52 protein-coding genes (1 of these 52 cut by a window edge) are annotated in these 57133 nt (G+C 64.4%); 29 read left to right on the top strand and 23 right to left on the bottom strand.

Going from position 1 to position 57133, the window contains the following annotated elements:
- From ACUXH0_RS24455 to ACUXH0_RS24420, 8 genes are all read left to right on the top strand, one after another.
- Positions 1–897 carry the 3' portion of a DMT family transporter gene (locus tag ACUXH0_RS24455; RefSeq protein ID WP_015855712.1) on the top strand. It extends 6 nt beyond the left edge of the window, so only the last 897 of its 903 coding nucleotides appear in the window; the start codon falls outside the window, past its left edge; it ends in the stop codon at positions 895–897.
- Between the two features lie 158 nt (positions 898–1055).
- On the top strand, positions 1056–1325 hold the full coding sequence (locus ACUXH0_RS24450) for an H-NS family nucleoid-associated regulatory protein (protein WP_012430321.1): 270 nt from the start codon (positions 1056–1058) through the stop codon (positions 1323–1325).
- Between the two features lie 120 nt (positions 1326–1445).
- The gene (locus tag ACUXH0_RS24445) at positions 1446–1970 is read left to right on the top strand and encodes a hypothetical protein (protein WP_012430320.1); all 525 of its coding nucleotides are present in this window, start codon (positions 1446–1448) and stop codon (positions 1968–1970) included.
- 228 nt (positions 1971–2198) lie between these two features.
- Positions 2199–2465, top strand: coding sequence for a BufA1 family periplasmic bufferin-type metallophore (locus ACUXH0_RS24440; protein WP_004627292.1), 267 nt, complete (start codon positions 2199–2201; stop codon positions 2463–2465).
- A gap of 21 nt (positions 2466–2486) precedes the next feature.
- Entirely contained in the window at positions 2487–3353 is an 867-nt protein-coding gene (bufB, locus tag ACUXH0_RS24435; RefSeq protein WP_012430319.1) for an MNIO family bufferin maturase, read from the top strand.
- Positions 3340–4098, top strand: a complete 759-nt coding sequence (locus tag ACUXH0_RS24430; RefSeq protein ID WP_012430318.1) for an HvfC/BufC N-terminal domain-containing protein — start codon at positions 3340–3342, stop codon at positions 4096–4098. Before bufB ends, ACUXH0_RS24430 begins: the two co-directional genes overlap by 14 nt.
- On the top strand, positions 4095–4565 hold the full coding sequence (locus tag ACUXH0_RS24425) for a DoxX family protein (RefSeq protein WP_012430317.1): 471 nt from the start codon (positions 4095–4097) through the stop codon (positions 4563–4565). Before ACUXH0_RS24430 ends, ACUXH0_RS24425 begins: the two co-directional genes overlap by 4 nt.
- Before the next feature lie 61 nt (positions 4566–4626).
- Positions 4627–5043 carry a BON domain-containing protein gene (locus ACUXH0_RS24420; RefSeq protein WP_012430316.1) on the top strand — a complete coding sequence of 139 codons (417 nt, stop codon included), beginning with the start codon at positions 4627–4629 and terminating at the stop codon, positions 5041–5043.
- Positions 5044–5056: 13 nt separating this feature from the next.
- Here the strand turns inward: ACUXH0_RS24420 and ACUXH0_RS24415 are convergent, their stop codons facing one another.
- The gene (locus tag ACUXH0_RS24415) at positions 5057–5479 is read right to left on the bottom strand and encodes a hypothetical protein (protein ID WP_012430315.1); all 423 of its coding nucleotides are present in this window, start codon (positions 5477–5479) and stop codon (positions 5057–5059) included.
- A 100-nt stretch (positions 5480–5579) separates the two neighbouring features.
- Between ACUXH0_RS24415 and ACUXH0_RS24410 the strand changes: the two genes are divergently transcribed.
- The 9 genes from ACUXH0_RS24410 to fdhD all read left to right on the top strand — a co-directional run bounded on the left by ACUXH0_RS24410 (position 5580) and on the right by fdhD (position 17691).
- Positions 5580–5981 carry a MerR family transcriptional regulator gene (locus tag ACUXH0_RS24410; RefSeq protein WP_012430314.1) on the top strand — a complete coding sequence of 134 codons (402 nt, stop codon included), beginning with the start codon at positions 5580–5582 and terminating at the stop codon, positions 5979–5981.
- Between the two features lie 157 nt (positions 5982–6138).
- Complete coding sequence (locus tag ACUXH0_RS24405; RefSeq protein WP_012430313.1) at positions 6139–7509, top strand: TolC family protein; 1371 nt, start codon at positions 6139–6141, stop codon at positions 7507–7509.
- 4 nt (positions 7510–7513) lie between these two features.
- Positions 7514–8662, top strand: a complete 1149-nt coding sequence (locus ACUXH0_RS24400; RefSeq protein WP_004627308.1) for an efflux RND transporter periplasmic adaptor subunit — start codon at positions 7514–7516, stop codon at positions 8660–8662.
- Positions 8663–8664: 2 nt separating this feature from the next.
- Positions 8665–11760: an efflux RND transporter permease subunit gene (locus ACUXH0_RS24395; RefSeq protein ID WP_024974733.1), complete on the top strand. Its 3096-nt coding sequence runs from the start codon at positions 8665–8667 to the stop codon at positions 11758–11760.
- Positions 11761–11852: 92 nt separating this feature from the next.
- Positions 11853–12332: an Hpt domain-containing protein gene (locus ACUXH0_RS24390; RefSeq protein WP_182594766.1), complete on the top strand. Its 480-nt coding sequence runs from the start codon at positions 11853–11855 to the stop codon at positions 12330–12332.
- Between the two features lie 278 nt (positions 12333–12610).
- Entirely contained in the window at positions 12611–14266 is a 1656-nt protein-coding gene (locus tag ACUXH0_RS24385; protein WP_182594765.1) for an OFA family MFS transporter, read from the top strand.
- A 28-nt stretch (positions 14267–14294) separates the two neighbouring features.
- A complete protein-coding gene (locus ACUXH0_RS24380) occupies positions 14295–16634 on the top strand; it encodes an FdhF/YdeP family oxidoreductase (protein WP_182594764.1) in 2340 nt (779 codons plus the stop codon).
- Positions 16634–16879 (top strand): hypothetical protein, encoded by a 246-nt coding sequence (locus ACUXH0_RS24375; protein WP_012430308.1) that lies wholly within the window; start codon positions 16634–16636, stop codon positions 16877–16879. The genes ACUXH0_RS24380 and ACUXH0_RS24375 overlap by 1 nt, the downstream gene beginning before the upstream one ends.
- Positions 16876–17691, top strand: coding sequence for a formate dehydrogenase accessory sulfurtransferase FdhD (gene fdhD, locus ACUXH0_RS24370; RefSeq protein WP_182594763.1), 816 nt, complete (start codon positions 16876–16878; stop codon positions 17689–17691). Before ACUXH0_RS24375 ends, fdhD begins: the two co-directional genes overlap by 4 nt.
- Before the next feature lie 18 nt (positions 17692–17709).
- On the opposite strand, the gene ACUXH0_RS24365 is transcribed toward fdhD, so the two are convergent.
- Positions 17710–19605 (bottom strand): potassium transporter Kup, encoded by a 1896-nt coding sequence (locus tag ACUXH0_RS24365; protein ID WP_004627320.1) that lies wholly within the window; start codon positions 19603–19605, stop codon positions 17710–17712.
- A 351-nt stretch (positions 19606–19956) separates the two neighbouring features.
- Between ACUXH0_RS24365 and ACUXH0_RS24360 the strand changes: the two genes are divergently transcribed.
- Both ACUXH0_RS24360 and ACUXH0_RS24355 read left to right on the top strand, forming a co-directional pair.
- Positions 19957–20160 carry a cold-shock protein gene (locus ACUXH0_RS24360; RefSeq protein ID WP_004627322.1) on the top strand — a complete coding sequence of 68 codons (204 nt, stop codon included), beginning with the start codon at positions 19957–19959 and terminating at the stop codon, positions 20158–20160.
- Between the two features lie 177 nt (positions 20161–20337).
- Positions 20338–20544: a cold-shock protein gene (locus ACUXH0_RS24355; protein WP_004627325.1), complete on the top strand. Its 207-nt coding sequence runs from the start codon at positions 20338–20340 to the stop codon at positions 20542–20544.
- Positions 20545–20620: 76 nt separating this feature from the next.
- Here ACUXH0_RS24355 and ACUXH0_RS24350 read toward each other — a convergent pair whose 3' ends face one another.
- Together ACUXH0_RS24350 and aptA are read right to left on the bottom strand one after the other, a co-directional pair.
- Positions 20621–22144, bottom strand: coding sequence for a CoA-acylating methylmalonate-semialdehyde dehydrogenase (locus tag ACUXH0_RS24350; protein ID WP_012430307.1), 1524 nt, complete (start codon positions 22142–22144; stop codon positions 20621–20623).
- A 1-nt stretch (position 22145) separates the two neighbouring features.
- Positions 22146–23483 carry an omega-aminotransferase AptA gene (gene aptA, locus ACUXH0_RS24345; protein ID WP_004627328.1) on the bottom strand — a complete coding sequence of 446 codons (1338 nt, stop codon included), beginning with the start codon at positions 23481–23483 and terminating at the stop codon, positions 22146–22148.
- 155 nt (positions 23484–23638) lie between these two features.
- Here aptA and ACUXH0_RS24340 point away from each other — a divergent pair, with 155 nt between their 5' ends.
- The 4 genes from ACUXH0_RS24340 (at position 23639) to ACUXH0_RS24325 (ending at position 28111) form a co-directional block, all read left to right on the top strand.
- Positions 23639–25042 (top strand): aminotransferase-like domain-containing protein, encoded by a 1404-nt coding sequence (locus ACUXH0_RS24340; protein ID WP_182594762.1) that lies wholly within the window; start codon positions 23639–23641, stop codon positions 25040–25042.
- Between the two features lie 192 nt (positions 25043–25234).
- On the top strand, positions 25235–25978 hold the full coding sequence (locus ACUXH0_RS24335) for an acetoacetate decarboxylase (protein ID WP_012430305.1): 744 nt from the start codon (positions 25235–25237) through the stop codon (positions 25976–25978).
- A gap of 53 nt (positions 25979–26031) precedes the next feature.
- Positions 26032–26817 carry a 3-hydroxybutyrate dehydrogenase gene (locus ACUXH0_RS24330; RefSeq protein WP_004627334.1) on the top strand — a complete coding sequence of 262 codons (786 nt, stop codon included), beginning with the start codon at positions 26032–26034 and terminating at the stop codon, positions 26815–26817.
- 31 nt (positions 26818–26848) lie between these two features.
- Positions 26849–28111 (top strand): DUF3734 domain-containing protein, encoded by a 1263-nt coding sequence (locus ACUXH0_RS24325; protein ID WP_012430304.1) that lies wholly within the window; start codon positions 26849–26851, stop codon positions 28109–28111.
- A gap of 27 nt (positions 28112–28138) precedes the next feature.
- Here ACUXH0_RS24325 and ACUXH0_RS24320 read toward each other — a convergent pair whose 3' ends face one another.
- Both ACUXH0_RS24320 and ACUXH0_RS24315 read right to left on the bottom strand, forming a co-directional pair.
- Positions 28139–30250 (bottom strand): cation:proton antiporter, encoded by a 2112-nt coding sequence (locus ACUXH0_RS24320; RefSeq protein WP_012430303.1) that lies wholly within the window; start codon positions 30248–30250, stop codon positions 28139–28141.
- Entirely contained in the window at positions 30247–31323 is a 1077-nt protein-coding gene (locus ACUXH0_RS24315; RefSeq protein WP_182594761.1) for an oxidoreductase, read from the bottom strand. The genes ACUXH0_RS24320 and ACUXH0_RS24315 overlap by 4 nt, the downstream gene beginning before the upstream one ends.
- Positions 31324–31588: 265 nt before the next feature.
- Here ACUXH0_RS24315 and ACUXH0_RS24310 point away from each other — a divergent pair, with 265 nt between their 5' ends.
- From ACUXH0_RS24310 to speG, 3 genes are read left to right on the top strand one after another with little or no spacing between them, the layout of a single operon-like run.
- Positions 31589–33709, top strand: coding sequence for a TonB-dependent receptor (locus ACUXH0_RS24310; RefSeq protein WP_182594760.1), 2121 nt, complete (start codon positions 31589–31591; stop codon positions 33707–33709).
- A gap of 30 nt (positions 33710–33739) precedes the next feature.
- Complete coding sequence (locus ACUXH0_RS24305; RefSeq protein WP_182594759.1) at positions 33740–34882, top strand: PepSY-associated TM helix domain-containing protein; 1143 nt, start codon at positions 33740–33742, stop codon at positions 34880–34882.
- 55 nt (positions 34883–34937) lie between these two features.
- Complete coding sequence (speG, locus tag ACUXH0_RS24300; protein ID WP_004627346.1) at positions 34938–35480, top strand: spermidine N1-acetyltransferase; 543 nt, start codon at positions 34938–34940, stop codon at positions 35478–35480.
- Positions 35481–35496: 16 nt separating this feature from the next.
- On the opposite strand, the gene ACUXH0_RS24295 is transcribed toward speG, so the two are convergent.
- A complete protein-coding gene (locus tag ACUXH0_RS24295) occupies positions 35497–36213 on the bottom strand; it encodes an ArsR/SmtB family transcription factor (protein WP_012430300.1) in 717 nt (238 codons plus the stop codon).
- An 88-nt stretch (positions 36214–36301) separates the two neighbouring features.
- On the opposite strand from ACUXH0_RS24295, the gene ACUXH0_RS24290 reads away from it, so the two are divergent.
- The 3 genes from ACUXH0_RS24290 to ACUXH0_RS24280 all read left to right on the top strand — a co-directional run bounded on the left by ACUXH0_RS24290 (position 36302) and on the right by ACUXH0_RS24280 (position 39141).
- Entirely contained in the window at positions 36302–37441 is a 1140-nt protein-coding gene (locus ACUXH0_RS24290; RefSeq protein WP_012430299.1) for a cytochrome P450, read from the top strand.
- A 48-nt stretch (positions 37442–37489) separates the two neighbouring features.
- Positions 37490–37834, top strand: coding sequence for an antibiotic biosynthesis monooxygenase family protein (locus ACUXH0_RS24285; protein WP_004627352.1), 345 nt, complete (start codon positions 37490–37492; stop codon positions 37832–37834).
- Between the two features lie 152 nt (positions 37835–37986).
- Entirely contained in the window at positions 37987–39141 is a 1155-nt protein-coding gene (locus ACUXH0_RS24280) for a Gfo/Idh/MocA family protein (protein WP_012430298.1), read from the top strand.
- 52 nt (positions 39142–39193) lie between these two features.
- Here the strand turns inward: ACUXH0_RS24280 and ACUXH0_RS24275 are convergent, their stop codons facing one another.
- The 16 genes from ACUXH0_RS24275 to ACUXH0_RS24200 all read right to left on the bottom strand — a co-directional run bounded on the left by ACUXH0_RS24275 (position 39194) and on the right by ACUXH0_RS24200 (position 56628).
- Entirely contained in the window at positions 39194–39484 is a 291-nt protein-coding gene (locus tag ACUXH0_RS24275) for a hypothetical protein (protein WP_012430297.1), read from the bottom strand.
- A gap of 168 nt (positions 39485–39652) precedes the next feature.
- Positions 39653–42892: a bifunctional cytochrome P450/NADPH--P450 reductase gene (locus ACUXH0_RS24270; protein WP_012430296.1), complete on the bottom strand. Its 3240-nt coding sequence runs from the start codon at positions 42890–42892 to the stop codon at positions 39653–39655.
- Between the two features lie 150 nt (positions 42893–43042).
- Entirely contained in the window at positions 43043–43825 is a 783-nt protein-coding gene (locus ACUXH0_RS24265; RefSeq protein WP_182594758.1) for a DUF2968 domain-containing protein, read from the bottom strand.
- Between the two features lie 106 nt (positions 43826–43931).
- Positions 43932–45347, bottom strand: a complete 1416-nt coding sequence (locus tag ACUXH0_RS24260) for a sigma-54-dependent Fis family transcriptional regulator (protein ID WP_004627357.1) — start codon at positions 45345–45347, stop codon at positions 43932–43934.
- 15 nt (positions 45348–45362) lie between these two features.
- Positions 45363–47093: a TadG family pilus assembly protein gene (locus ACUXH0_RS24255; protein ID WP_280818260.1), complete on the bottom strand. Its 1731-nt coding sequence runs from the start codon at positions 47091–47093 to the stop codon at positions 45363–45365.
- 19 nt (positions 47094–47112) lie between these two features.
- Complete coding sequence (locus ACUXH0_RS24250; RefSeq protein ID WP_004627359.1) at positions 47113–47442, bottom strand: DUF3613 domain-containing protein; 330 nt, start codon at positions 47440–47442, stop codon at positions 47113–47115.
- Entirely contained in the window at positions 47439–48362 is a 924-nt protein-coding gene (locus ACUXH0_RS24245; protein ID WP_182594757.1) for a tetratricopeptide repeat protein, read from the bottom strand. Before ACUXH0_RS24245 ends, ACUXH0_RS24250 begins: the two co-directional genes overlap by 4 nt.
- Position 48363: 1 nt before the next feature.
- Positions 48364–49353 carry a type II secretion system F family protein gene (locus ACUXH0_RS24240; RefSeq protein ID WP_012430292.1) on the bottom strand — a complete coding sequence of 330 codons (990 nt, stop codon included), beginning with the start codon at positions 49351–49353 and terminating at the stop codon, positions 48364–48366.
- A gap of 9 nt (positions 49354–49362) precedes the next feature.
- A complete protein-coding gene (locus tag ACUXH0_RS24235) occupies positions 49363–50289 on the bottom strand; it encodes a type II secretion system F family protein (protein ID WP_004627364.1) in 927 nt (308 codons plus the stop codon).
- The gene (locus tag ACUXH0_RS24230; RefSeq protein ID WP_004627366.1) at positions 50282–51637 is read right to left on the bottom strand and encodes a TadA family conjugal transfer-associated ATPase; all 1356 of its coding nucleotides are present in this window, start codon (positions 51635–51637) and stop codon (positions 50282–50284) included. The genes ACUXH0_RS24235 and ACUXH0_RS24230 overlap by 8 nt, the downstream gene beginning before the upstream one ends.
- Positions 51634–52977 (bottom strand): CpaE/TadZ family protein, encoded by a 1344-nt coding sequence (locus ACUXH0_RS24225; RefSeq protein WP_182594756.1) that lies wholly within the window; start codon positions 52975–52977, stop codon positions 51634–51636. Before ACUXH0_RS24225 ends, ACUXH0_RS24230 begins: the two co-directional genes overlap by 4 nt.
- Positions 52978–52986: 9 nt before the next feature.
- Positions 52987–54351 carry a type II and III secretion system protein family protein gene (locus tag ACUXH0_RS24220; RefSeq protein WP_004627370.1) on the bottom strand — a complete coding sequence of 455 codons (1365 nt, stop codon included), beginning with the start codon at positions 54349–54351 and terminating at the stop codon, positions 52987–52989.
- A complete protein-coding gene (gene cpaB / locus ACUXH0_RS24215; RefSeq protein WP_182594755.1) occupies positions 54344–55267 on the bottom strand; it encodes a Flp pilus assembly protein CpaB in 924 nt (307 codons plus the stop codon). Before cpaB ends, ACUXH0_RS24220 begins: the two co-directional genes overlap by 8 nt.
- Before the next feature lie 52 nt (positions 55268–55319).
- Positions 55320–55823 (bottom strand): TadE/TadG family type IV pilus assembly protein, encoded by a 504-nt coding sequence (locus ACUXH0_RS24210; RefSeq protein ID WP_004627374.1) that lies wholly within the window; start codon positions 55821–55823, stop codon positions 55320–55322.
- 64 nt (positions 55824–55887) lie between these two features.
- A complete protein-coding gene (locus tag ACUXH0_RS24205; RefSeq protein WP_012430290.1) occupies positions 55888–56439 on the bottom strand; it encodes an A24 family peptidase in 552 nt (183 codons plus the stop codon).
- 9 nt (positions 56440–56448) lie between these two features.
- Complete coding sequence (locus ACUXH0_RS24200; protein ID WP_004627381.1) at positions 56449–56628, bottom strand: Flp family type IVb pilin; 180 nt, start codon at positions 56626–56628, stop codon at positions 56449–56451.
- Positions 56629–57133 lie beyond the last annotated feature (505 nt).

The following is a 57133-nucleotide window of genomic DNA, read 5'->3' as shown; positions in this document are numbered from 1 at the left end:
GATAAGACGCGCGGCACGGTCGAGATGACCACCGCCATGGTCATCTCCGGGACGATCGGCTGGTTCGTCGTCCGCTCAGGCCAGCCGGTGGCCGACGTTGTGTTCTGGCGCTGCGTGTTCGGCGCGCTGACGCTGCTTGCGGTATGCGCCGGACTGGGCCTGCTGCGCGGCGCGATCACGTGGCGGCGCGCCGCGATTGCCACGCTGGGCGGCGTGGCCATCGTCATCAATTGGCTGCTGCTGTTTGCAGCGTATCCGCGCGCGTCCATCTCGATTGCCACGGCGGTCTACAACACGCAGCCATTCATGCTGGTCGGGCTGGGCGCGATGTTTCTGTCGGAAAAGCTGACGGCCGCCAAGCTCACGTGGCTGGCCATCGCCTTTATCGGCGTCGTACTGATCGTGCAGGTGGGGCCTGCCGCCAGCGTCGGTACCGATTACCTCGCGGGCATTGCGATGGCGCTGGGCGCGGCGTTTGCGTATGCGGTGGCCGCGCTCCTGATCAAGAAACTGGCCGGTACGCCGCCGCATCTGATCGCGCTCATCCAGGTGTGCGTGGGCGTGCTGATGTTGGCGCCGCTGGCCAACCTGTCGCATCCGCCCGCCGATGCGCATACGTGGGTGATGCTTGTCACGGTGGGCGTGGTGCATACGGGGTTGATGTACATCCTCCTCTATGGCGCCATCCAGCGGCTGCCGACGCATCTGACGGGGTCGTTGTCATTCGTCTATCCGATTGTTGCCATCGTGGTGGACATTGTTGCGTTCGGGCATCGGCTGCAACTCGCGCAGTTTTTGGGCGCGGGGGGGATCCTGCTGGCGGCGGCGGGCATGAACCTGGGGTGGTCGCCGTATCGGTGGTTGCGGGCGCGGGCCGAATCCCCCGTTTCCAAATAACGCAATACGCGCAATAGCCCCCCGCATTCGCAACACGAATGGGCGGCCCAACTGCTGTTATTCTTGTGTGTTTTCCGCTGGCGCCCGGCGCGCCCTGCGCCTGCCTCTCTCTCCCCCTTGGCAGCCGGCGGACAGAAACCCCAAAACATACGTACAAGATGAAGGAAGGTCACCCGCCGGAGCCGGGTCGCGAAACCGCGATCGCCTGGATCCTGGAACAAATGCAAACCTACGATCTGTCTGTCGACGATTTGCAGGCGCATGGCTGCTTTGACGCGCCACCGCCGCCGCCCGCACCACCTGCGTCCATCGGCCCGGTCTACATGAGCGCCGACGGCCAGCACTGGGACGGCTCGGGCGACATGCCCGACTGGCTGCAACGCGCCGTCAATGCCGGACAGAGCATCGAACATTTCCGCGTGGGCTGACGCGCAGACAGCGCAGGTACGCCGGTTGCGTGGTTGTTGGCGTAAGCGCTGCCGGTTCGTTGATCTGTGAGTTTCCACTGCATTGCCGGCCGGCGCTCCAACCCAACGGAGGACGTCATCATGCCGGAACGCAAAACCGTAGAACGTGCGCGCGCCGACAAGCGCCACGGCAAGGCCGCCTCAACGCAGGCAGGCAACTTCGTGAAGGAAGAGATGGATCACATCCGCGAAGGCAAGCACGGTGCGAAAAACACCAAGCAGGCTATCGCGATTGGACTATCCAAGGCACGCCGCTCTGGCGTTGCCATCAAGCCGCCGGGGGAAGGCAAGGCGTCGGCTGCCACGCGCAAGAAGGCGGAACATGACGTGAAGGCGGGCAGCAAGAAGAGCAGCCACGCCAGCGCCAGCGCCAGCAAGGAATCCACCGCAAAGCGCAGCAAAACCACCACACGCACGCTGCAAAAGGAAGGCCATTCGGCGGCATCCAAGTCGTCGCTATCCAAGCAGGCCCATAGCGCGGCCTCCAAGCGTTCGAGCAGTGAACGCTCGGCGGCGGCCAAGAAAGGCGCCGCCACCAAGGGCGCGGCGGGACGCTCCGCTGCCGCAAAGAAGGCGGGACGCACGCGCGCTGCGCACGCCAGGTAAATCTTTCCTGTTCAGTCTGCAGGCGACCCATTGGGGTCGCCTTTTTTATTGCCGTTCGCTGCCCTAAAAAAGAAATTCAAAAAATTTCCGCTCTCCGTGTCAGGAACGCAGCCATGCGCCGACGAAGGTGCACGGAACACATCTGCGCGATGCCGCAGTGCACCGTACGGCGAGGGATTTCGCCCCGTCAGCCGTTCAACGACACCTGTTCACTCAAGGAGAACACAAATGAAACAACACGCCATGATCGCCGCCGCTCTGGGTAGCCTGCTCGCGCTGGGCGCACTGTCGACGCCGGTGCACGCCGCCGACGCTGCCGGCAAGGAAAAGTGCTACGGCGTCGCCAAGGCCGGCCAGAACGATTGCGCCAGCCCCGGCAGCGCCCACGCCTGCGCCGGCCAGTCGAAGATCGACAAAGACCCGATGTCGTGGAAGTACGTGCCGGCCGGCACCTGCGCGCAGATGGGCGGCACGATGCAGACTCCGTCCAAGTAACGCGCGACGCCGGTGACCGCCATGCAGACCGCTCTGCCAACCTGCGCCGGCGCAGGCCTGCGCGCGCCGCACTTTCCTGCCCTGCTGCACGGGGAAGCCCGCTTCCCGTGGGCAGAAGTGCACAGCGAGAACTATCTGTATGGCGGCCCCGCACGTGCAGCGCTGCTGGCCGCGCGAGCGCACCAGCCGGTGAGCCTGCACGGCGTGGGCATGGGGCTTGGCAATGCGGATGGACTGGATGTCGAACACGTACGCGCCATCGCCATGCTTGCCGATGCCGTAGCGCCGGCCGCCATTTCCGAGCACCTGTGCTTCAACCGCAGCGGCGCGCAGGTCGTCAACGATCTTTTGCCGCTGCCCTATTCCCGCGAATCGCTCGATATCGTCTGCGCCAACGTCATGCGGGCACAGGACATTCTCAAGCAGCCGCTGCTGATCGAGAACATTGCCGCGTACATCGACTGCCGCACGCTGGTCGATGCCGACGAGGCCATCTCCGAAGGCGCATTCCTGACCGCCCTCGCCCGACGCACGGGCTGCGGCATCCTGCTGGACCTAAACAATCTGTACGTGAACAGCGTCAACCATGGCGTGACAGTCGAATCCGTACTCACCGATATCGACCCAGCGCTGGTCGGCGAAATTCACCTGGCGGGCTTCAGCGTGGAAGACGGCATGCTGATCGACACGCATAGCGCGCCGGTCCATGCGCCCGTCTGGGCGTTGTACAACGCGTGGGTTGCCAAGCACGGCGCACGCCCGACACTGATCGAATGGGACGCTGAACTGCCGCCCGTGCAGGTGTTGCTGGACGAGGCGGCACGTGCCCAGGCGGTACTGAATCGCCACACCAACGCCATGCAGGAGACACGCCATGCGACTGCCTGACTGGGAGGCACACCTCATCGGCGCGCTGACGCATCCTGTAAGCGACGATGAAACACGTGGCATCGCCATCTACCGCAATGCGCGTCTGGCCATTCTGCGTAACACGCTGGCGGGGGCCTATCCCGTCTGCCGCGCGCTGGTCGGCAACGACTGCTTTGATGCGCTTGTGCGCGACACGCTGGCCGCGCAGGCGTCTACATCGCCCAATCTGCATCGCTATGGCAATGCGCTGCCGGATGTCATTGCGCAATGCCCGTTGGCGCACAGTGTGCCGTATCTGGCTGACGTGGCGCGGCTGGAATGGTGCGTCCACTGGGCGCATTACGCCCCGGATGCACACGTCGAAGCGGCGAACGCCACCCTCCTCGCGCAGCCCGCGGACACCGTCCGCGCGGGGCTGATCGAAGGTGTGCAGTGGGTGGCCTCACCGTGGCCGGTGGTGTCGATCTGGCGCGCACATCAGCCCGGCGCAACCATCGCGCTCAACGAAATCGACCTGGACGCAGCCGAAGCCGCTGCGATTGCCGTGCGGGGGCACCGCGTTGCCGTGCTCGATCTCGATGCCGCCACAGCGATGTTTCTGGCAGCTTGCGAGGCTACGCCATCGCTCCAGACCGCGCTCGAGACCACGTTGGCTGAGCTGCCAGCTTTTGATCTGACCGCGAGCCTATCTGGCCTTTATCGCTCGGGGCTGCTCGCGCTATCTGCATGCCACACAACAATGCCTACCGGAGACACGCCATGAATACCCTCACCACAACCTTTGCCCCACTCACGCGTATCCGCGCATCGCTGGAACGGCTTGCCGGCCCGCAGAGCATGCTCTGTTCGATCATCCTGTTGATCGCGCGCGCGTATCTCTTCTACGTGTTCTTCCGCTCGGGCCTGACCAAACTGCACGACTGGGACACGACCGTGCTCCTCTTCACCGAGGAATACAAGGTGCCGCTGCTGCCGCCCGCACTGGCAGCGGCGCTTGGCACCTTTGGCGAACTGGTCTTCCCCTCTCTGATGCTGGCCGGCATCGTGCCCCGGCTGGCGGCGGCGGGGCTGTTCTTTGTCAACGTGGTGGCAGCGGTGTCGTACTGGGCCAATCTGTCGGCATCGGCCATCGAGTTTCACTTGGTTTGGGGCGTGCTGATTGCGCTCGTGGCGACGGTGGGACCCGGCTGGCTGGCGGCGCAGAACCTTTGGCAGCGCCGTAAGCACTAAGCGGATTGTGTGGGCGGCAGGCTTATGATGTGAGCCTGTCGCCCTCTCTTCAGGAGCATCGATGCGCTTCCCTCAGTTGTCCTTCGCTGCCTCGGCCGGTGTGTTGGCTGCAATCGGCGCCGCAGCGCTTCTTACGGCCTGCGCGTGGGGCGATAGCCCGAACACCGCCGGCGCGCGCATGCTCGACGACTCGCTCCTGACGTACCAGGTCAAGGCGGCGCTGGATCAGGACACGGCGCTCAGCACGCGCCAGATTCGCATCCGATCCAGCCCGGACGGCAAGGTCATCCTGACGGGCTGGGTCGATACCCCAGAGATGGCCCGCCGGGCCGGCGACGACGTCAAACGCTTTGTTGACTCGGCCAAACTCGACAACCAGTTGCGCGTGCTGTCGCGCATGCAGGTGCTCGGCGGCGGCCCGTACATCCCGGCCGGCTTGCCGCCCGAGGCGCCGGCCAGCGCCCCGGCCGCGCGCTAAACCACGCAAGCGGTTACGCTGCCCGCGCGCCTGCTCGCCCGGGCACGCGGCCCACGGGCAGCGATTGCAGCAGCCCGAAGCCAATCTCTGCGATCAGGAAGGGCACCACCAGCAGCGTAGCGCCCGATGCCAGCGCGTATGCCTGCCACGCCGCAAACAGGCCGCGCGCCACGGCGTCGTACCGGCCGAGCACCACACTCGTCTGTCGGATACGCAGCACCGACCACACGCACACCACCGATCCCATCAGGTTGGCCATCAGCAGATGCGTCGGCTCAAATGGCGGCAAGCTGCCGATGCCCAGCGCGTGCGCCAATGCGCTCAGCGCCTGATGCAACAGCGCGAACGTCCATGGCGTGGCAAAGGGTGCGGTCACGATCAGGTCATACCAGGCGCTGGCTCGCACAATGCGCAGGAAGGTCGATTCGGAAACCATGGTGAAACTCCAAAAGGGAAGTGAAGGAGTCGCCACGCTAAAGCTTGGTGTACGCTCCAAGGTCAAGCCCCCCCCTGACCGCCCCCCCGTCCAAACCACCATGCCTGCTGCTCTCCCCGCGCCCATTTCCAATGCGCATACCGGCGACCTGTCCATCGGCGACTTGGCTGCTGCCACCGGCGTCTCGCGGGATGGCCTGCGCTTTTACGAGGCACGTGGACTGATCCGTGCGCGGCGCCGGAGCAACGGTTACCGCGCCTATCCGCCCGAAATCGTGGAACTGGTGCAGTACGTCCGCACGGCCCAGCAGCTGGGTTTCACACTGGCGGAAATTAGAGAAGGCATGGCGCAGGTGTGGCAGCAACCCGACACCGTTGCCGCCGTCACCGCGTTGCTGCGGGAGAAACTTGCCACCATTGATGCCCGCATCGCCAGCCTGCAGGCCATGCGAGAGGCACTTGCCACGCGCGTCGGCATGGCATGTCCACTTGCACCGGCCTGAGACGGTCGTCATGTCTTGTCATATAACTGTCGCAGACTGGCACTGGAGGGCGGGGTTTTTGCGTTTTCCCCCATCCTGACAGCTTGCTGAGCCGTGAAAGGCGCTTGAAAGTTCGCGTCGGTAAAAACGCTCCCGTCTCAAGGGGGAGTCTGCTGCAGTGAAATATCGGGGTGCGTTTCATTCAAGGGCAAGGGCCGTGCTATGCGCGGTGGCCTGCCTGCCATTTGCCGCTGCCTGGGCAGCCACGCCGGCATCGGCGCCGGCTGCGGCCAGCATGCCGGTCCCGACCATGCCGCCGATCCAGCCATCCGTGCCGGGCGTGACGGGTGCTGGCTTCAACCTGGTCGAACTGTTGCAGGAGCTGAAAGGCAACAACCCGCAATTGATCCAGGGGCGCCACACCTACCTGTCAGCCAAGTCGATACCGCCGCAGCTTGCGTCGCCCAACAACCCGCAGCTCGGCTATATCTGGAACAGCATCCCGAAGGGATTCCCGCTGGCGGTGAACCGCGCGGGCGGCAGCCAGTACAACCTGACGCAGCAGATTCCGTTTCCGGGCAAGAAAGCGCTGGCGGCCGAGATTGCCGATCGCCAGGCTGAGTCCCTGAACGCGCAAAACGACGCGCTGTACCTGCAGCTCTATGCGCAGCTTTCCACCACGTACTACCAGGCGATTGCGCTGCAAAAGCAGATCGACGTGCAAAAGCTGACCATCACGCGCCTGGAGCAGGTCAAGCAGATCACGCGTGTGCGCTACGCCAACAACGCCGCCGCCTACGCAGACTTCCTCAACGCGCAGGTCATGCAGAGCAGCGCGCAGAACGACCTGTTTGCCGCTCAGCGCCAGTACGACAGCACGCTGCAGACGCTCAACACGCTCATCGGGAAAGATCCGAGCTTCCCGCTCGTGCTGCGCGCAGACGACGAGGCTGTCCACCTGCCGGAAGAACCGCTGCCCGAACTGGAAAACCAGGCGCTGCGCGAGCACCCGTCGATCAAGGCATCGGCCGAGCTGATGGACGCGGCACGCAAGAGCGTGACGCTGGCGCGCAAGGCCTACCTGCCCGACTTCCAGGTCATTGCCACCGTCACGACGGACAACCCGCCGTATGGCGTGCGCCCGAACAGCTACCAGATCGAGCTGGACGTGATCATCCCGTTCTGGTTCCTGACCAAAGAGAAGTACGGCGTGAACCAGGCGGTGGAAAGCCAGATTGCCACCGAGGCGAACGACGTGTCGGTGCGCCAGCAGACGTTACTGGCCGTCGATACCGCCTACAACACGCTGCGCCAGACGCTTGCGCAGCTCGACTTCAACAAGCAGCGGCAACTGCCGCAGGCGCTGGCGGCCTATCGCGTCACGATGACCAACTACGCCAGCAACAACGCCGATTTCAACGACCTGCTTACCGCCCAGGGCGCGCTCAAAAACGCCGAACTGGCGGTCGCGCAGGCGCAGGCCACGGCCTTGCAGGCCTATCACGCGCTGCTCGCGGCCACCGGCCGCTCGCCGGTTCAAGCTCAATAACATCATGAAGAAGTTCTCTCCTGTCGTTGCTGTGATCGCCCTGGCAGCGGCTCTCGCTGTGGGCGTGGTGGTCGGACGCAAGTGGCCTGCCGCCGTGCCGGCCGAGACTGCAAAACCCGAAGCGGGCCCGGCATCTGCGCCGGCTGCCGCGTCGCGTCCGAAACCGGACTCCATTGAAATTCCTTCTGGCGGCTTCGACCCCCAGCAGGTGAAGGTCGCGCAGGCCAGCCAGCTTTCGGTGCCGGTGGAATTGTCCACACCCGGCAAGCTGGCCTACAACGCGGAGCGCACCAAGCTGGCGTCCGCACGCGTGGCCGGCCGGCTTGATCACATCCTCCAGTTCGAAGGGGCGCTGGTGCGTGAGGGCCAGCCGATTGCCGAGCTGTACGCGCCGGACTACATCTCTGCGCAGAAGGAATACCTGCTGGCGCTGAATACCGCCCGCCAGCTCAAGGGCTCCAACATGAAGGACTTGCAGGAAGACGCAGACGCCACCGTGCAGTCCGCCGCAGGTCGCCTGCACGTGCTGGGCATGTCCGATGCCGATGTCGCGCAAATAGCCAAGCGCGGCACACCGGCTGAACACCTGACGCTGCGCGCGCCCATCTCGGGCACGATCGTCAAGCGCAACATGGACCCGGGCGCCTTCCTCAACGTGGGCGACTCGTTCATGAGCATCGTCGATACGCGTGTGCTGTGGTTTACGGGCAATGTGTATGAGAACGACATTGCCAGCGTGCGCATCGGTCAGCCGATCTCGCTGCACACGTCGGCGTATCCGGACCGCGAGTTCACGGGCCGCGTGAGCTTCATCGCCCCAAACATCGACCCGGCCACGCACACGTTGACGGTGCGCTGCGACGTGCCGAACAACGACGGCCTGCTGCGCCCCGAGATGTACGCCACGGCGCGCATCCAGACCGGCACCGGCCAGGCCACGGTGGTGCCGAAGTCCGCCCTGGTGAAAGACCATGGCAGCTACTTCGTGATCGTGCAGAGCGATGCTACGCACTTCAAGCGCGTCGAAGTGCACGGCAAGGACATCGGCACCGACGGCAACTTTGCCGTGACGGCAGGGCTTGAGGCTTCGTCGCAGGTGGTGGTGCGCGGTGCCGCGCTGCTTAACGAGATGATCGTCAAGGCAGGAGCGTAGGCATGGGCTTCAACCCCATCGCGGGCATTCTCAAGCGGCGGCTGCTGATTGTCTTCCTGGCTGTCGCGTTGCTGGTGGCTGGCGTGCTGTCGTTCCGCGAGCTGCCACTGCAGGCGTATCCGGGCGTGGCACCGCTGTCGGTGCAGGCCATCACGCAGTGGCCCGGCCGCAGCACGACCGAAGTCGAGCAGCAGATCACCATCCCGATTGAAAACGCACTAGCCGGCGTGCCGGACGTGCAGTCGTTCCGCTCGGTATCGCTGTTCGGCCTGTCGGTGGTGACGCTCAAATTCAAGGAAGGCACCGATAGCTTCAAGGCGCGGCAGAACTTTTCGCAGTATCTGGCGAGCGCCAACCTGCCGACGGGCGTGCAGTCTTCACTGAGCCCCGACTCGGACGCCACCGGCGAGATCATGCGCTTTCGCCTCGAGGGCGATGGCGTCGACCTCACCACGCTCAAGAGCTACCAGGACTACGACATCTCCAAGGGGCTCAAGCACGTGCAGGGCGTGGCCGATGTCAGCTCCTTCGGTGGCAAGGTGAAGGAGTACCACATCGTCCCATCGCCGGCGAAACTGCAGTCGTACGGCATCACGCTGTCGCAGCTCATCACGGCCATCGGCAACGCCAACAACAACACCGGCGGCAACCTGCTGCGCGATGGCGAGCAACAGTTCGTCGTGCGCGGCGTGGGCCTGCTGCAGACGGTGGACGACATCCGCAACGTGGTGGTCAACACCAACAATGGCGTGCCGGTGCGCGTGCGCGATATTGCCGAAGTGGAAGTCGGGAACGTGCAGCGTCTGGGCCAGGTGCAATACAACGATCAGCCCGACGTGGTGGAAGGCATCGTGCTGCTCAAGCGCGACGCCAACGCCACCGAGGTGCTGGCCAAGGTGCGCGAGAAGGTGGCGGAGCTGAACAACGGCGTCCTGCCCAAGAGCATTCAAGTCAAGCCGTTCTACGACCGCCAGGTGCTGCTCGACATCACCATGGGCACGGTCGAACACACACTGGTGGTGGGAATCTCGCTGGTGCTGGCGGTGTTGTTCGTCTTCCTGGGCAACTTCCGGGCGGCGGCCGTGGTGGCGGCGGTGATTCCGCTGGCGCTGTGCGTGTCGTTCATCAGCATGGAGCACTTCCATGTGCCGGCCAACCTGATCTCGCTCGGGGCGATCGACTTTGGGGTGATCGTCGACGCGGCCGTGATCGTGATGGAAAACATCATGCGGCACCTCGAAGAAGGCGCCGAGAAGCTCGAAGACGCGATCATCAAGGCGACCAACGAAGTGCAGCGCGCGATGATTTTTTCCACCGGCATCATCATCGTGGCGTATTCCCCGCTGTTCTTCATCGGCGGGGTGGAAGGCATCATCTTCAAGCCAATGGCCTTCACGATGGGCTTTGCCCTGATGGCGTCGATCGTGCTGAGCCTGACGTTCGTGCCGGCTACCACGTCGTTCGTCTTCGGCAAAACGCTGCATCCGCATTCGCCGGCCTTTATTGCGGCGATTCTGCGCTGGTACAAGCCATTGCTGCGCAAGCTCATTGCACGCCCGATGGCCGTCTTTGCCACGGCCATTACGGCGCTATTGCTGACGCTGTACAGCGCCACGTTCCTCGGTACGGAGTTCCTGCCCACGCTGGAAGAAAACAACCTGTGGCTGCGCATCACGCTGCCCAATACGGTGGACCTGGATTACTCCGCGTCGGTGGCCAACGACTTGCGTACATACTTCACCAAGCAGCCGGAGATCAAGCAGGTTTCGGTGCAGATTGGCCGCCCGGACGACGGCACCGACTCTACCGGCGTATTCAACCAGGAATACGGCCTGTACTTCGCACCGCCCGACCAGTGGGAGGCCGGCATGACCAAGGGCAAGCTGGTCGAGCGCCTGTCGAAGCATCTGGAGAAGATTCCCGGCATCGAATACAACTTCTCGCAATACATCCAGGACAACGTGGATGAGGCGCTCTCGGGCGTGAAGGGCGAGAACTCGGTCAAGCTGTTTGGCAATGACCTGAACATGCTCGAAGCCAAGGCCAACGAAATCCAGGCGCAGCTCAAGAAAGTATCGGGCCTGGTGGACGTGGGTATCTTCCGCGAGCTGGGCCAGCCGACGCTGAACGTTTCGATCGACCGCCAGGCGGCTGCGCGCTTCAACATCAACGTGAGCGACGTGCAGAACCTCGTGCAATACGCCATTGGCGGCGCCCCGGTCACGCAAATCCTGGAGGGCGAGAAATCGTTCGGCCTGGCGGTGCGCCTGAATCAGCAGGCACGTGCGTCGTACGACGCCATCCGCGAGCTGCTGATCGATACGCCTGACGGCCAGCACATTCCGCTGTCGATGATCGCCAAGGTGGAAATGACCGATGGCCCGTTCTTCATCTACCGCGAGGAAGGCAAGCGCTACATTGCCATCAAGTTTGGCGTGCGCGGCCGTGACCTGGGCGGCGCCGTGGACGAGGCCCAGCATGTGGTGGGCAGCAACGTAAAACTGCCCGAAGGCTACACCGTCAAGTGGGACGGCCAGTTCAACGAGATGAAGGTCGCCCAGGGCAAGCTGATGGTGATCGTGCCGTTGACCATCCTTGTGATCTTCCTGCTGCTCTACAGCACGTTCGGCAATTTCAAGGATGCGCTGATGGTGGTGCTGAATGTGCCGTTTGCCGCCATCGGCGGGCTGCTGGCGCTGCACATTGCCAACGAGACGCTGTCGATTTCGGCGGGGATCGGCTTCCTGTCGTTGTTCGGCATCGCCATCCAGGACGGGGTGATCCTGATTTCGTACGTCAATCGTCTGTCCCAATCCGAAAACGTGCGTGAAGCGACCGTCGATGGCGCCGCGCTGCGCCTGCGACCAGTGATCATGACGGCCATGCTGGCAGGCCTGGGTCTGTTGCCGGCGGCGCTGTCGCACAGCATCGGCTCGGAAGCGCAGCGCCCGCTGGCGCTAGTGATCGTCGGGGGCATGGTCACAACCACGATTCTCACCCTGCTGGTGTTGCCGGTGGTCTTCACGTGGGCGCACCGCCATCGTCGTCCGCCCCCGCGCGATTCGGACGTCAATCCGACTGCTGCCATGCTGCCTTAACCTGCGCATGTGCTGAAAGCGCAACGGGCGCATCGCTTTACCGGCGGTGCGCCCGTTTTCATTTGGGCTCACACCAGAATCGGACCAATCTCATGGCGACGCGTGGAAGAGGCGAGCAGAGTGCATCTCTGATTCCCACCGCACGCACCGCCACCATGCACCCCACGTCCAACGTCTCCCCCAGCGTCGTCGCACAATTCCCGCCGCAGGTCATCACTACGCTCACCGAGCTGTTTGGCACCGATCTGCAGCAATGGCGTTTTATCGTCGATTTATTTTGTGAGACGGTGGAACAGGATCTCGCCAACCTGGCGAACGCCATCCGCACCGCTGACGACGACACACAGATCGTTGAAGCGGCGCACCGCATCGTCGGTTCGGCTCGCATGCTTGGGCATCAGGCGATTGGCGATGCCGCCCGCTGCATCGAGCGCGCAGCGCAGAGCATCGGACCGTATCAGCAGCGTGTGGAAGACATGCAATCCGCCCTCACCTGCCTGCGCGCGCTGGCGAGTGAATTCCGCCAGCAGGCAAGCGGCTGCCCGTGGTCAGACGCTGCGGTTGCGAGCTGACCGTCCGCCACCCTGCGCCGCACATCGCTTAAATAACCCCCCCGGCTATTTATGTTCTCAGCCACATAAATTAAGCGATTAGGTTGTACGTTGCGTAACTCGCAATACAACGGGTGACTACAACTATTGATCTAGAACAGACTACCCCACTATCTTTCGCGGGCAACGTCGGCGCATTCCAACTGCAGCTGGCTGGCACGCACCGGCCATGACCGGCGCGGCCGCACCGTTTCACCACGTACGTCACAACGCGGGCTCAACCTATCCGGGGGGATTCGATGTCCGAAGCAGTCCTGCATCCATTTTTTTCGCGCGAGCGCACCGTCGCCGCGGTTGGCTTCAACCGCTGGCTGGTTCCTCCTGCCGCACTGGCCATCCATCTGTGCATTGGCATGGCCTACGGTTTTTCTGTCTTCTGGCTGCCGCTCGGCCGCGCGCTGGGCATCACCAAGCCGCTCACATGCGGCGCCGATGTCTCGCTGGTCGCCGAGCTGTTCACCACCACCTGCGACTGGCGCGTCTCCAGCCTGGGCTGGATGTTCACGCTGTTCTTCGTGTTCCTGGGCGCATCCGCTGCCATGTGGGGCGGTTGGCTCGAACGCGTTGGCCCGCGCAAGGCTGGCGTCGTGTCGGCTGTGTGCTGGTGCGGCGGGCTCCTGATTTCCGCACTGGGCATCCAGATACACCAACTGTGGCTGCTGTGGGTGGGCTCGGGCGTGATCGGCGGCGTCGGCCTGGGGCTGGGCTACATCTCGCCCGTGTCGACGCTCATCAAGTGGTTTCCGGACAAGCGTGGCATGGCCACGGGCATGGCCATCATGGGTTTTGGCGGCGGCGCGATGATCGGCGCCCCGCTGGCTGACCGCCTGATGAAGCTGTTTGCGACGCCCGAATCTGTGGGGGTGTCGCAAACCTTTATTGTGCTGGCCGGCATCTACTTCGTGTTCATGATGGCAGGTGCGCTGGGTTACCGCGTGCCGCCCACGGGCTGGAAACCGGCAGGCTGGACACCCTCCCCGGCCAAGGCGAAGGACGCGATGGTCACGCAACGCCATGTCCACGCAAACGAAGCGCTGAAGACGCCGCAGTTTTGGCTGATCTGGGCCGTGCTGTGCCTGAACGTATCGGCCGGTATTGGCGTGCTGGGCATGGCCTCGCCACTGCTGCAGGAAGTGTTTGGCGGCAAGCTGCTGGGCGTGACGACGTCGTTCATGGACCTGACCGCCGCGCAAAAGGGCCAGATCGCAGCCATCGCTGCGGGCTTCACGGGTCTGCTGAGCCTGTTCAACATCGGCGGCCGTTTCTTCTGGGCGTCGCTCTCGGACCGCCTGGGCCGCAAGATGACCTACGCGGTCTTCTTCGTGCTCGGCTTCGTGCTATATGCGTCGATTCCGTGGACGTCGCACACGGGCAATATCGCGCTGTTCGCACTGGCCTTCTGCGTGATCCTGTCGATGTACGGCGGCGGTTTTGCGACCGTGCCGGCGTATCTGGCTGACATGTTCGGCACGCAGATGGTGGGCGCCATCCACGGCCGGCTGCTCACGGCGTGGTCGACCGCCGGCATCCTGGGCCCCGTGCTGGTGAACTACCTGCGCGAATACCAGATCGCCCATGGCGTGGAACGCGCAGCCGTGTACGACATCACGATGATGATCCTGGCCGGCCTGCTGATCCTCGGCTTCATCTGCAACCTGCTGGTGCGCCCTGTCAACGCGAAGCACTTCATGACCGAAGCGCAGCTCGACGAGCAACGACATGCTGCGGCAACCAAGAGCCCAACGCCGTCGGTTGCTTCGCCGGAGACGTCGCTGGAATGGCAGGCGCATCCGGGCTCGGCGGTAGCCGTGGTGCTGGCCTGGGCCGCCGTGGGCCTGCCGTTAGGCTGGGGGGTTTGGATTACACTCCAAAAAGCTGCCGTTCTCTTCTCCTGACACGTGATTTAAAGCCGCCCCGCCACCCATGAAGCACCAGAAGATCGAGTTCTACCGTCACCCGGCCGGTGGCTGGGGCGCGCTCAAAAGCGTTGCGCATCAATTGCTGTCGCAGGGCATCGCGGCCAAGGGCGCCAAGACCATGCTGTCGGCCAACCAGCCCGATGGCTTCGATTGCCCCGGCTGCGCCTGGCCTGATCGCGACCACGCCTCCACGTTTGAATTTTGCGAGAACGGCGTCAAAGCCGTGGCTGCAGAAGCGACGTCGCGCCGCACCACACCGGAGTTTTTCGCGCAGCACACCGTGCGCGAACTCGCCGAGTGGTCGGACTACGCGCTGGAAGATCAAGGCCGCCTGACGCACCCGATGGTCTACGACGCGGGCAGCGACAAATACGTCCCGATCGACTGGGACGCCGCCTTCGCGCTGATCGCGCAGCACCTGCGTGCGCTGCCCGATCCGAACCAGGCGATCTTCTACACCTCGGGCCGCACCAGCAATGAGGCGGCCTTCCTCTACCAGTTGTTCGTGCGCGCCTATGGCACGAACAATTTCCCCGACTGCTCCAACATGTGCCACGAGCCTTCCGGCACGGGCATGCGGGCCAGCATCGGCGTCGGCAAAGGCACCGTCACGCTCGACGATTTCACCAAGACCGACGCCATCTTCATCTTCGGGCAGAACCCGGGGACGAACCACCCGCGCATGCTTGGCGAACTGCGCGAAGCATCCAAACGCGGCGCCAAGATTGTTTCGTTCAACCCGCTGCGCGAGCGGGGGCTAGAGCGCTTTGCTGATCCGCAAAGCAAGATCGAGATGCTGACGCTGGGCTCCACGCGCATTAGCACCGAATACCACCAGGTGCGCATCGGCGGCGACCTGGCGACGGTCAAGGGCATCATCAAACACGTGATCGAGCGTGACGACGCGGCACGCAGCCGCGGCGAGCCCGCCATCATCGACCACGCCTTCATCGCCCAGCACACTGGCGGCTACGACGCCTTCGCCGCTGACGTGCGCGCGGAGTCGTGGGCGACCATCGAGGCCGAATCGGGCCTGCCAGAGCACGAAATCCGCCAGGCGGGCGACACGTACATCAAAGCCGGCAGCGTCATCGCATGCTGGGGCATGGGAATCACGCAGCACAAGCATTCGGTTGCGACGATCCAGATGATCGTCAACCTGCTGCTCCTGCGCGGCAACATCGGCCGCCCGGGTGCCGGTGCGTGCCCGGTGCGCGGCCACAGCAACGTGCAGGGCGATCGCACGATGGGCATTTACGAGCAGCCCGCCCCCGCGTTTCTGGATCGGCTGGAGCAAGTCTTCGGTATTCAAGTGCCGCGCGAACATGGCTACGACACCGTCGGCGCCATCGAAGCGATGCAGCAAGGCGCCGCGCGCGTGTTCTTCGCCATGGGTGGCAACTTCGCGGCCGCCACGCCGGACACCGCCGCCACGTGGGCCGGCCTGCGCCAGTGCGACCTGACCGTGCACGTGACCACCAAGCTCAACCGCAGCCACATCGTGCACGGCAAGGCCGCGTTGATCCTGCCGTGCCTGGGCCGCACCGAGGTCGACCAACAGGCCGGCGGCGCGCAAGGCGTGACGGTGGAAGATTCGATGAGCATGGTGCACATGTCGGCAGGCATCAATCCGCCGGCCTCTCCGCATCTGCTCTCGGAGCCGGCCATCGTGGCGCGCCTGGCCGAAGCGACGCTGCCCGAAAGCACCATCCCGTGGCGCTGGCTGGTGGAAGACTACGACCGCATCCGCGAACGCATTGAAGCCGTGTTCGACGACTTTGCCGGCTTCAACGAGAAGATTCGCGTGCCGGGCGGCTTCCGCCTGCGTAACACCGCATCGGAACGTGTCTGGAACACGCCGTCAGGCAAGGCGGAATTCCACGCGCATGCCGTGCCGACTGATACCCCGGTCCACCGCGCCCGCGAGCGCCATGCCGACGCCACCGTCTTCACGCTGGCCACGGTGCGCTCGCATGACCAGTACAACACCACCATCTACGGCATGGACGACCGCTACCGCGGTGTGTTCGGCCAGCGCCGCGTGGTCTTCATCAACAAGGAAGACCTGCACACGGTCCGCATGAAAGACGGCGAGTGGGTCGACATGGTGACGCTTTCCGAAGACGGCACCACGCGCCGCGCCGATGGCTTCCGTCTGGTGGCGTATGACATTCCGCGCGGGTGCCTGGCGACGTATTACCCCGAGACCAACCCGCTGGTGCCGCTGTCTTCCGTGGCCGACCAGGCACGCACGCCGACATCCAAGTCGATTCCGGTGATGCTGGTGCCGAGCCAGGTCGCGCGCACCGCTGACACCCAAGCGGCCACCACGGCCGAAGCCTGATGCCCACCGAGCCGGCGTGGTCTGCGCTGCAGCTGGCGCTGCTGGCCGCATTGCGCGAGACCGACGCCGGCAAGCCGGTGTCGATGCCGTGGCTGACCAAGCGCGTGGGCGAGCGCGCCAGCACGGTCCTGCGCGCGCTGCATCCGCTGGCCGATGCAGGCCTGCTGCGCGTCACCATGGACGACACACGCTGGCTCATTGCGCTGCTCGACGCCGGCCGCGTTCTGCCTGACTTCACTGCATGACTTTTCTGCCCCACCACCCCGCCGGCTTGCCCGTCGTTTCCACCGCCGCGACGAAACGCACGCGCGCTGGCACGCAAGAGGACACCCCCGCCGCCATTGCCGATGAAGCTGCGGTGGCGCTTGTCTTCAACGGCATCACGCATGCGGTGATGATGGCGTCGCCGACTGACCTGGAAGACTTCGCGCTGGGCTTTGCGCTGTCGGAAGGCATCATCGACAGTCGCGCCGATTGGCGTGGCGCAGACGTGGAAACGCATCCGCATGGGCTCGAAGTACACGCAGAAATTGCTTCGCATTGCTTCGTGCGGTTGAAGGAACGCCGTCGGGCGCTGGCCGGCCCGACCGGCTGTGGGCTGTGCGGCATTGAAAGCCTGCAGACTTTTGAAGACGCGCCGCAACCGCTTGTGCCACCCGCGTGGTTGGCATCACTTGCCGACGCGCAGGTATTGGATGCCATGCAGACGATGACGGCGCATCAGCCGGCCAACGCGCTCACGGGCGGCTTGCATGCGGCGGGCTGGGTGCCCGCAGACACCCATGCACCACTGCATGTTCTGGAAGATGTGGGCCGCCACAACGCTCTCGACAAGCTGATCGGCCGGCTGGCTCGGCTCGGCATCCGCCCCTCGGATGGGTTCATCGTCATGACGAGTCGTGCGAGCTTCGAGCTGGCGCGCAAGTGCGTTCAACTGCAGGTGCCGCTGCTGGCAACGATCTCCGCGCCGTCCTCACTCGCGATCCGCCACGCCAAGGCCGGCCAGCTGACGCTGCTTGCGTTCTGCCGAGGCGATAGCGTGACGCGGTTTGCGTAACGCACAGAACGCGCGAGATTAGATCTCCACCTTGCTCCCCAGCTCAACCAGTCGGTTGGCAGGAATCCGGAAGAAGTCCGACGGTTTGGCGCTGTTGTGCTGCATCCAGGCAAACAACGACTCGCGCCACATCGCCATGCCCGGCAGTGGCGACGGCACCACCGTGGCGCGCGTAATGAAGAACGAGGTTTCCATGTCTTCAAAGACGATGCCCAGCCGCTCGCCCACGCTGCGGACGATCTCGTCCACAGCGGGCGTTTCCTTGAAGCCGAAATCCACCACTGCGGTGTGGATGTCGTCGCCAATGGTTTTGATGACCAGGCGCTTGGCAGGGTCCACATAGGGCACGGCAAGCGTGCGGAAGTGGATGAACAGCACGCGCTTGTGCAGCACGTGGTTGTGCTTGAGGTTGTGCAGCAACGCCAGGGGCACGAAATCGATGCTGGGCGTGAGATACACGGCCGTGCCGTCCACACGATACGGTGGATGGCGCAGCAGCCCGTCCATGAACGGCTCAAGCGGAATGCCGCCTTCTACATTGCGCGCCTTCAGCAGCTGTGTGCCCGAGTGCCACGTCACCATCAGGAAGAAGATCAAGCCGCCCAGCAGCAATGGGAACCAGCCACCCGCGGCAATCTTGAGCAGGTTGGCGGCGAAGAACGACAAATCGACCGCCAGGAACACGGCGCCAATACAGGCCACCAGCGACAGGCGCCACTTCCACGCGTTGCGCATAACCACCGTGACCAGCCCCGTCGTCAGCACCATGGTGGTCGTCACCGCAATACCGTAGGCCGCAGCCAGGTTGTCGGACTTGCCGAAAGCCAGCACCACCGCCACCACCAGCGCCAGGAGCACGTAGTTGACCACCGGCACATAGATCTGGCCGATCTCCACATCCGACGTGTAGAGAATCTTCATGCGCGGCGCATAGCCCAGATGCACGGCCTGCGCCGTCATCGAAAACGCACCCGAGATGACCGCCTGGGACGCAATGACCGTGGCCGCCGTGGCCAGCACCACCATCGGGCCCACAGCCCAGTTCGGCATCAGCAGGAAGAACGGGTTCTGCACGGCGCTCGGCTCGCGCAGCAGCAAGGCGCCCTGGCCGAAGTAGTTCAGCAGCAGGCACGGCATCGCAATGTAGAACCACGCATAGCGGATCGGGCGCGCGCCAAAGTGGCCCATGTCGGCATACAGCGCCTCGGCACCGGTCAGCGCCAGGAACACCGAGCCGAACACGATGAACGCCAGCACCGTATGCCGGAATCCGAATTCGATGGCGTACACCGGGCTCAGCGCCACCAAAATCTGCGGCGACTTCACCACCGAAACCAACCCCATCAGCCCCAGCAGCACGAACCAGATCACCATGATCGGCCCGAACAGGCGCCCAACCACGTGCGTGCCATGCCTTTGAATCAAAAACAGCGCGATCAGCACGATCAGCGCCAAGGGCAACACCCACTTCTGCAGCGCAGGCGCCATGATTTCCATGCCTTCGATGGCGGAGAGCACCGAGATGGCGGGGGTAATGACGGCATCGCCATAGAACATGGCGGCGCCCAGCAGGCCGAGGAGCATCAACGTGCGTGTGAACCGGGCGCTGCCGCTGCTCGCGCGCATGGCCAGCGCCGTCAGCGCGAGGATGCCACCTTCGCCGTTGTTGTCGGCGCGCATGACGAAGAGCACATATTTGACGGATACCACCAGCGTCATCGCCCAGAACAGCATCGACAGGATGCCGAAGACGGTCTGATCGGAAAACGGGACCCCATGTTCGGGGTTGAAGCATTCCTTCAGGGCATACAGGGGGCTGGTGCCAATGTCCCCGAAGACCACGCCGATTGCGCCCACCATGGTGGCCATCAACGCGGGATTTTTCTTGGTTTTACTGGCTGCGGCTGTCGTCATGGGTAGGCTGCGACTGGAACGACGGGGTGCGCACGCAATTTCCGTGCACCGTCTGCGGCGCTGGCTTACGGGGTGAGCCGAGTGCGGCAGAAGCCACTAAAGCTTAGGTGAAAACGCCCGGTTTTGCGCGGGTGTTTGCACCGATGGCAAGAGCGCGCCAACCCTGGTGCAGGCCCGAAAACAGCGGCCGCGGCCGCTCCAAACGGAAACCTTGAAAAAACAGACTTTGACGAGGCGACGCGCCAAGCATATATTCACCAAACGATCGTTTGGCCGGTTCGGCCGGGTCTGCCTGCTACGTTTGTATTTGGCCGGCGGCCGATCGATTTCTCAACTTCACGACTCAAAATCATGGCTACTGGTACCGTCAAGTGGTTCAACGACGCAAAAGGTTTCGGCTTCATTACCCCGGATGATGGCGGCGAAGACCTTTTCGCACATTTCTCCGCGATCAACTCCGCAGGCTTCAAAAGCCTGAAGGAAGGTCAGAAGGTGTCGTTCGAAGTTACGCAAGGCCCCAAGGGCAAGCAAGCTTCGAACATCGTGCCCCAGTAACAAGGAGCACGCGGGCGCGGTAGACCGGTTTTGGCTTGCCGCGCGGGGTTTCCTCGCGCGTGTATTGGCCGGAATATTCCGCCAGGCAGGTTGTTTCAGTACGTGTTTGCCATCAAGCAGTCGGATGGCCACCGGAAGCGGTGGCCTGGTTTGACGAACCCCTATTGGGAGCATGCAATGGCCAGCCGAATTGAAGAGAACGCCGTTGAATATGATCCGCCCGCCGGGGCAGCTGCAGAAATGCATGCTGCCCCGAGTTTCATTCGGGATTCGGAAATCCAGTTTTCGCGCTCGCAGACATTCCACGAGGGCCAGCGCGTCAGCTTCGATGTAGAAATCGGGCCCGATGGCGAACTCATCGCCGTCAACATCAAACCAATATGACACGCCGGTTTCAACTCGGCATGTTCAAAAGATGAAGGGAGGCATTGCCTCCCTTTCTCATGGTCGATGCGCCGGCTTACTTGGCTGTCGGCATCACGAACTCGGCGCCCTTGGCAATCGAATCCGGCCAGCGTTGCATCACGCTCTTGTAACGCGTGTAGAAACGCACGCCTTCTTCGCCATAGGCGTGGTGGTCGCCGAACAGCGAGCGCTTCCAGCCGCCGAAGCTATGCCACGCCATCGGCACCGGAATCGGCACATTGATACCGACCATGCCCACCTGGATCTGCCGCGCAAATGCGCGCGCCACGCCGCCATCGCTCGTGTAGCACGACACGCCGTTGCCGAACTCATGCGCATTGATCAGATCCACCGCCTCGGCAAGGTCATGCACGCGCACCACCGAAAGCACGGGGCCGAAGATCTCTTCCTTGTAGATCGTCATCCCGGGCTTGACGTGGTCGAACAGCGTGCCGCCCGTGAAGAAGCCTTCGGCATGGCCGTCGACCGTGTGGCCGCGGCCGTCCACGACCAGCTCGGCGCCCTCTTCCACGCCCTTGGCGATATAGCCTTCCACCTTGGCCTTGTGGGCGGCGGTCACAAGTGGACCCATTTCGCTGTCGGCCTGCATGCCGTTGCCGATCTTGAGCGCGCGGGCGCGCTCGGCAAGGCGCGGGACGAGCTTGTCAGCCACGTCGCCCACTGCCACAGCCACGGAGATCGCCATGCAGCGCTCACCGGCCGAACCGTAGCCTGCACCGATCAAGGCATCCACCGCTTGGTCGAGGTCTGCATCCGGCATGACGACGAGGTGATTCTTTGCGCCGCCCAGGGCTTGCACGCGCTTGCCGCGCTTGGTGCCTTCGGCGTAGATGTATTCGGCGATGGGCGTGCTGCCGACGAACGAAATGGCCTGCACATCCGGATGCTCGAGCAGCGCATCAACGGCATCCTTGCCACCCTGTACCACGTTGAACACACCATCGGGAAGGCCCGCCTGCTTGAGCAGGTCGGCAATCATCAGGCTGGGGGTCGGGTCACGTTCGCTGGGCTTGAGGATGAACGTATTGCCGCACGCCAGCGCAACCGGCGCCATCCACATCGGCACCATGAACGGGAAGTTGAACGGCGTAATGCCGGCCACCACGCCCAGCGGCTGGCGCAGGTTCCAGTTGTCGATGCCGCCGCCGATGTTGTCCGTGAACTCCGTCTTGAGCAGGTTCGGAATGCCGCAGGCGAATTCGACGACTTCAATGCCGCGCGTCACTTCGCCTTTGGCATCGGAGAACACCTTGCCGTGCTCACGCGTAATGGCGGCGGCCAGAGCATCGTGGTTCTGGTCGAGCAGCTCCTTGAACTTGAACAAAACGCGCGAGCGCTTGAGCGGCGAAGTCTCGGCCCAGTCCGGGGCAGCCGCATGCGCGGCGGCTACGGCGGCGTCCACTTCGGATTTGCCGCCCAGCAGCACCTGCGCGCTCACCGCGCCCGTAGCGGGGTTGAAGACATCGGCGCTGCGTGTGCCGCTGCCGGCATGGCGCTGCCCGCCGATGTAATGGCTGACAACGGATTCGGTCACGGCGGGATCAATCGGTCGGTTCATTTCAGGCTACCTCTTGCAGAACGGTACGAACGGTGTCGAAGATGCGCGCGATCTGCGCCTCTTCGATGATGAGCGGCGGGGAGAACGCCAGGATGTCGCCGGTGTAGCGCACCAGCACACCACGCTCCAGGCATTTCAGGAAGACTTCGTAAGCGCGCGCGCCCACGGCGCCGGGGCGCGATTCCAGTTCGATGCCGGCCACGAGGCCGAGGTTGCGGATGTCCTTCACATGCGGCGCGCCCTTGACCGAATGCGCTGCCGCTTCGAACGCCGGCGACAACGAACGCGCGCGCTCGAACAGCCCTTCGCTGCGATACAGGTCCAGCGCGGCCACCGCCGCGGCCGCGGCCAGCGGGTGGGCCGAATACGTATAGCCGTGGAACAGCTCGATCGCGCCTGGCGCGCCGGCGTCGACGACGGTGTCGTGCACCGACTGGCGCACGGCCACGGCGCCCATCGGCACGGCGGCGTTGTTGATGCCCTTGGCCATCGTCAGCAGGTCCGGCGTCACGCCAAAGAACTCGGCCGCCGTTGCCGCGCCCAGGCGGCCAAAACCGGTGATGACTTCATCGAAGATCAGCAGGATGCCGTGCTTGTCGCACAGCGCGCGCAGACGCTGCAGGTAGCCCTTGGGCGGCACCAGCACGCCCGTGGAACCCGCCAGTGGCTCGACGATGACGGCGGCGATGGTCGACGCGTCATGCAGCGTGACGAGGCGCTCCAGTTCGTCGGCAAGGTGCTCGCCCCAGGCCGGCTGGCCCTTGGAGAATGCGTTGTGCTCGGGCGCATGCGTATGCGGCAGGTGGTCCACACCCGGCAGCAAGTTCGCCGAGAACGCCTTGCGGTTCGGCGAAATGCCGCCCACCGAGATGCCGCCGAAACCCACTCCGTGATAGCCACGCTCGCGGCCAATCAGGCGTGTGCGCTGCCCTTCGCCCCGCGCGCGGTGGTAGGCCAGCGCAATCTTGAGCGCCGTATCCACCGCTTCGGAACCGGAGTTGGCGAAGAAGATGCGGTTCAGGCCTTCCGGCATGATCTCGGCGACTTTTTCTGCCGCGCGGAACGCCAGGGGGTGCCCCATCTGGAAGGTGGGCGCGAAATCCAGCGTGGCGGCCTGCGTCGTGATGGCGTCGACGATTTCCTTGCGGCAGTGGCCGGCGTTGACGCACCAGAGGCCGGCAGTGCCGTCCAGCACCTCGCGGCCATCGCCGTCACGGTAGTACATGCCCTGGGCGGAAGTCAGCAGGCGCGGTGCGGCCTTGTACTGGCGGTTGGCCGTGAACGGCATCCAGAAGTAGGACAGATCGGTGGTTTCCAGCGGGTGGGGTGCGGGTTTCATCGGCGGCTCCGAAAAAACAGCGGAAAGGGAACGGGCTGGGCAAGCCAGCGGTTGAAGCAAACTGTACAGAGTCCAATGCGACACGGACATGCACAGATGGCGGTTCTATAAGAAACTGTATAGGCCCTCATCACGGCTTCGTGCCGCATCGCAACATGCAACTCGAACTCGATCCTTCTCATCCCCAGCGTACGTTGGTCGACCAGATCGTCCAAGGCATTCGTGCGGCGGTCGACAACCATTCTCTGCTGCCGGGCACGCGGCTGCCCTCGGTGCGCAAGTTGGCCCAGGCGCACGATGTAAGCACTTTTACGGTGGCGGAGGCCTATACACGGCTGGCGGCTCTGGGCGCCATCGTGGCCCGGCCACGTTCGGGCTACCTCGTAGCGGCGCGTACACCCACCCAGCCGGCCCCCGTGGCCCCACGCTGGGAGCCGCCCACGCTCAACGCGGCGTGGCTGCTGTCGGATGTGTTTGCCGACCGCTCCATCTCCATCAAGCCCGGCTGTGGCTGGCTGCCGAACGACTGGCTGGACGAGCGCGGCGTACAGGAAGCCATGCGCACCGTGAGCCGTGTTTCCGCGTTGCGGGTGGCGGGCTACGGACATCCGTGGGGCTATGCGCCGTTGGGCGAATACGTAGCGCAGTCGCTTGCGCTACGGGGCCTGCCGGTGGAACGGTCGCAAGTGCTGCTGACCAGCGGCGCCACGCAGGCGCTCGACCTGATCGTCCGCACGCTGTTCAAAGCCGGCGACGTCGTCGCGGTGGATGATCCGGGCTATTGCAACGTACTCCAGGTACTCAAGCTGGCCGGTCTGCGCGTGGTCGGAGTGCCGCGCACACCGGACGGGCTCGACACCGCGGCACTGGAAGCCATCCTGCGCGCGGACGATGCCGACCGGCCGCGCGCCCTCTTCACCAGCTCCGTGCTGCAGAACCCCACTGGCTCCTCAATGACGGCGCAGAACGCCTATCGCGTGCTGCAACTGGCCGAACAGCACGGCCTCTGGATCGTTGAAGACGACCTGCACCGCGAGCTGGCCGACCCCGCCGCCCCGATGCTCGCCGCACTCGACGGCCTGCGCCGCACGCTGTACGTGAGCGGGTTCTCCAAGACGATCTCGCCCTCGTTGCGCGCAGGCTACGTGGTGGCCGATGCCGCCATCACACGCGAGCTGGCACGCACCAAGATGGCAGTGGCGCTCACCTCGTCGGAAATTACCGAGCGCATCGTGCACGCGTTCGTCACCCGCCCCGTCTATGCCGAACACGTGGCGCGGCTGATTGCGCGGCTCGGAGAAGCGCACACGCGCGTCGAAGCGCTCATGCGTCAACATGGTGCCGAGCCGTTCGATACGCCGGGCCGCGGCCTCTTCCTGTGGGCGCGGCTGCCCGGCCAGGCCGACGCCTCCGCACTGGCCAATCGGGCTATCGAGCACAACATCTGGCTCGCGCCCGGTCAGTACTTCCGGCCGCATGACGAGCCGAGCCCGTGGCTGCGCTTCAACGTCGCGTACTCCGCAGAACCGGCACTCTGGGAATTCCTCTTGCACGCGTGACGGCGCTGCCCCGCATGCGGCGCAACGGCGTATTGCATGCAATCAATCGCGTAACGGGCAATCAAACGTGAAATTCGCGTGAACGGAAGGCGGCAGCGTCACAAATGCGCGACACCATGCTTAGTCGCCTACCGTTCTCTTGCCGTACCGACTCCCAACGCCACCTGCAGACCAACCTGCACAAGGAGTGCCATGGACATTAAGACCGTCCGCGAAACCGCCTTCGCGATGCCGCTCACGAGCCCCGCCTACCCACCCGGCCCGTACCGCTTCATCCACCGCGAATTCTTCATCATCACGTACCGCACCGACCCGGCCAAGCTGCGCGCCATGGTGCCGGAACCGCTGGAAGTGCCCGAACCGCTGGTCGCCTACGAGTTCATCCGCATGGCCGACTCCACCGGCTTTGGCGATTACACCGAAAGCGGCCAGGTCATCCCGGTCACCTACGAAGGCAAGCCCGGCACGTACACGCTGGCGATGTACCTGGACGACCATCCGCCCCTGGCCGGCGGCCGTGAAATGTGGGGCTTTCCCAAGAAGTTGGCAAGCCCGAAGCTGGTGACCGACAAGGACACGCTGATCGGCACGCTCGACTACGGCCCCGTGCGCGTGGCCACCGGCACCATGGGTTACAAGCACCGCGAGCTGGATCTGGCCGAGCAGAAACGCCGCCTGGAGCGCCCGAACTTCCTGCTCAAGATCATTCCGCACGTGGACGGCAAGACGGCGCGCATCTGCGAGCTGTCGCGCAACCTCATGATCGACATCGACATGAAAGGCGCCTGGACGGGCCCCGCGTCGCTGGAACTGGCGCACCATGCACTGGCGCCCGTGGCCGAACTGCCCGTGCTGGAGATTGTCGAAGCCCGGCACATCATTGCGGACCTGACCCTTGGCATGGGCGAGGTTGTATTCGATTACTTGGCGCAGTAGCACCTGCCCAAGGCCATTCTTATCCCGTCACCGTCAACCCCCGGAGTACACACATGTCTGATTTGAAAGGCAAAGTCGCCGTCGTCACGGGTGCCGCCAGCGGCATCGGCAAGCAGATCGCCCTCACGCTCGCCAATTCGGGCGCGGCCATTGCCATCGTTGACTTGAACGAAGACGGCGCCAAGGCCGTCGCCAAAGAGATCACCGATGCAGGCGGCAAGGCGATCGGCCTGCGCATGGACGTGACCGATGAACAAGCCGTGGACAGCGGCATCGACCGCGTGGCCGAAGAACTCGGCTCGGTCGACATCCTGGTCTCGAATGCCGGCATCCAGATCGTCAACCCGTTCGTGAGCTACTCGTTTGCCGACTGGAAGAAGATGCAGGCCATCCACGTCGACGGCGCGTTCCTGACCACGCGCGCCGCACTGCGCCACATGTACAAGGACGACCGTGGCGGCGTGGTGATCTACATGGGCTCGGTGCACTCGCACGAGGGCTCGCCGCTCAAATCGGCCTACGTGGCGGCCAAGCATGCACTGCTCGGCCTGAACAAGGTACTGGCCAAGGAAGGCGCGGCGCATAACGTGCGCTCGCACGTGGTGTGCCCCGGCTTCGTGCGCACGCCGCTGGTCGAAAAGCAGATTCCCGAACAAGCCAAGGAACTCGGCATCAGCGAAGATGACGTGGTGAAAAAGGTCATGCTGGGTGATACCGTGGACGGCGTATTCACCACGGTGGAAGACGTGGCCGAGACGGTGCGCTTCCTGGCCACGTTCCCAAGTGCCGCGCTGACCGGCCAATCGTTCGTGGTGAGCCACGGCTGGTTCATGCAATAAGTCTCTGCACACGCAAGGAGGTTGAGGAGATATGCCCGCACCAAAACTACGCGTGGCCGCAACCAAGCGGCCCACGCCGGCAGAGTCGTCACGCCCCGCCGATGCGCCGCTCACCACGGCGCAGCGCATCGTGCTCCCGGCGTACGAGAACATCGCGCTGGTGCTGCAAGGCGGCGGCGCGCTTGGCTCGTACCAGGCCGGCGTGTTCGAAGGGCTGGACGAAGCCGGTATCGTGCCGAACTGGATTGCGGGCATCTCCATCGGGGCATTGAATACGGCCATCATTGCCGGCAATGCGCCCGAGCATCGCCAAGCAAAGCTGCGTGAGTTCTGGCAGATCATCACGCAGCCGACGTTCTCGCCGCCGCTGCCCGACATCCTGGAAAACGCCTGGTTTGACGGCAACGCGCATCTGCGCAAATGGCTGACCGCCATGCAGGCCGCCGACACGCTGCTCGAAGGCCAGCGCGGCTTTTTTACACCGCGCTTTCCTGCACCATTGCCTGCCAACGAAGTCGACCCGCTCGAAGCCAGCTACTACGACACCGCGCCGCTCAAGGCGACGCTGGAACGCCTTTGCGATTTCGACCGCATCAACGACGGTGGCATCCGCGTATCGGTGGGGGCTGTGAACGTCCGCACCGGCAATCTGGAAGCGTTTGACAACACCGAGCGCCGACTGCGCGCGGAGCACTTCATGGCATCCGGCGCGCTGCCGCCGGGCTTCCCTCCCGTGCTGATCGACGGCGAGTATTACTGGGATGGCGGTGTCGTCTCCAACACGCCACTGTCGTATGTGCTGGGCTCCAAGCCGCGCCGCGACACGCTGGTGTTCCAGGTGGACCTCTGGAGCGCACTGGGCCCGGTGCCCAATACGATGATCGGCGTGGCCAGCCGGCAGAAGGACTTGCAGTACTCCAGCCGCACGCGGCTTACCACCGACTGGATGGAACGTTCGCAATCCACGCGCCGGCTAATACGCAAGCTGCTCGACCACCTGCCGCCTAAAGAGTTTGAGCGCACCCAGTGGTACAAGCACGCGCAGGAGATGGCCTGTACCAAGCGCTACAACGTCTTCCACCTCATCTACGCTGCCAAGGAACACGAAGGGCCGGGCAAGGACATCCAGTTCGGTCCATCGACCATGCGCGACCACTGGGCCTCGGGCCTGGCGGATATTCGCGAATCGCTCTCGCACCCGGAGTGGCTTGAGATGCCCGATAACGACACGGGCTTCATCACGCATGACATCCACCGCCATCCGGGCGTGGAGCGGGAAGACAAGAGGCTTTGAGCCACCGCTGCGTCGCTCAGGGCCGGACTACTCCGGCGCGGCCGGCATACGCAGCGCAGTCGACAGCGGCGGCCGCGGCAGCGCGGCCGTCCAGGCACGGCGGATCACCGAGCTGATCTGCTTGTAGACCTCTTTCGAGATCACGGTTTCAGCCAGCATCGTGTCGATTTTGCTCTGGCCGATGTACAGCGCAAACAGCACCAGCAGACGCTTCTCCAACGCAGCGCTGTAGCCGCCAAACTTCTCGCGCAACTCTGCCAGGCCCTCTTCGGCCGCCTCGATCCGGGTGATCAACACGCCATCGAGCAAGTCTGCCATGCGCTCACCCAGCACGGGTTGCAGCGATGCACGGTTGTACGCGCGCAAGCGTTCGAGCACCGTCTGGCGGCAAATGAGCAATTCAAAGCGGTCGGCCAGCGCATTGGCCAGCGGGCGATCGATATGCGCCACACGATGCAGCCAGACCGCGAACCGGTAGCCGGCGTGCTTGGCCAGGATGCGCCGCGAAGCGCGCTTGTAGCCCAGGCGCCCCTCCGTGCGGGCCGCGTCGATCATGTCGGCGGTGTTTCGCATCATCGCGTCGAGGTTGCGGATCGAGACGAGGCCGTTGCCATATTCGGGAATCAACTCGCGCTCACGCGTGGCGAGCGAAACCAGGCCGATGGTCAGGCGTTCGCGTTCGGACAGCGCTTCCTCAAGGTTCAGTTCGAGCGCGCCGGCCGCGACCTCCCGCCGATACACCTCCGCTGCCCGATCGGTCGCGCCCGACGTGAAATGGAAGTGCCCGCCGATGCGGCGCATGGTCGATTCCACTTCCTCCGTCGACATGTTCAGCGCCTGCCCTTGCAGTGCCTGCTCTTGCGGCGACAACTGATCGAGCCCCAGCCACCGCATCACCCAGCGCAGCGTGGCGCCGTTGAAGAGCACGCTGACCAGCACAAAGCCGGTGGCGAGGATGGTCACAAAATGACGATCGGCCGCGTGTACGGCCTGGTTCTCGGCCACCCCCAGCGCCAGCACCAGTGTGACGGCACCACGCAGGCCGCCCCATGCAATCGCCAGTTTGTAGGCATGGCTGACCGGCGCGGAGAGCTTGAGCCACGCCATCGCGGGCAACAGGCCAAACAGCACGGCAAGGCGCGCCGCCAGTGCAGCCAGCACGATCACCGCGAGCCACAGCGCGTCTTTCCACACCGCGCCGTGCAGCAGTTCCGGCACGCGCACCGCAGCCAACAGAAAGACGACCGCTCCAGCCAGCGCCGCAATCTGCTCCCAAATCAGTTGCAGGTGCGACCAGTTGCGCGGCGTCAGGCGCGTGCGTCCCAGCGCGCCGATCACCAGTCCCGCGCAGACCACCGACACCACGCCCGACACGCCCAGCATGTTTTCCGCCACGAGATACAGCGGATACGGCAGCGCCAGCGTCCACGCGGCTTCGGCCTGAGCAATGCCGCGCAGAGCCGGCAGCAGGAATGCGGCGATGCGCCCGGCAATCAACCCGAACACCACGCCGCCACCGAACGCCCTGGCCAGTTCACGCAGACCGGTGCCGACGGTGGCGTCACCGCCGTGCCCCGTCAGCATGGCAAGCAGCACGCCCATGATCGCAATGGCAGCCGCATCGTTCAGCAGCGCCTCGCCCTCCACCAGGCGGATCAGCCGCGCCGGTGCGCCCACGTCGCGAAACACCGCAATCACGGCGGACGGATCGGTCGTGGCAATCATCGCGCCGAGCAGCAGGCACGTGACGATGCCGAACGGCGTGACGGCGGCCGCTGCAAGCCCGATCACACCCGTGGCGACCACCACGGCCACGATGGCCAGCATCAGGATCGGCGCGGCGTCCGGCGCCATGCTGCGCACATCGACCGACAGCGCCGCCTGAAACAACAGCGGCGGCAGGAACAGCCACAGGTAGGCCTCTGCCGGCCAACTCGGATCGACGAGCGGCGCGAAGAACGTGGTCGCAAAGGCAGGCGCGCTGTTCCGCAAGATCACATAGGCGCCGCCGATGCCGATGCCCGCCAGCGCCAGCAAGGTCGACTCGGGCAACGTCAGCCGCGAGGCCAGCATCTGCACCAGCGCCACCACCGCGAGCAGACCGCCCGCCACCAGCAACAGGATGACGACGCCGTTCACGAGGCGGTCTCCCGCGCAGCCAGCCAATCTGCACGTTCGGCATCGATCAGGTCCGGCACGACTGCCGTGCCGGTTTCGGCGGCAGCCACGGCGGCTTCGAGCACGGCCATGACGGCCACGGCTTGCACGGGCGGCACAGGGTTTGTGCGCTGACCAAAGATGGCGTCGCGCACAGCGGCGTAGTAGGCGCGCTGATCGCCAGCGGGCGTTGCGATGCGGTTTTCGGAGGATGTTGCGCCATCGATGAAAAGGCCGGCGTCATCGTCCACGCCCCAGCCTTGCGCGCCGGGTTGCATGCCGGCGAGCAGTTGCGCTTCCTGCTGATCCATCCGGCGTTTGACGAACGAACCGCGCGTGCCGTGGACGATCCAGCGCGGGGATCCGCCCGCCACCAGCATGCTCGCGTGAAGGACGGCTCGGCGCTCCCCCACGTCCAACACGACATGCGCCCAGTCCGGCGTTTCGGCGCCCGGCCGCTGGCGTGCAAACGAGGCGCTCACCGCATCGGGCAGCCCAAGCAGTTGCAGCGCCTGGTCGATCAGGTGCGGGCCCAGATCAAACCAGATGCCCGTGCCCTGCCCCGCTTGCTCGCGCCAGCGCGCACGCACCTGCGGTCGATACCGGTCGAAATGCGCCTCGACGTGCATGACTTCGCCAAGGGTGCCGCCTCCGATCGCGGCTTGCACGGCGAGGAAATCGCTGTCCCAGCGCCGGTTCTGAAACACCGACAGCACGCGCCCCGCGTCGCGCGCCACCCGCGCCAGATGCCGCGCTTCTGCGAGCGTGACGGTGAACGGCTTGTCCACGACGACATGCTTGCCCGCTCGCAACGCCGCTTCTGCCAACGGCGCATGGCGGTCGTTGGGTGCGGCAATGACGACGAGGTCGACGTCCGCATGCGTTGCCGCCGCTTCTGGCGTGCAGATCACCGCGTTTGGCCGATCCGCGCGCACCGCCTCCGGTCGATTGGAGCCGATGACCTGCAAACGCAGCCCTGGCGTGGCGTCGATCAACGCGGCGTGAAAGCGCTTGCCGGCATAACCGTAGCCGACCAAAGCGGCGCTCAATGGCATCAGATGTGATGAATGCGGCATGTAAAAAAATGGCAGAAAACAAGCGAATAAGACGATGACGGCGCAACTTGGTGCCCAGAATTTCGGGGCAGGACATGGAAAAATTGCCCTATTCCCGCCTAACAAACGTTGCCATTGTCAAAAATACGCCTTTACTTTCTTGTAAATAGGAATTGTTCTCATTATTATCTGCGCCTTCACATTCTGAAGGCGCCAACCTCGGGGGAGGGAGTCGCGCTCCACTTTTTACTTTACGGGAACTGCAATGCCGCCGAAACGTTTGTGCCTGTCTCTGGCCGTCCTTGGAACGCTGCCCTTTGCTCAAGTGGCAAGTGCCGCCGACACCGTTGCTGCAGCCGACGCTGGCACGTTGCCGACTTCCACGGTCAAGGGTGCGCGCAGCAGCACGAGCTACGACACGCCCATCGCCAACACAGCCACGAAGATTCCCGTGCCGCTGCGCGAGATTCCGCAATCGGTGAACGTCGTGCCGCGTGCGGTGATCCAGGATCAGGGCGCGCTGTCGATCAATGACACGCTGCGCAACGTGCCGGGCGTGTCGGCCTCGCTGGGCGATGCGCAGCGCGATCAGGTGACCATTCGCGGTTTCTCGTCGATCAATGACCAATACGTCGACGGCCTGCGCGATGATTCGCTCTACTTCCGCGACCTGTCCAACATCGACCACATTGAAGTGTTGAAGGGCCCGGCGGCCGTGCTGTATGGGCGCGGTTCGTCCGGCGGCATCATCAATCGCGTGACCAAGAAACCGCTGGCCACGCCACTGGCCGAGGTGGGCGTGGTGGTCGGCACGGAGCGCCAGAAACGCGCCGAGTTCGACCTGAACACGTCCATCAACGACGACGCCATCCGCGCGCGCATTACCGGCGCGGTTGAAGATTCGGGTGGTTTCCGCAACGACTACTTCCTGCGCCGCCAGGCGATCTCGCCGTCGTTCCTGTTCAACCTGGCGCCCGATACCAAACTGACCGTGCAGTTCGATTACCTGCACGACAAGCGCATCGCTGACCAGGGCGTGCCGTCGTACCACGGCCGCCCCGTGGATGTGCCCATCGGCACGCGCTATGGCTCGGCCGATGCGGGCGCCGGCAATGTGGAGTCCACCGTCAAGAGCGTGACCGGCACGCTGGACCACCGCTTCAACGACAAATGGTCGTTCCACAGCGTGGTGCGCAATTACGAATACTCGCTGGGCCGCAACAACTACACGACAGTCAGCCGCGTCACCGATGGGCCAATCCCAACCGTCACGCTTGCCGTCAACCAGCGCAACCGCAGCGACCGCGGCACGCTGTGGCAGAACGAGCTGACGCAGAAGGCCGAGACCTGGGGCATCCAACACACGCTGCTGTACGGCATCGAGCTGGGCTCCCAGGACAAGAGCGACCGTGTGGCCGCCGCGCCGGGCAGCACGACCTACAACCTGTTCAACCCGACGCTGCAAGTGTTGCCGACCGTACCCGGCAACGCGGTGCCGACCAACTACGGCCTCTCGCACAACGAGACGTATGCGGCGTACGTGCAGGACTTGATCAAGTTTTCGCCGCAATGGACGGTGCTCGCCGGCCTGCGCTACGAAATCCTCAAGCAGAGCCGCGACGACCTGACCCCGCGCAATGTCGATCTGTCACGCACGGACAAGCCGGTCAGCCCGCGCTTCGGCGTTGTGTATCACCCGGTCGAGCCGCTCTCGCTGTACGCGTCGTACAGCCGCTCGTTCCAGCCGCTGGCCGATAGCTTCACGTTCTTCCCGAACAGCGGCGCACTGGCTCCGCAATCGACCACGAACTACGAGATCGGCGCCAAGTACGACCTCTCGGCCGGCGCGAGTGTCACGGCCGCGCTGTTCGACATGAAGCAGACCAACCTGACGGCGGCGGATCCGGTCACGCTGCTGGGCGTGCCCATCGGCACCCAGCGCACGCGCGGCCTGGAGTTGTCGTTCACTGGCGAGATCGTGAAAACCTGGTCGCTGATGGCGAGCTATGCCTATCTGAACGGTCGCCTGGAAAACCCGAACGACCGCAGCGGTGGCGTGGCGGTCAACGGCAACCAGCCGTCGCTGACGCCGCGGCACAGCGGCTCGGTATGGCTGAAGCACGACCTGCCGAACGGCTTCTACGTGGCCGGCGGCGTGCGTGCGGAAGGTGCGCGTTACGCATCGCAGTACAACCTGACGACGCTGCCCGGCTACATGACCGTCGACCTGGGTGCCGGTTATCGCAGCAAGCACCTTGATGTCACGCTGAACCTGCAGAACCTGTTCAACCGCGCGTACTACGTGTCGGCTCACGGCGCCGCCGAGAACTACAACATGCCCGGTGCCCCGCGCATGGCGCTGCTGGGCGTGCGCTACAAGATGTAAGCGTCGAACAGGCGAACGGGCGAACGGGCGATGCTGCGACGGGTGCTGTTCCGCTTGCACTGGCTGATCGGGTTGTCGGCCAGTGTGGTGCTGGCCGTCGTTGGCGCCACCGGCGCGCTGATGGCGTACGAAGACGAACTGCTGCGCGCGCTCAATCCCGGCGTGCTCACCCTGCCCGCGCGCAGCGGACCCGCGCCGACGCTGCCGCAAGTGGCGGCGCAGGCGCGCGCTGCCATGCCGGACCGCCCCGTCACCTTCATCACCGCTGCGTCCGACCCCACCCAGCCGTGGCGCGTCTGGTATGCGTGGCCGCCCGGCAAACACGGCGGCAGCAGCCGCGGAGAGCTGCGCTACGTCGATGCCACCACCGGCACGTTGCTGCCGGAGGCGCGCGCGCAGCGCTTCTTTGCCACCGTCAAGCTGCTGCATCGAACGCTGCTTGCTGATGAGATCGGCAAGCAGATCGTGGGGGCCAGCACGGTGGGGCTCGTCGTGATGGCGCTGTCGGGCTTGTACCTGCGTTGGCCGCGTCGCGTCACGAACTGGCGAAGCTGGCTTGTCATCCGATGGAGCCGTGCGGGCCGCATCCGATGGTGGGACGTGCACACCGTCATCGGTACGCTGGTGTTGCCGCTGTATCTGCTGGCCGCCTTCAGCGGGCTGTATTGGGCATATGACTGGTACCGCGATGGCCTGCAGCGCTTGGCCGGCATGCCGGTTGTCTCCAAGGCAAAACCGGTGGAAGTCCCGCGAAAACCGCTCGAAGATGCGGCAATTGAGCGCACGTGGAACGCTTTCCGCGACAACGCGTCGAACTATGGAACGGCCACCCTCCGTATCGACGATGCCCGCTCGGGCCAGGTCGATATCAACTGGCTGCCGGCCGATGCTCCGCACGACCGCGCCTTCAACCGATTGACGCTGGACGCTGCTACCGGCGCCGTCCTGCGCAACGAATCCTTCGCTGCAAAGCCGCCAATGCAACGCCTGCTGGCAGGCATGTTGCCGCTTCACAATGGACGCTATTTCGGCCCGATCGGCGTCGTGCTAGTGTTGATCGGAGCATTAATGCTGCCGGTATTTGCAGCAACAGGGTGGTGGCTGTATCTGGATCGGCGCCGACGCGCGCAACCGCAGCGCAAACACGCATCCGCAGCGACACGTCCTTGCTGACAACGTAGGGACGTCGACGCGATGTCGGGCGCCTCAACACAACAAGGACAACACCATGGTGATCGAAAAATCCCGCGACCTTTGCCTGCGCCCGCTCGAGCGCAATGACCTGCGTTTCGTGCACGAGCTGAACAACGACGCGAAGATCATGCGTTACTGGTTCGAAGAACCGTACGAAACCTTCACCGAACTCTCGCAACTCTACGACCGCCACGTGCACGATCAGCGCGAGCGCCGCTTCATCTGCGAGAACAATGCCGGCGAAGCCGTGGGTCTGGTCGAATTGATGGAGCTGAACTACATCCACCGCCGCGGCGAATTCCAGATCATCATCGCGCCCGGCTGGCAGGGTCACGGCTATGCGTCAACCGCGACGCGACTGGCCGTCGACTATGCATTCATGGTGCTGAATCTGCACAAGCTGTACTTGGTCGTCGACGTGGTGAACGAACGCGCGATCCACGTATACGAGAAATGCGGCTTCCAGCGCGAAGGCGAGCTGATCGAGGAGTTCTTCAGCAACGGCGCGTATCACAACGCCTTGCGCATGTGCGTGTTCCAGCGCGACTACGTGAAGACGATCCGCAACGCCAACTGACGCCAGGCGGGAGAACCTAAGCCGTGTGCAGCCACGCGTGCAATTCGCGCTGTCCGGCTTCGGTCATGCTCAGTGCGCGCGAGTGCTTCTGCCGCGCCAGCCATCCCAATGCGATGCAGCGCTCCGCCACGGCGGCCCCGAGCGCGCCTGCCAGATGCGGGCGACGCTCGCTCCAGTCCATGCAGCCGTAAGCAAAGCGGCGTCGGCCGTTGCGCAGCGCATTCACATCGACGCCGATGGCGGCCAGCGCCTGCTCGCCCTCGGGCGTAACGTCGTAGGCGCCGTGGGTTGCATCGAGCTGCGTCAGCCAGCCGCGCGACAGGAGTTTCTCCGACACCTCGGTGCCGAGCTGCCCGGCCAGGTGGTCATAGCACAGGCGTGCCGCACGCAGGTTTTCAGGCACGACTGAGCGCCGCGGGTCGGCAGGTTTTTCAGGCGCGACCACCAGCAGCGATTCGATCATCTCCGCCACCGCCGGAGAGCGCAGCCCGAAGTACTTGTAGCGTCCGCTCGACAACGAGGTGATGAGCGCATCGGCCTCGAGCCGGCGCAAGTGCGCGCTGGCCGTGGCCGGCTCCACACCGGCGCCGTAGGCGAGTTCCTTGGCGGTGAGCGAGCGGCCTTCCATCAACAGCAGCAGCATGCGGATGCGGGTGGGGTCGCCAATGGTGGCAGCCACACGGCCGATGTCCGGCTGGGTTGTCGATGCGGTGGCTGGGGAAGATGCGGTCATGGTTCGATGGAGACCAAACTGTTGGCGCGTGACAGGCGGGCGACCAGTCCAGACAATAGGAGCCATCTTACTCCCGCGCCCCACGCTGATGACCGCCCTCGACACCGCCCCGCCCGCCGACGTGCTGCAAGCCATCGTGCATGCCGATCCCGCACCCTACTACGCCGAACTTGCCGCCACGCGCCCGTTCTTCTTCGACGCCACCCTCGGCTGGTGGGTGGCCGCCAGCGCCGAGGCTGTAGATGCCGTGCTCGGCAGCAGGGCCTGCCGCGTGCGCCCCGCCGATGAACCCGTGCCCAAGGCCGTAGCTGCAACGCCCACGGGCGCATTCTTCGGCCGCCTCGTGCGCCAGATCGACGGGCCAGATCACAGCACGCGCAAGGCCAAGGTGATGGCCGCGCTGGGCCGGTTGGATGTGTCTGCGCTGGCCGGCCAGGCGCTGCGGCATGCCCGCACTGCGCTGCCCGACGCAGCGAGCCTAGATGCCGCGCTGGATGCCGATGCCCACTTTCGCGTGCCGCTCGCCACGATGGCGCAAACGCTGCTGGGCGATCACGCCGATGCGCCTGCCTGCCAGGCCGACATTGCCGCCTATCTGGCCGCGTTGGGGCCGGGGGCCAGCGCAGGGGTCGTCGCGCAGGCCGACGCCGCCGTTGGCCGCTTGCAGCAGCGCTTTGCCGACTCGCCGTTCGCTGGCGGTGACGATGACAGCGACGCCGACATCGCCAATCTCGCCGCCCTGCTCGCGCAAACCTACGACGCCTGCGCCGGGCTGCTCGGCAACTGCATCGTTGCGCTATCGCGGCACGCCGGGTTGACTGCCCGGCTGCGCGCGCAGCCGCTCGCCATCGAGCCTTTTGTGCGTGAAGTCCTGCGCCGCGATGCGCCGGTGCAGAACACGCGCCGCTTCGTCGCGCACGATATCGCGCTGCTCGGCCAGCCGCTGCGCGCCGGCGACAAGGTCTTGGTCGTGCTGGCCGCCGCCAACGTGGATGGCACAACGAACCCGGACCCACTACGCTTCGACAGCGACCGCACAGCGCCGCGCCTGTGGACGTTCGGCGGCGGCACGCACCGCTGCCCCGCCGATGCATTGGCCACCGCCATCGCGCGCGAAACGGTGCGGCATCTGCTGAGCCTGCCGGATGTCGACCGGTGGCTCGCCGGGCTCGGCGAGGTGGCATACCGCCCCTCGCCCAATGCGCGCATTCCCCGCTTTCAAGCTTGAAGTTGCACCAACGAAGACATCACGAAAACGCCCCACAGGAGACTTGCCATGATCGCCGTCATCTTTGAAGTCGAGCCCGCACCGGGCCAGCGCGACACCTACCTCAACCTGGCCGCACGGCTGAAACCGCTGCTCGAGCAGGTCGACGGCTTCATCTCGGTGGAGCGTTTCCAGAGCATCACGAACCCGGACAAGATGCTCTCGCTGTCGTTCTTTCGCGATGAAGAGGCCGTCAAGGCCTGGCGCAACATGGAGCAGCACCGCGGCGCGCAGCACGTCGGCCGCGACCACGCGTTTGCGGACTACCGCCTGCGCATCGCCCACGTGGTGCGCGACTACGGCATGACCGAGCGCGACGAAGCCCCCACCGACAGCCGCGCCGAGCACGCCTGAGCGCAGGGCAAGGCACGTCGCCGGGCCGGATGTGACGCCTTTTTCGCCCCCCGGGCATTACCTTTGCTTAATCAGTCAGAACCCGCACGGCCGAGCACGCCGCACCACGGCCTCGGCATGCTGCCGTGCGCAACGATTGCAAAGGAATTGTCATGAATACCGCTTCTCATGAGGCTGAACGTGAGCCGCAAGTCGCTCCCGCCCGCACCGTTCAGAGCCCGGTGCGTTATGCCGTGGTCGGCGCCGGGTGGATTTCCCAGGCCGCATTTCTGCCGGGCGTGGCGCAAAGCGGCAATTCCGTCGTCACTGCGCTGGTCACCGGCGATGAGGCCAAGGCCACCGTACTGGCCGACCGCTACGGCATCGAGCACGTTCACGGCTATGCCGATTACGACCAGTTGCTCGCCGCTGGCGATATCGACGCAATCTACCTCGCGCTGCCAAACGACATGCATCGGCAGTACGCCCTTCCGGCCCTGCAGCGCGGCATCCACGTCCTCCTTGAAAAGCCCATGGCCACCAGCGAGGCCGATTGCGAAGCGATGATCGAAGCGGCCCGCAACGGCAATGCAAAATTGATGATCGCCTACCGCCTGCATTTCGAGCCGGCCACACTGGCCGCCATCGAACTCGTGCGCGCAGGCAAACTTGGCCGCATTCGAGCGTTCTCGGCCATGTTCAGCCAATCGGTGGCGCCGTCCAACCACCGCGCCAGCCACGGCTATTGGGCCGGGCCGGTGTCCGACATGGGCGTCTATCCCATCAACGCGGTGCGCAACCTCTTTGGCGAAGAGCCGGTAGAGGTGTCGGCCTGTGGGGTTCGGGACCCGGATCTGCCCTTCAACTTCGATGACACTGTCAGCGTGACGCTGCGCTTTGCCGACCACCGCGTCGCACAGTTCGTGGTCAGCTACAGCGGCGCGAACATCGACCAGTACCGCATCCTGGGGACCAAGGGGGATCTGGAGGTCTCGCCCGGCTTCATGTTTGGCGTGGGCCTGAAGTACCGCGCCACGATCGACGGCAAGACGCACGAACAGGCGTTCGACGCGACCGACCAGTTTGGCGGCGAGCTGCAGTACTTCTCCGACTGCATCCTCAACAACCGGGAACCTGAACCCAACGGCGAAGAAGGCTTGGCCGACGTGCGCGTCCTGGCCGCCATTGAGCGCGCGCTGGAATCAGGACAGCCGCAGAACCTTGGGCCGTTCCAGCGTCAGGGCCGCATGGAGACTGCGCAGGTGCGCAAGCTGCCACCCGTGCCCGCACCGGAACTGGTGGACGCGGCTGAACCCAGCAAGGGATAGACACCAGGGAGAAAAAACGCCCGCGACGAACGGCGGGCGTGGGATTCACGATTTACAGCTTGATGCGTTGCACGGCGTCGCGCATGCGCTTCCGGATCGAGACGTCCGAGTTGGTGTTGCTGCTGGAGCCGTCGGTTTCCATGGCGTTATCGCAACGCCATTCCGTAGCTTCACCGTTGTCGGTCAGCGCACAGACGCGGTGCGTCCAGCGGTCCCACACAAACACATCGCTGCCCGCCTCACCGGAGAGCAGCGGCTCAAAACGGTACATCCACAAGTACCCGGCACCCAACAGGGTGACCAGAAAGATCGCCATCCAGGACGCTTTGATTCGGCGCCACATTCTCATTTCTCCTCGCAGAGCCGCTGCGCCGGACGCGTCTGACAGTGCGTCGCTGGGCCAAAAGCGCGGTGCTCCGAAGGATAAATCGTAACATGGGGCACCCGGGCCGCCGCTCAAGCGGGCAGTCGATACGGCAGTGCCGCTACACCAACGACCGCTCGCGGCGCTTCAGTTGAAGACGTCCTGACGGTAGCGGCCAGATTGCATCTGCGCCGTCAACCAGCCGGACGCGGTCGCCAGGTCGCTACCGTAGCGCGCCTGGTGCATGCGGATCAGCGTGTCGCGCACCGCTGGCGCCATCGCACGACCGTCGCCGCACACGTACAAGGTCGCGCCTGCATCGAACGCCGCCCACACGGCTTCGCGCGCATCCCACAGGGCATGCTGCACGAAGCGATGCGGATGCTCGGCCACGCAGGAATACGCGGGAAAGACGCGCACCAAACCTGCGTCTTCCCACGCACGCAAGGTGTCGCGGTAGAGAAAGTCGTGCTCGGGGTGGCGACAGCCGAAGCAGAGCAACGACGTCGCCACCGCCTCACCTGCCGCCTGCTGCGCGGCGCGTTCTTCCAGGAATCCACGGAACGGCGCGATGCCTGTACCGGCGCCGATCAGCACCATCGGCTTATGGGCGTCTACGTCCGGTGCGAACGGCGGGTTGGGCGTGCGGACGGCGGCAGCGATCTCCGCGCCTGCACGCAACGTCATCAGGTAGTTCGATGCCGTCCCGCGATACGTACCCACCCCGGACCAAGCCGGCCCTGACACCGTGCCCACCGTTAGCGCGGCCACGCCGGGCGACACACGCGCCGACGACGCGATGGAATAGAAACGCGGGCGCATCGGCCCAAGCCGCGCGAGGAATGCTTCCAGGGTCAACTCAATTGCAGGCAAGCGGATCAGCAGATCGAGCACGCTCACGTGCGGGGCTTGAATGTCCTGGTCGAAGCGCTCGGCCGCATCGTCGCCTTCCAGCCAGACGGCAAGTTGGCCTCGCGTGAACGGACAGCGCGTGGCCGCGTGCAGCGCGGTGATGTCGCGCACGGTGGCGGTGTCCTGCAGCTCGACGAAATCACGCAACAACTGACGCACGGACACCGGCTGGTTGAGCGGCAGGTGGCGCACGTGCGCATGGCGCGCGGTCAGGGTGACGAGCGCATCGGCCTCCAGCGCAAGCCGCGCGATGGCTGCGTCGACACGGTCGTCGGCATTGCGTGGGTAGACAGCGAGGTGGTCTCCCGTGGCGTAGGTCACGTCGTCGGGCAACTGCACCGTGAGATGACGCGTCGGGCCGCGCGGCGCCTCCCGCGTGAAATCCCACAGGCCGGTGGCGTCGCTGACGAGTTCTTCATTGGCGAGCACCGTCATCGCCCGTGCGGCGGGCGGCAGCATGGCGGCGCGGAGCGCATCAGGCGCAACGTAGTCGACGCGGACGGACGGGCCGTCGGCATGTGTCTGGCGGGCGCCCAGGGCGCTCCAAAGGCTGCGCGTCCAGGCGTCGACGGCAGCATCGAAACCGGCATTTCCGTCCGCCTCACCGCGCGGCACGATGGCGTGCGCGCCGGCTGCCGCGAGCATCGCTTCCACCCGCTTTGGAAACGCCTGGAACGCAGGCCATTGCGAGTTGCCGCAGCCAAGGACGGCATAGCGCAATCCGGTTGCCTGCCGGGTGAGCGCATCGGCGGCATCCAGCCGCGCCTCAAGTGTGCGGGCGCTGTCCGGTGCACGGCCGTTGTAGGTGGCGGCCACCACAACGAGCGTGCCCCGCTGCGGCAGCGCGTCGGCAATGGTGTCGAGCGGCGCCACCTTGGCGTCGAACCCGGCGCGCGATGCGGTGGCGGCAAGCTGCTCGGCGATGTCCTGGCAGGTGCCAAGGCTGCCGCCGTACAGCACGTGCATCGGTTCCCCGCCCCCCGCAAGCGCCCCTTCGGCATCGTCTTGCGTGACGGCCTCGGTGCGCGAAGGCGTGGCGACCGACAACCGCTCCCGTGCATGGCGCAGCCGCGCGCGCAGGCGGAAACCGTCCGGTTTGAGCGTCAGTGTTTCCTTGATGTGGAAGCCGTAATCGTAAGGGTCGGACAGCGCGAAGCGCTGCAGGATCACCGCAAGCGCCAGTTTGGCTTCGGTCAGCGCAAACTGGCGGCCGATGCAGGCGCGCTCGCCATTGCCGAAGGGCTTGTAGGCGTGCGGGTGGAGCTTCGCTTCGTTCTCTGGCAGGAAGCGGTCGATATCGAAGGCTTCGGGGCGATCCCACACCGCCGGATCGCGATGCAGCGCCAGCAGCACGGTCACCACGCGCTGGTCCTTGCGGATGGCGTAGCGGCCGCCAATGCGCGTGTCTTCGTAGGGCGCCACGCCAAAGCTGGGGGCGGTCGGCCAGAGGCGCAGCGTTTCCTTCAACACGCGCTCGATCACATCCAACTGCGCGAGGTGCGCATACTGCGGCACGGTATCGCCCGGCAGCACGCGGTCAACCTCGGCATACGCCTGCGCCAGCACGGCTGGATGGCGCAGCAGCATGTACAGCGCAAAGGTCAGCAGGCCGCTCGTGGTTTCATGCCCGGCGATCAGGAAAGTGATGACCTGGAAGCGGATGTTGGTGTCATCCAGCGGCTGGTCTGATAGCGGATCGCGCGCGTTGAGCATCAGCCCCAGCAAGTCGCTCGCGCCGATGCCGCCATCTTTTGCCTGACGGCGCGCGCGGATCACCTCGTCCACCAGTTGATGCATGGCGGCCACGTCGTGCTCGAACCGCCGATGGTGCTCGCGCATGAAGCGGTCTTTGAGCGGCAGGCGCGTGAGCTTGCCCATGGCTTCGGACAGCACACCCACCATGGCCGCCAGGAACGGATGCAGCTCGGGCGTGTTGAACGAATCGAAGCGGTATCCAAAACCCGCCAGCGAGATGGTGTCGAGCGTGAGCCGCGTCATGTCGTCGGCCACGGGGATATCGGCGTCTGGCCCCTGGCGCGCCCATTTGTCGGCCAGCGCATTGGCCACGTCGAGCATCACGTCGAAGTAGCCCTTCATCGCACGCTGGCTGAAGGCCGGCAGCAGAATGCGATGCGCCTTGCCCCAGTTGGGCTCGTCCTGATGCGCCGTGAAGAGGCCATCGCCCGCTCCCGCCCGCAGGAACGACAGCGGCGGGCCGATCAGCTTGCGAAAGCGCGTTTCGTCGCAGAGTTCAGCCACCAGATCGGCGGAATAGACGAACGGCACGCGCCGCCCGGCAAAGTCGAGCTGGTAGAGGCCTTGGGGAAACTGCCGGCTGGTTTCCAGAAGCGTCTGGGCCAGGCGGTCTTTAGGGAGTTGCAGCAGGTTGCCCAGCCACGGCAAGCCTTTGGGCTGCGGGATGGGCTCCGCCGCAGCGGGCGAGGCATTGGCGGGCAACTCGGAGGCGGAGCGCATGCGCGGTCGACTGCGAAAATGGGTTGTCCGCCAATGTACGCGCCGCTGCGCCCCGCATCAAACAAAGTCGCCATGTTTGAATGCAGGCCCCTAAAAGTGAATCGGGCGACCCGCAGGCCGCCCGATCTGGGGACGATGTGAAGCGCTGGATCAGCGACGGCGCGGCTGTGAATTGAACGGCGCGTTGACCTGGGCTTCGAGTTCGCGGATCTGACGCTGCAATTCGTCGACGCGGGCGCGGGCGGCACGGCGTTCGATATCCAGCGTCTCGGCTTCCGTGCGGGCGACCTTCTGTCGTTCCTGGGCCTGGGCCTGCTGCTGACGTTGGATATCCAGGTCGGTCTTCAGGCCACGAAGCTTTTCCTGTTGCGCGGCAATCTGGCGCTCGGAACGCTCCTTCTGGGCTTCCAGGCGGATGCGCTGCAACTCGAGATCCGCCATCGTGCGGGTCTGCTTGGCGAAGTCGCTGTACAGGCGTTCGGCAGAGGCTTCATTGGTGGTCTTGATGACGCGCCAGAGGTCTTTCTGCTGGAACAGCGTGACGTAGTACGTCAGGTCACTCTGGGCAAATAGCAGGCTGGCGCCGTAGGCCCCGTTATAGGTGGTACGCAGCTCTGACAGTTCGTGCGCCTGCATGCGCTGTTGCAGTTCGAAGACGGCGCTGGTCGGGGCTGGACGCTCGGCGCGGGCGGCGCCGGGCGTGGCTGGCGCAGCGGGTGCCGTCGCAGCCGGCTGGCCAACCGTGGCAGTCAACGCCGGCACAGGCGCGGCGGCAGCAATCGGTGCAATAGCAGTGGGCGGAACGGCCGGGCTCTGCGCCACGGCCGATGTGCAGGCGGCCGTACCAGCCACGACTGCGATGGCGGCCGCGATGGCCAATCCCCTCTGAAACGCCTGGTGCGACGCTTTCCCTGATTGTTTTTTTGTTCTCATCTCGACCCTGTGGATTCTGCGCAGGTGTTGCAGCCAAAAACTATACGCGATCCGCCACCCGAGTGGCGCATCGGGCGCCCGCCGCAGAGTAGGGTGTTGTATGGCGTCACTCCAGCTCGCGAAGCTCGGTTTCGCCGTCGGCGATCTGGTATTTGCGCATCTTTTCCCACAAAACCTTACGGCTGATGCCGAGTGTGGCGGCGGTGTCCTGGCGGCGCCAGTTGTTGGCGTCCAGCGCCGCGAGGATACGGCGGCGCTCTTCTTCGCCGCCATTGCCACCACTTCCACCCCCACCGCGATCGCCATACCCGCCATTGCCACCATTTCCCGCCTCGCGCTCGAACGCATCGCGCTGCAGGCCGGCAAACAGCGGCAGGATGCGGGCCTCGTCCCAGCGGCCGAACTGGCGCAGGGTGATGCCGATGCGCTCGGCCAGGTTGCGCAGTTCGCGCACATTGCCGGCAAAGTAGGCCCGCCCGACCGATGCCCGCACCCATTCGGGCACCGGCGGCATGGCATCAAACGTTTTGTCGCCCAGCAAATGCCGCAGGAAGGAAAGCAGCAGCGCGATCTTGTCATCCGCGCCGCGCTGCTCCAGGCTCGGGATGCGCAGCTCGATCACCGCCAGGCGGAAGTACAGATCGGCGCGGAATTTGCCCGTGGCGACCATCTCGCGCAGATTCTTGTTGGTAGCGGCCACCAGGCGGAAATCCAGCTTGACCGGCACCGTCGAGCCCAGCCGCGTGCATTCGCTGTCTTCCAGCACGCGCAACAGCTTCACCTGCTGATACAGCGGCAGATCGCCCAGCTCGTCGAGAAACAGCGTGCCGCCGTTCGCTTGTTCAAAGTAGCCGCGGTGCGCATACATGGCGCCCGTGAACGCGCCCTTGGCATGGCCAAAAAATTGGGATTCGAACAGCCCGTCGGGAATCGCGCCACAGTTGACCGCCACGAACGGGCCCTTGCCATAGACACTGTTCTTGTCATGCAGCAAGCGCGCAATACGTTCCTTGCCGGCGCCGGTTTCGCCGTAAAGCATGACGTTGCTGTCGCAATCGGCAAAGGTATCGACCTGCTCCAGCAGCCCGTGCATGGCCGGCGACGCCGCCACGAGGTCGCTCTGATCCTGCGCCTGGGCCTGCGCCGACGACATCGACGGCAAGACCTTGCTGATCTGCGCGCGCAGTTCAGTCGCGCCAAAGTCCGGCCCGAGCACGTGCGTGTATTCGGGCGGGAAGCGGCTCGAATCATGCTGCGCGTCCGAGGCCACCCAGATTACCGGCATGCCTTGCGCGGCCTGCCAGTCGAGCACCGTAAAGCCGCCGCTTTCCACCACCGAGGCGCTGATCACCGCCACCGCGGGCTTGAGCCGAGGCTCGGCCGGCTGAAAGTCGATGCCGCCCGCGCGGATCACCTCTGCCCCGAACGGCGCCATGAACCGCGCCACACGATCGGCAATGTCGTGACGGCCTTCCCAGACAAAAATCTCAAGCGTTTCGTACGCCCAGCGATCGGTTTTCATGTCGTCGCTTCCATGTCAGTAAACCAGCTCGACGGCGTCGCAGTCGAGCGAGAGGAGTTTGATGTCGGCGTAGCCGAGTTGGATGCCGAGAACCCCGAGCAGTGGGCTGAGAACGGCATCCAGGGTCGTCCCGACCAACGCCAACACCGGCGCTATGACGGGTGCAAGATCAGAACCCAATTGAACGGTTCCTCCGAGCGGGAGAGTCACCGTTAGTTGGAGCTGATTCAGATTGCTGTTCAAGATGGAACTGAAGACGGCCTGCGTCGCAACGCGTGGCGGAGACTTACCGCTGGTATCCGTTTGAGGATTCAGGCCGATCTGCGTTGCGGCAATGGTTTCGTCGCCCCAATTGGAGTTTGCGATTGGCGACACGTTGGCTTTAATACTCACGGCCCCGAGGGGCCCCAAATCAACCAAACCCGCGGGAGATGCGCTTGCGCAATCCATTGAACCATTGACCGCCTTATCTGCATCGGTCGCGATACATATCGACACGGGCTGGGGCTGTGCGGAAATCGTGGCTGATGAGCTGGCACGAGGAACAGTGCAGCTATTTGACTTCGCATGGGCTTGCGCTGCCGCGACTTGCAGGCCAATAGGCACACTCACAGCAAGGACCCCCGGCGCGCCAACCAGCACCCCCACGCCCAAACGCACCTGAGCCGTCCGCGCCTGGGTCTTCCATTGCCCGGCGCTCGGACCCGACAAAAATTGCCCCGGCGGCCCAACAGCAATCGCCGGTGGCTCAATGATCTTCAACGACAACGTGACCGCGCCGAGACCCAGCAGATTTAGCTTCACAGGCGCCACATTCACAGCCGACTGACTATTCGCAATCTGCGCAGCCGTTGTCAGAAGATCGAGCACGTTGACGGTGGCATTGAGCGCAGCCTGTTCATTACCGGCCAGCGCCAGCACCTGCAGCAAGCCCGGCGAAGAGGCTCCACCATCGCCAATATTGATCGGCACATTCAGATCGCTGCCAAATGACAACGCATTGCTGGCGCCTGCCCCACCCACCGACACCCCAGCCAGCCCTGACTGCGATGCCACTGAGATGACGGCATTGAAAAGGCTCCCGAGGCTGGGTGACAGCGAAAGCAATTGCTGCATCGACCCCGCCCCCAGCGCCACGGCAAGATCGGCGAGCCGGATGTTGGTTGTGGCCAGCCCCTGATAGGAAACAGCATCGATATTCAGATTCGTGTGAAGCAAATATCCGAGCAGCTGGTTCAGCAGTCCGTTATCGACAGAAGCCAACCCGGACCCCAGGGAGAACGCCACGATGGACGTGTTCTTCGCAATCGCAGTCGCCTGCAACCTCCGCTGACCGACCATGAAGAAATACGGCACGTTCTGCGTGATCGTCACCTGCGCGGCGTTCGTATTTCCATCCACTGCGGCTTGCGCGGTGAAGTACGTCGGAGCAGTCCCCGCACTGGCATCCCATACGCCCGGCACGACGGCCAGCGTGACGTTGGTGCCATCCACCGTCAGCCCGTTCTGTATCACCGCCTGCTGTGCGGCGGCAGGCAAATCCAGCCGCTGTGCGGCCGCCATGGCTGCGAGGTCGGCGGAACGCTGCAACGCGCGCTGCGTATAGAACAGGTTGCCGATGTCGATCGACACCAGCACCGCCAGACCAACCGTGGCGATAAAGGTGGCCGTCATCACGCTCACCGCGCCGCGCAGGCGGCGGCGGAGCTTAGCGGATCGACGAAGGCGGGGGGTGGCTCGTGTCACAGCGGCGTTCTGTGAAGGGTCAACGTGCGGTAGTGGCTTGACTCGAGCTTGTCGACTTCGCACTTGGAGCCGTCTGCGAGAGGCCAGGCATCGGTCGACTGAACGAATCAAGGTAGCGCTGATACGCCAGCGCGGCCTGCTCCCCACGCAACGGGACGAACTCGCCCGCATACGTCCCATCGCGTTGCGCCTTGAGCAAGGCGCGAGTGGCATCGCCCATGTTGCTACCCACGTTGGGCGCGGCTTGCGTAGCGTTCTGCGGATTGCCGCCCGAAAAGCCTTGCGCGCCAGCCGGGTTGCTCATCAGCCATACCGCCATACCGGCAGCCATCAGAATGCGGGGGATCATTGCGCGGTCTCCAAGGTGTCAAGCAAGCGGCCGCGCTGCAATGCCAGCGGACGGGATTGGGTCGTGATAGCGGGCGTGGCCGTCCCGGCTACGCCTGCGGCAGATGGGCTGAGCGCCACCGCACGGGTGGCAGCCGCCGCCGCGTCGCGACCGATACGCCGATCGCGCCAAGCGCCCCGCACGCGCGCCACGTCTTCGTCAATGGCCTTGCGCGCGGATGCCGTCAGCTGGGCGTGCGACGCGAGCGACGCAGCATCGTCCTTGCGGTCATTCACGGTCAACCAGATCACCAGGTTGCCGGCGATCTTCGGGCTGGAAGCGGCCATCTGCTGCGCCTGCATCAGCGGCACGCGGGCTTGTTCGACCTCGCCGGCACGCATCAGCGCGTAGCCCAGATCGCTGGCTGTGCTGGCGTCGGTAGGATTGGCCTGCGCTGCCACCTGCAGCCGACGAGCCGCCTCGGTAAAGTTGCCCTGGCGCCCCGCAATGATGCCCAGACCGCGCCATGCGGCGGCATTGAGCAATCCGCCTTGCGTGCCTGCGCCCATGGCGGACGTTGCTCCCACCACCGCACGGTATTCGGCATCGGCAGCGGCAAGCTGATCGGTTTCGCGCAGTGCGTCCGCACGCAGCAGCATGATCTCGGGTGCACGGCCATAGCGTTGCTGGTAGGCATCGATATGCGCAAGCGATGCGTAGTACAGGCCCTGCTCCTGCATCTTGCGGATCAACGAAAGATACGTCGCCGGACTGGTGATCTCAGACTTCTCCTGGCTCTGGCGCTGACGTGCCATCTCGATGTCGGCATCGGCACGCAGGCTCATGTCGGACGCGGCCATCGAGCCGCAGCCAGCCAGCATGACGGTCAGCGTAGTCATACTGGCCAGGGCGGCGCGCACGGCGTTTGGGAAGCGTGTCATCTCAATGTCCCCCGGTTTGTTGCAGGCTGCGCATGACGCCCATGAACCCCGGCCCCGCGGTGATGATCAACAGCGCGGGCAATAGCGTCATGACCATGATCATCGTCATCTGCACGGTCAGCTTGCCCACACGCTCCTTCAGCCGCGCGCGGCGGTTCTCCTGCAGACGCCCGCCGAACTGCCGCAGCGGCTCCTGCACTGCGCCGCCGAAGCGATCCACCTGGGTAAGCAGCGTGATCAGGCCCTTCAGGTCTTCGTTGTCGAACAGGCGCGCGATGCGCAACAGCGTCTGCTCGCGGGAGCGGCCCGAGGCGAACTGCTGGTTGGCGCGGCCAAATTCACCCGCCAGCACAGGCAGCATGCCGTGGAATTCGTTGGCAATCACCTGCAGACTCTGGTCAATCGACAAGCCGACGCCCTGCAGCAGCCGCAGCATGTCGACCATGACCGGCAGCTCATCATCCATACGGCGCCGGCGGCTTTCCTTCCGACGCCCGAGCAGCCACTTCGGCGCAAGGTAGCCCAGCGCAAAGCCGACAAAGCCGAACACGAACACAAACAGGGCCGATGACGCATGCAATGCGCCGAATACGGCAAGCAGCGGGGGCAGCAAGATACGGGTGCCGCCAAAGACCGTTCTGGCGTGTTCACCGTAGTAACCGCATTCTTCGAGCAGCTTGCGGTCTTCCTCAGTCACGATGCGGCGGCCCAGGCCTGTGTCGATCCAGCGCTGCCCCACCTTGGCGATCTGCTGCTGGAGCTGCTGGGCTTCACGCGAGCCATGCGGGCGCGGTCTGGCGGCGGGCGGCACAACCGGCGACGCTGCGGGCGCGGCCGGATTGGCCGCCGTCGCGCGCATGTCGGACAGCGCCGTATCGAGCTTGCGTGCGCTGCGATGTCGCGTGAGCGTTGCACGCAGCGCGAGCCCACCGAATACCAGCACGCCCGCGGCCGCTGCGGTCAAGCTGAGGGTGATCAGGGTATCGTCCATGCGTTCTCCTCAGACCGATTTCGCCAGCCTGGCCAGCATGACTGCACCCAGCACTTCCATACCGAAGGCCGTAAGAATCAACGTCTTGCCGAACGGATCGCGCCACATCGACATGATGTACGCCGCGTTGAACATGATGATGACACCGCCCACCACGACGGGCAGCAGCCCGATGATCCATGCGGATAACCGCGTCTCTGCCGACAGCGCAAACAGCTCGCGCTGGGCTTGCTGCCGGTCGCGCATGAATGCAGCCGTGCGCTCCATCACGATGTCGGCCCGCCCGCCGTAGCGCAACGCAAGGCGCAGCACCGACGACAGCAGGATCAATTCGTTCACGCGATACTGCCGGCCGACGGTCAGCACCGCGGCGTCGAGGTCCTTGCCGGCGCGCTGCATCTGCGTGATGGCAGTCAGGCAGTTGCGCAGCGGCTGTTCGGTGTTGGCGCTGGCCGCCTGAAACGCCGCGGGCACCGCGCTGCCGATGCTCATCAGCCGCACCACGCCATCGAGAAAGCCCGGCAATTGCTGCAGCAGGCGCTCGTTCATCTTTCGGGTCCGGTTCCAGAACAGGAAAGCAACGATCACGACGTACAGAGCGAGGGCCGTCAGGGCAGACAACATGCTCGACACCGCCCAGACGGCGAGCGTAATCATGAGCGCGGGGCCAATCAGCAGCACGTAGAAGCGCCGGCTCGGCTCGATATCTGCGCGGCGCAGTGCATCCTGCCAGGCGCGATTCAACGAGTCGGGCACGCTTGCCGGCACGGGCTCCACATTCGGTTGATAACGCGCGTTGATCTGCTCGGTCTGCGCACGCACAAAGCTGCGCGATGCCTCGCGCTCGCGACGGCGTACGGCCTCCGCCCACAGCATGAGCGATGCGCCCATCAGCAGCAGCGCGAGGCAACCGAACCAGAGCGTCATGCTAGACATGGAAACGGCCTCCGCCGCCAAATCCAGTCATGCCGCCATCCATCCCGCCGCCTTCGCTGTTGCGCATGCGGGCCAGCTTGGGCGAATGCGGCTGCAGGCCAAGCGCCGTCCAGCGGTCGACCTCTTCGCCGTCTGGGCCGACATAGGGCTCGTAGCGGTACAGCTCCTGCGTCGAGATGATGTTGTCCCCGAGCCCGGTGACTTCCGTAATCGACAGGATGCGACGCTTGCCGTTGGATAGCCGCCCGATCTGCACGATGAAATCAATGGCGTTGGTGATCTGCCGGCGCAGGCTCACCTCACTGCCCTGGAAGCCGGCAAAGCCCGCCAGCATTTCCAGTCGGTAGAGGCATTCGCGCGGGCTGCTGGCGTGGATGGTGCCCATCGAGCCATCGTGGCCGGTGCTCATGGCTTGCAGCATTTCCAGGACTTCACCGCCGCGCACTTCGCCCACGATGATGCGGTCGGGCCGCATGCGCAGGCTGTTGCGCAGCAGTTCCCGAATCGTGACGACGCCCGTGCCCTCGAAGCCGCCCGGCCGGCTTTCCAGACGCACCACGTGCGGGTGATTGAGCGACAGCTCTGCCGTGTCTTCAATGGTGATCACGCGCTCGGTCGTCGGAATGTGATACGCCATTGCGTTGAGCAGCGACGTCTTGCCGGAGCTGGTGCCACCGCTTACCAGGATGTTGCAGCGCGCGCGCACAGCAGAATCGATCAGCGCCCCGATCTCTTCGCTCATCGTGCCCAGGCCAAGCAGGTCTTCAGGCTTGAGCGGATCTTTCCGGAACTTGCGGATCGACACGACCGGCCCTTCCAGCGCCAGCGGCGGAATCACCACGTTGATGCGGCCGCCGTCCGGCAAGCGCGCATCGACCATCGGGTTGGATTCGTCCAGCCGCCGGCCGATGGGCGCAAGGATGCGGCGCACGATGCGCAGCAGGTGGTTGTTGTCGGCAAAGCGCACCGGAATGCGCTCCAGAATGCCGTGGCGCGACACGTACACGTCCAGGTGGCCGTTGACGAGAATGTCTTCCACCGCCGGATCGGCCAGCAGATCTTCGATGGGCCCGAAGCCAGCCAACTCCTTGGTCAGCGCCTCGGCAATCTGCCGGATCTCCGTCTCGTTGACGGGAATGCGGCGCATCCGCGTGAAGCCTTCCACTTCCAGATCGACAAAACGCTGGATGGCCGTGCGCGACCAGCGGCCGAACTCGGCGCCAAGTTCTTCGATGCGTGTCAGCAGGTGTTCGTGGGCGGCTTCCTTGATGTCCTGGAAAGCCTGCGAAACGGCAAACGCGCCGTTGCCGGCGTCCGCCTGGTTAGAGAACTCGATGGGCTGTGTCATGTCGCGTTCCGTTCGGTAGTACCGATATCCAGTTCATTGGCGTCTGCCGACTTGCGTTTGGAGCGTCCGCCAAAGCGCCCACCCAGTCGAGCACTCACGCCAGACACCCAGTTCGACAAGCCAGACGCGCGCTCGCTCTGCTGGGCATAGCCGAGTGTCTGGGCAATCTGCGCAAGCGCGCGGACATAGGCATCGGTGGGGTGCGTTTCCGCGAGCATCGCGCCCTGGTTGGAAGCAATGACCAGGGCTTCACGGCGATTCGGTACCGTCAGCACCGAAGGAATCTCCAGCCGCTCGGCGATCTGCGCTGCGTCCAGCGACAGGCGTGCGTCGAACTTCGAAATGGTCAGGTGCAGGTGGTCACGGTCAATCTCGCGCTTCTTGAGTTCCTGCATCAGTTCAGCCGCCGACACGATGGCGCCCACGCTTTGCTCGGTGACCAGCATCACATCGTCGGCGGCCTTGATGATCTGTGCGATGAAGTCGATGTTGCCAAAGCCACCCAGGTCAACGACCTGCAGGTCGAAGAACGTGCGCAAGCGGTTGAGCAGACCCAGCGCTTCGGAGAACGAAACGTCGCGCATCTCGGCTAGCGAGATCGGCAACGGCAGGACCGCAAGCCCGTTCGGATGACGCGACAGCGCGGTCTGCACAAACACCTGGTCGAAGCGGCGCAGGTTGCGCACGGCTTCGACAAAGTGGAAGTTGGCTTGCACGTTAAGGTATAGGGCGCCATCACGCAGCGGCTGGCCAAGGTCGAGCAGCATCACATCGCTGGCCGACGTGCGGCGCACCAGCGTGGCCAGATTGGTGGCCAACGTGGTGGCGCCCACGCCGGGGCGCGCGCCCAACACGGCCAGCACGCGGCCACGGCGGGTCGGCTCAGCCGATGCGCGGTCCGCCAGCAGTCGACGCACGACGCGCACAGCCTCGGCCGGCGCGCCGTCCACGTCAACGAAATCCTTTACCCCTGCCCGCAAGGCGGCCAGCATCGCGCGGCCATCGGCAGCGGAGCCCACCGCTACCAGCGGCAAGCCCGGAAACAGACGCGCAAGTTGCGCGACCAGTTGCGTCGCCTCGTTGATCGCGTCGGCGCCCTCGCCCAGCTTCTGGTCCTGATCTGGCACGTCGATCAGCGCGGGAGACGAGGCAAAGCGCACGAACACCACCTCGGGGTTCACTGCGCCAATCTGCTCGATGAACGCGTCGTGACCAGTGGTTTCGGCCACCAGCACGCCCAACTCGCGAATTGCCGCGGCCAGCCAGCGGTGTACGCCTGCCGACTGTGCGTCGCCTTGCTTACCGCCACGTGCGCCGCCGTGCAGAAGGAAATAGTCCATGCCCGCCCCTTACTTCGAGAACCCAGGCATGGCGGCCGGATCTGCCACCCCCAGCGCGAACGGCCGCCACACGGGATCGCCCGCGGTATCGCGATCCCGCCCGCTACTTTGTCCCGGCAGCATCTTGTCGATCGGCGCATTGCGTGCCATCGGCTTGACCAGATGCGGCGTGACGATGATCACCAGTTCCCGCTCTTCCTGGTTGTAGTTCAGGCGCTTGAAGAACGTCCCGATGATCGGCACGTCACCCAGGAACGGCACTTTGTCGACGTTGGACAGCGTGGACCGGCTGACCAGCCCGCCGATGACAAAGCTCTCGCCATCGCCAAGTTCAACTGTTGTATCGGCACGGCGCGTGACGATGGCCGGCACCGTCGCACCGTTGAGCGTCACGCCTCGGCTGAAATCCAGATCGCTCGCTTCAGGCGCCACCTTCAGCGCGATGCGGTTCTCCGAGAGAATGGTGGGCGACACCGTCAGCCCGATGCCGAACGGCTTGTATTCGATAGTCGTGGTACCCAGCGCTTGGGGCACGGGAATCGGAATCTCGCCACCGGCCAGGAAATTGGCGCTCTGGCCTGACAGGGCAACCAGGCTTGGCTCGGCCAGCACACGCGCCATGCCGTTTGATTCCAGCAAACTGAGGTCGGCAAAGAGGCCCTTGCTGACCGAGGAGACCAGCAGGTTGAACGCCGAACCGATCGGCATGGTGGATTCGGTAGACAAACCGTTGGAGCCAAACGTGACCTTGGAGAGCGACGACGGCGCAAATGTCCGGAAATCGAAACCGCCGCGCGTACGACCAAACGTGAACCCGGCCTCCTTGAGCACCGTCTTGCTGAACTCCACTACCCGCACGTCGACTTGCACCGTACCTGGCACGTTCATCGAGGTGGTGTCGATGACGTTGCCATCTTTAGGTTTTTCTGCGCCGCTGGCTGCAGCGGCCGAACGGCGCGCACGGGCCAGTGCGTAAACATCCTTGGGCTGACCTGAAACAACCGCCGTATCGCCCTGTGCAACCACTGCCGGGTCACCCGGCACAGGCGCCGCGGCGTCCACCTGCACGTTGTAAGTCGTCGCAACGCCGCCTTGCGTCCAGACCATCACGTTGGCCGCACCCGGCTTCTTGGCGATGATCAAAACGCTCGTGGCCGTACCTCGCCCCTTGAGCAACAGGGCATCGGCAATCTCGGGGTTGCCGATGGCAATGCGTTCGAGCGGTTTGCCCAGGCGAATCTCGCGCTGGCTTCCCGTCAGCAGATGAAGCGTCTGGCCGGTCGGTGCCGTCTCGGCGAATGCGCTCGACACGAAGGCGGCGCAGCCCAACGCGAGTCCGCCCATCCAACCGCGAACCATGGCGGCATCAGTCATGTTGCTCCTCACGTTTTCCTGCGCGGATGATCTCGACACCAGTGCTGGCGGTACTGCTGCGCACCGTCGTGCGGGCCGCGGCAATGGCCGGCAGCGGCGGCGGCACAACGACCAGCCTGCGCGCCGAGCCCGTCAGGCTGGCCATCGACACGCCGGCTTGTGCGACGTCCATCGGGTTGCGGTTGGCGGCCGCCAGCAATGCGGCATCCTGCGGTTTGACGGTCGGTTCGGCTTCGTCCCCTGGGTTGCGCAGCGCCAGCAGCAGACGACCGCTCTGGTGTGCCATCGCCAGCTGGCTGACAGCCTCCACCGGCACGGCCAGCACGGCCGTCTTGGCCTGATCGACCTTGCGCGTGACCCCGTTGTTCTCGGGCTGCTTCTGCGGCCCTTCATTGATGGCCAGCGGGCCAAACGCCAGGACCCGCAGGTGCGGCAGCAGCAGGCGCGCCTGGCTGTCTTCGATCTCCTGACCGTCCTTACGCATCACGAGAAACACATCGACGTAATCGCCCGGCATGACGCGATTGCCCACGCCGACCACCTCGTCCACGTTGATGGCAACCGCGCGCTGACCGGCCTCGACCTGCTGCGCCAATCCGGAGGAAAGTTGCGACGCAATCAGCGGCACACCAACGCCGACCGGCAGAATAGGTTCACGCCCGACGACCTTCGTGACGTCGGAAAACGCTTCGGCCGGATTGATGGGCAGTTGCTCGATGGCCACCTGGTCTGCGGTGATGGGCTTGCCCGCCTCCAGCGGTTTCGTGGTCACGACCACGGGATAGACCGCTTTGCCATCTTTCTGCTCGGCCACGGGCGCCGGCGGGCGATGCGCCGACTTCCATGCCACGGCGCCAAGAATGGCGGCGAGCAGCAATAGCGCGGCGGCGAAGATCTGAAGGTGTTTGCTGGTCATCTGGGCGGCGTGTCCGAGCGGTCGATCGAGAAGGTCAGCGAACTGAAAAACGTCAGGAGCCGGGCACAAGCTGCACGACGGCAGAGCCCGTCAACGTAGCCGGTGCGGGCAACAGCGGTATCGAGGGCAGCAGCGGGTTGTTGCCGGAGGTCACGGGCAATGTCAGGACCACGCTCAGGCATTGCATGCCCGCCACGTTCTGGCAATTCACCAGCGGGGTGCTGCTCTGATTGGTCTGGACCCGCCCCGTAAGGAAGGTGGGGAGTACTGACGTCACGGCCGCATAGGCGGCTGCCACACGCTGCGTGTTGGAAGGCTGATAGCGGAGCGCCGCGCGTGCGCCCTCTTCCGCCGCCAGGGTCAGCGCCTGCTGCATGGCGAGGATCACGCCGTAGTACACGACGCCAAGCATGAGCACCAGCAGCACCGGCACGACGATGGCGAATTCGACTGAAGCTGCGCCGCGGCCGCCATGCCGCCGGGGGCGGCGGACAGCATGCGTGCGGACTTCCGGGTGCATGCGAGCACCCTCCCGTTCCCGTTGCAATGTCGGCATGGCCGACTCCTTTCTTATAGGCAGGCCGCTTGGCGGCTCTTTTTCAACGCCTCAACTGTCTGAACTACATGCCCGGCAGCCAAGGCATGCGCATCACTGAGGGAACCCATGGCAGACTCAGCAACCCGATCGCCATGTAGGCGGCGTAGGGGATGCCTCGAAGCCCTGCATGAGCGATATCCCAGCGAGCGATAGCCGGGCACACGCGCATCACAATCCAGGCCGATGGAGACGACGCGTCAAGCTGGCGTAACACTACGATGCCGAGCGCGTGCAGGCCGGAAATCATGCTCGAGACAAGCCATACGGCCACAAGGCCATGCCAGCCTGCCAGGAGGCCGACGACAGTGAAGAACTTCACGTCGCCGGCGCCCATCCAGCCGAGGGTGTACAGCGGCAGAAAGCAGGCAAATGCAATCGCTCCGCCGAGCCAGAAGTCCTGCCAGTCATAGGCAAGGTCTTGTACCCCGCCGAACTTGATCAGAGCGATGGACAGCACTACCCCCGCGGCGACGAGCCAGTTCGGCACGCGCCGTAAGCGGATGTCCAATGCGATTGCAAGAACTGCGAGAACTGCGACGCTTACCCAGCCAGCAATATCGATGTGGCTATGCAACGCCTGGCTCTAGCAAGCGGTCCCGCCCTTGACGGCTGTACAGATATTGGTGAAGACGGTGTTGAGCTGCGTACCCAGCTTGCCCACGATGACCGTGATGGCCGCTGCGATCAGACCAGCGATCATGCCGTACTCGACGGCAGTGGCACCTTGTTCGTCACGGATGAACTTCAGAATGGCGTTTTTCATGATCTCTCTCCTGTTTGCACTCGCCCGCGGATGTGTTGATCTCGACCAGCTTTCGGCGCTCCTACCTTAGCCAGTTCATATTTGCTAATCACGGATAAAACGCATGGGGATTTACTGCGATGACACGAACAGCAGAAGATTCGCCGTCCGCGTCGTTCCACTAATGGAACGAAATTCGAATGTCATCGAACGCAGTGTCCCGAACGCGCCCGATGATCGCCGCCTACCCCCATGAATATCCATTTTTTCCGGCGTGTCACCTATGTCACGTAACACACCGTAACGCCTTTATAGGCGTGCGGCGCCGCAAACAAAATAACTCAATTAAGGTACTTACCTTAATTTAGAGTGAAGTCTCTATTTAATTCTATTAATGACACACCAACCCCTTGAAAACTAATGGAAATCCCTTGACCTGCCCCCGGTTTTAGTACGAAGCACAGTTAGAGTCCGAGGTTAAAAACTCTTGCTCATGCCCCTGCGCAAACTGCATCGGGGTCAGGTA

The sequence above is a fragment of the Ralstonia sp. 110700041-2 genome, assembly GCF_056280165.1.
Note: the sequence above shows the minus strand (reverse complement) of the source record. Positions and strands in the feature narration are given on the sequence as shown.

Coding starts and splice junctions, on each gene's coding strand:
- ACUXH0_RS24450 (WP_012430321.1), top strand. CDS start 1,056: ATGAAGGAAGGTCACCCGCCGGAGCCGGGTCGCGAAACCGCGATCGCC.
- ACUXH0_RS24445 (WP_012430320.1), top strand. CDS start 1,446: ATGCCGGAACGCAAAACCGTAGAACGTGCGCGCGCCGACAAGCGCCAC.
- ACUXH0_RS24440 (WP_004627292.1), top strand. CDS start 2,199: ATGAAACAACACGCCATGATCGCCGCCGCTCTGGGTAGCCTGCTCGCG.
- bufB (WP_012430319.1), top strand. CDS start 2,487: ATGCAGACCGCTCTGCCAACCTGCGCCGGCGCAGGCCTGCGCGCGCCG.
- ACUXH0_RS24430 (WP_012430318.1), top strand. CDS start 3,340: ATGCGACTGCCTGACTGGGAGGCACACCTCATCGGCGCGCTGACGCAT.
- ACUXH0_RS24425 (WP_012430317.1), top strand. CDS start 4,095: ATGAATACCCTCACCACAACCTTTGCCCCACTCACGCGTATCCGCGCA.
- ACUXH0_RS24420 (WP_012430316.1), top strand. CDS start 4,627: ATGCGCTTCCCTCAGTTGTCCTTCGCTGCCTCGGCCGGTGTGTTGGCT.
- ACUXH0_RS24415 (WP_012430315.1), bottom strand. CDS start 5,479: ATGGTTTCCGAATCGACCTTCCTGCGCATTGTGCGAGCCAGCGCCTGG.
- ACUXH0_RS24410 (WP_012430314.1), top strand. CDS start 5,580: ATGCCTGCTGCTCTCCCCGCGCCCATTTCCAATGCGCATACCGGCGAC.
- ACUXH0_RS24400 (WP_004627308.1), top strand. CDS start 7,514: ATGAAGAAGTTCTCTCCTGTCGTTGCTGTGATCGCCCTGGCAGCGGCT.
- ACUXH0_RS24395 (WP_024974733.1), top strand. CDS start 8,665: ATGGGCTTCAACCCCATCGCGGGCATTCTCAAGCGGCGGCTGCTGATT.
- ACUXH0_RS24390 (WP_182594766.1), top strand. CDS start 11,853: ATGGCGACGCGTGGAAGAGGCGAGCAGAGTGCATCTCTGATTCCCACC.
- ACUXH0_RS24385 (WP_182594765.1), top strand. CDS start 12,611: ATGTCCGAAGCAGTCCTGCATCCATTTTTTTCGCGCGAGCGCACCGTC.
- ACUXH0_RS24380 (WP_182594764.1), top strand. CDS start 14,295: ATGAAGCACCAGAAGATCGAGTTCTACCGTCACCCGGCCGGTGGCTGG.
- ACUXH0_RS24375 (WP_012430308.1), top strand. CDS start 16,634: ATGCCCACCGAGCCGGCGTGGTCTGCGCTGCAGCTGGCGCTGCTGGCC.
- fdhD (WP_182594763.1), top strand. CDS start 16,876: ATGACTTTTCTGCCCCACCACCCCGCCGGCTTGCCCGTCGTTTCCACC.
- ACUXH0_RS24365 (WP_004627320.1), bottom strand. CDS start 19,605: ATGACGACAGCCGCAGCCAGTAAAACCAAGAAAAATCCCGCGTTGATG.
- ACUXH0_RS24360 (WP_004627322.1), top strand. CDS start 19,957: ATGGCTACTGGTACCGTCAAGTGGTTCAACGACGCAAAAGGTTTCGGC.
- ACUXH0_RS24355 (WP_004627325.1), top strand. CDS start 20,338: ATGGCCAGCCGAATTGAAGAGAACGCCGTTGAATATGATCCGCCCGCC.
- ACUXH0_RS24350 (WP_012430307.1), bottom strand. CDS start 22,144: ATGAACCGACCGATTGATCCCGCCGTGACCGAATCCGTTGTCAGCCAT.
- aptA (WP_004627328.1), bottom strand. CDS start 23,483: ATGAAACCCGCACCCCACCCGCTGGAAACCACCGATCTGTCCTACTTC.
- ACUXH0_RS24340 (WP_182594762.1), top strand. CDS start 23,639: ATGCAACTCGAACTCGATCCTTCTCATCCCCAGCGTACGTTGGTCGAC.
- ACUXH0_RS24335 (WP_012430305.1), top strand. CDS start 25,235: ATGGACATTAAGACCGTCCGCGAAACCGCCTTCGCGATGCCGCTCACG.
- ACUXH0_RS24330 (WP_004627334.1), top strand. CDS start 26,032: ATGTCTGATTTGAAAGGCAAAGTCGCCGTCGTCACGGGTGCCGCCAGC.
- ACUXH0_RS24325 (WP_012430304.1), top strand. CDS start 26,849: ATGCCCGCACCAAAACTACGCGTGGCCGCAACCAAGCGGCCCACGCCG.
- ACUXH0_RS24315 (WP_182594761.1), bottom strand. CDS start 31,323: ATGCCATTGAGCGCCGCTTTGGTCGGCTACGGTTATGCCGGCAAGCGC.
- ACUXH0_RS24310 (WP_182594760.1), top strand. CDS start 31,589: ATGCCGCCGAAACGTTTGTGCCTGTCTCTGGCCGTCCTTGGAACGCTG.
- ACUXH0_RS24305 (WP_182594759.1), top strand. CDS start 33,740: ATGCTGCGACGGGTGCTGTTCCGCTTGCACTGGCTGATCGGGTTGTCG.
- speG (WP_004627346.1), top strand. CDS start 34,938: ATGGTGATCGAAAAATCCCGCGACCTTTGCCTGCGCCCGCTCGAGCGC.
- ACUXH0_RS24295 (WP_012430300.1), bottom strand. CDS start 36,213: ATGACCGCATCTTCCCCAGCCACCGCATCGACAACCCAGCCGGACATC.
- ACUXH0_RS24290 (WP_012430299.1), top strand. CDS start 36,302: ATGACCGCCCTCGACACCGCCCCGCCCGCCGACGTGCTGCAAGCCATC.
- ACUXH0_RS24285 (WP_004627352.1), top strand. CDS start 37,490: ATGATCGCCGTCATCTTTGAAGTCGAGCCCGCACCGGGCCAGCGCGAC.
- ACUXH0_RS24280 (WP_012430298.1), top strand. CDS start 37,987: ATGAATACCGCTTCTCATGAGGCTGAACGTGAGCCGCAAGTCGCTCCC.
- ACUXH0_RS24275 (WP_012430297.1), bottom strand. CDS start 39,484: ATGTGGCGCCGAATCAAAGCGTCCTGGATGGCGATCTTTCTGGTCACC.
- ACUXH0_RS24270 (WP_012430296.1), bottom strand. CDS start 42,892: ATGCGCTCCGCCTCCGAGTTGCCCGCCAATGCCTCGCCCGCTGCGGCG.
- ACUXH0_RS24265 (WP_182594758.1), bottom strand. CDS start 43,825: ATGAGAACAAAAAAACAATCAGGGAAAGCGTCGCACCAGGCGTTTCAG.
- ACUXH0_RS24260 (WP_004627357.1), bottom strand. CDS start 45,347: ATGAAAACCGATCGCTGGGCGTACGAAACGCTTGAGATTTTTGTCTGG.
- ACUXH0_RS24250 (WP_004627359.1), bottom strand. CDS start 47,442: ATGATCCCCCGCATTCTGATGGCTGCCGGTATGGCGGTATGGCTGATG.
- ACUXH0_RS24245 (WP_182594757.1), bottom strand. CDS start 48,362: ATGACACGCTTCCCAAACGCCGTGCGCGCCGCCCTGGCCAGTATGACT.
- ACUXH0_RS24240 (WP_012430292.1), bottom strand. CDS start 49,353: ATGGACGATACCCTGATCACCCTCAGCTTGACCGCAGCGGCCGCGGGC.
- ACUXH0_RS24235 (WP_004627364.1), bottom strand. CDS start 50,289: ATGTCTAGCATGACGCTCTGGTTCGGTTGCCTCGCGCTGCTGCTGATG.
- ACUXH0_RS24230 (WP_004627366.1), bottom strand. CDS start 51,637: ATGACACAGCCCATCGAGTTCTCTAACCAGGCGGACGCCGGCAACGGC.
- ACUXH0_RS24225 (WP_182594756.1), bottom strand. CDS start 52,977: ATGGACTATTTCCTTCTGCACGGCGGCGCACGTGGCGGTAAGCAAGGC.
- ACUXH0_RS24220 (WP_004627370.1), bottom strand. CDS start 54,351: ATGACTGATGCCGCCATGGTTCGCGGTTGGATGGGCGGACTCGCGTTG.
- cpaB (WP_182594755.1), bottom strand. CDS start 55,267: ATGACCAGCAAACACCTTCAGATCTTCGCCGCCGCGCTATTGCTGCTC.
- ACUXH0_RS24210 (WP_004627374.1), bottom strand. CDS start 55,823: ATGCCGACATTGCAACGGGAACGGGAGGGTGCTCGCATGCACCCGGAA.
- ACUXH0_RS24200 (WP_004627381.1), bottom strand. CDS start 56,628: ATGAAAAACGCCATTCTGAAGTTCATCCGTGACGAACAAGGTGCCACT.